This window comes from Mycobacterium sp. E1386 (assembly GCF_001672745.1).
Lineage (GTDB): Bacteria > Actinomycetota > Actinomycetes > Mycobacteriales > Mycobacteriaceae > Mycobacterium.
The window spans coordinates 1-56,474 of record NZ_LZKH01000261.1; the positions used below are offsets into that span (position 1 = coordinate 1).

Annotated in this window: 55 protein-coding genes and 1 pseudogene (1 of these 56 running past the window's edge); 33 read left to right on the plus strand and 23 right to left on the minus strand. The window is 65.0% G+C overall.

Annotation, left to right across the window (positions count from 1 at the left end):
- Positions 1 to 453 precede the first annotated feature (453 nt).
- The 4 genes from fadD4 to A5709_RS26490 are packed head-to-tail and all read right to left on the minus strand — an operon-like array spanning position 454 to position 4,702.
- Complete coding sequence (fadD4, locus tag A5709_RS26475) at positions 454 to 1,983, minus strand: fatty-acid--CoA ligase FadD4 (RefSeq protein WP_068011893.1); 1,530 nt, start codon at positions 1,981 to 1,983, stop codon at positions 454 to 456.
- Between the two features lie 42 nt (positions 1,984 to 2,025).
- Positions 2,026 to 2,964, minus strand: coding sequence for a TIGR03619 family F420-dependent LLM class oxidoreductase (locus A5709_RS26480; protein ID WP_068123681.1), 939 nt, complete (start codon positions 2,962 to 2,964; stop codon positions 2,026 to 2,028).
- Positions 2,961 to 3,572, minus strand: coding sequence for a nitroreductase family protein (locus A5709_RS26485; protein WP_068011949.1), 612 nt, complete (start codon positions 3,570 to 3,572; stop codon positions 2,961 to 2,963). Before A5709_RS26485 ends, A5709_RS26480 begins: the two co-directional genes overlap by 4 nt.
- A gap of 44 nt (positions 3,573 to 3,616) precedes the next feature.
- A complete protein-coding gene (locus A5709_RS26490) occupies positions 3,617 to 4,702 on the minus strand; it encodes a dihydrodipicolinate reductase (RefSeq protein WP_068123743.1) in 1,086 nt (361 codons plus the stop codon).
- Between the two features lie 126 nt (positions 4,703 to 4,828).
- Between A5709_RS26490 and A5709_RS26495 the strand changes: the two genes are divergently transcribed.
- The gene (locus A5709_RS26495) at positions 4,829 to 5,737 is read left to right on the plus strand and encodes an enoyl-CoA hydratase (protein ID WP_068011951.1); all 909 of its coding nucleotides are present in this window, start codon (positions 4,829 to 4,831) and stop codon (positions 5,735 to 5,737) included.
- Positions 5,738 to 5,775: 38 nt separating this feature from the next.
- Positions 5,776 to 6,191, plus strand: a pseudogene (locus A5709_RS26500) (PaaI family thioesterase).
- On the opposite strand, the gene A5709_RS26505 reads toward A5709_RS26500, so the two are convergent.
- Positions 6,170 to 7,189 (minus strand): acyl-CoA dehydrogenase family protein, encoded by a 1,020-nt coding sequence (locus A5709_RS26505; RefSeq protein WP_068011952.1) that lies wholly within the window; start codon positions 7,187 to 7,189, stop codon positions 6,170 to 6,172. The pseudogene A5709_RS26500 and the gene A5709_RS26505 overlap by 22 nt on opposite strands.
- 105 nt (positions 7,190 to 7,294) lie before the next feature.
- Here A5709_RS26505 and A5709_RS26510 point away from each other — a divergent pair, with 105 nt between their 5' ends.
- Complete coding sequence (locus tag A5709_RS26510; protein ID WP_068011895.1) at positions 7,295 to 8,467, plus strand: acyl-CoA dehydrogenase family protein; 1,173 nt, start codon at positions 7,295 to 7,297, stop codon at positions 8,465 to 8,467.
- Here A5709_RS26510 and A5709_RS26515 read toward each other — a convergent pair.
- Positions 8,456 to 9,247, minus strand: a complete 792-nt coding sequence (locus A5709_RS26515; RefSeq protein ID WP_068011896.1) for a TetR/AcrR family transcriptional regulator — start codon at positions 9,245 to 9,247, stop codon at positions 8,456 to 8,458. The two genes, A5709_RS26510 and A5709_RS26515, sit on opposite strands and share 12 nt — an antisense overlap.
- A gap of 298 nt (positions 9,248 to 9,545) precedes the next feature.
- On the opposite strand from A5709_RS26515, the gene A5709_RS26520 reads away from it, so the two are divergent.
- Positions 9,546 to 10,733 (plus strand): amidohydrolase family protein, encoded by a 1,188-nt coding sequence (locus tag A5709_RS26520; RefSeq protein WP_068011897.1) that lies wholly within the window; start codon positions 9,546 to 9,548, stop codon positions 10,731 to 10,733.
- Positions 10,734 to 10,763: 30 nt separating this feature from the next.
- On the opposite strand, the gene A5709_RS26525 is transcribed toward A5709_RS26520, so the two are convergent.
- The 4 genes from A5709_RS26525 to A5709_RS26540 are packed head-to-tail and all read right to left on the minus strand — an operon-like array spanning position 10,764 to position 14,659.
- Complete coding sequence (locus A5709_RS26525; RefSeq protein WP_068011898.1) at positions 10,764 to 11,588, minus strand: enoyl-CoA hydratase/isomerase family protein; 825 nt, start codon at positions 11,586 to 11,588, stop codon at positions 10,764 to 10,766.
- Positions 11,585 to 12,670, minus strand: a complete 1,086-nt coding sequence (locus A5709_RS26530) for a hydroxyacid dehydrogenase (RefSeq protein ID WP_068011899.1) — start codon at positions 12,668 to 12,670, stop codon at positions 11,585 to 11,587. The genes A5709_RS26525 and A5709_RS26530 overlap by 4 nt, the downstream gene beginning before the upstream one ends.
- The gene (locus A5709_RS26535) at positions 12,667 to 13,785 is read right to left on the minus strand and encodes a TauD/TfdA family dioxygenase (RefSeq protein ID WP_068011900.1); all 1,119 of its coding nucleotides are present in this window, start codon (positions 13,783 to 13,785) and stop codon (positions 12,667 to 12,669) included. The genes A5709_RS26530 and A5709_RS26535 overlap by 4 nt, the downstream gene beginning before the upstream one ends.
- Before the next feature lie 43 nt (positions 13,786 to 13,828).
- Positions 13,829 to 14,659: an HpcH/HpaI aldolase/citrate lyase family protein gene (locus tag A5709_RS26540; RefSeq protein ID WP_068011901.1), complete on the minus strand. Its 831-nt coding sequence runs from the start codon at positions 14,657 to 14,659 to the stop codon at positions 13,829 to 13,831.
- Positions 14,660 to 14,711: 52 nt separating this feature from the next.
- Here A5709_RS26540 and A5709_RS26545 point away from each other — a divergent pair, with 52 nt between their 5' ends.
- Together A5709_RS26545 and A5709_RS26550 are read left to right on the plus strand one after the other, a co-directional pair.
- A complete protein-coding gene (locus A5709_RS26545; protein WP_068011902.1) occupies positions 14,712 to 15,857 on the plus strand; it encodes an acetyl-CoA acetyltransferase in 1,146 nt (381 codons plus the stop codon).
- Positions 15,857 to 16,261 carry a Zn-ribbon domain-containing OB-fold protein gene (locus A5709_RS26550; protein ID WP_068011903.1) on the plus strand — a complete coding sequence of 135 codons (405 nt, stop codon included), beginning with the start codon at positions 15,857 to 15,859 and terminating at the stop codon, positions 16,259 to 16,261. Before A5709_RS26545 ends, A5709_RS26550 begins: the two co-directional genes overlap by 1 nt.
- Before the next feature lie 19 nt (positions 16,262 to 16,280).
- Here A5709_RS26550 and A5709_RS26555 read toward each other — a convergent pair whose 3' ends face one another.
- Entirely contained in the window at positions 16,281 to 17,801 is a 1,521-nt protein-coding gene (locus tag A5709_RS26555) for a class I adenylate-forming enzyme family protein (RefSeq protein ID WP_082953524.1), read from the minus strand.
- A 108-nt stretch (positions 17,802 to 17,909) separates the two neighbouring features.
- Between A5709_RS26555 and A5709_RS26560 the strand changes: the two genes are divergently transcribed.
- Positions 17,910 to 18,776, plus strand: coding sequence for an SDR family NAD(P)-dependent oxidoreductase (locus A5709_RS26560; protein ID WP_068011905.1), 867 nt, complete (start codon positions 17,910 to 17,912; stop codon positions 18,774 to 18,776).
- A gap of 10 nt (positions 18,777 to 18,786) precedes the next feature.
- Here A5709_RS26560 and A5709_RS26565 read toward each other — a convergent pair whose 3' ends face one another.
- Positions 18,787 to 19,614 carry an enoyl-CoA hydratase/isomerase family protein gene (locus A5709_RS26565; protein ID WP_068123687.1) on the minus strand — a complete coding sequence of 276 codons (828 nt, stop codon included), beginning with the start codon at positions 19,612 to 19,614 and terminating at the stop codon, positions 18,787 to 18,789.
- Positions 19,615 to 19,666: 52 nt separating this feature from the next.
- Between A5709_RS26565 and A5709_RS26570 the strand changes: the two genes are divergently transcribed.
- The 12 genes from A5709_RS26570 to A5709_RS26625 all read left to right on the plus strand — a co-directional run bounded on the left by A5709_RS26570 (position 19,667) and on the right by A5709_RS26625 (position 30,462).
- Positions 19,667 to 20,917 (plus strand): hypothetical protein, encoded by a 1,251-nt coding sequence (locus tag A5709_RS26570; RefSeq protein WP_068011907.1) that lies wholly within the window; start codon positions 19,667 to 19,669, stop codon positions 20,915 to 20,917.
- 4 nt (positions 20,918 to 20,921) lie between these two features.
- Positions 20,922 to 21,728, plus strand: coding sequence for an enoyl-CoA hydratase/isomerase family protein (locus A5709_RS26575; protein ID WP_068011908.1), 807 nt, complete (start codon positions 20,922 to 20,924; stop codon positions 21,726 to 21,728).
- Positions 21,729 to 21,734: 6 nt separating this feature from the next.
- Positions 21,735 to 22,982, plus strand: coding sequence for an acyl-CoA dehydrogenase family protein (locus A5709_RS26580; RefSeq protein WP_068011909.1), 1,248 nt, complete (start codon positions 21,735 to 21,737; stop codon positions 22,980 to 22,982).
- Positions 22,979 to 23,794, plus strand: coding sequence for an enoyl-CoA hydratase/isomerase family protein (locus A5709_RS26585; protein WP_068011910.1), 816 nt, complete (start codon positions 22,979 to 22,981; stop codon positions 23,792 to 23,794). Before A5709_RS26580 ends, A5709_RS26585 begins: the two co-directional genes overlap by 4 nt.
- Positions 23,791 to 24,591, plus strand: coding sequence for an enoyl-CoA hydratase/isomerase family protein (locus A5709_RS26590; protein ID WP_068011911.1), 801 nt, complete (start codon positions 23,791 to 23,793; stop codon positions 24,589 to 24,591). The genes A5709_RS26585 and A5709_RS26590 overlap by 4 nt, the downstream gene beginning before the upstream one ends.
- On the plus strand, positions 24,588 to 26,048 hold the full coding sequence (locus tag A5709_RS26595; RefSeq protein ID WP_068011912.1) for a class I adenylate-forming enzyme family protein: 1,461 nt from the start codon (positions 24,588 to 24,590) through the stop codon (positions 26,046 to 26,048). Before A5709_RS26590 ends, A5709_RS26595 begins: the two co-directional genes overlap by 4 nt.
- Positions 26,049 to 26,314: 266 nt before the next feature.
- Positions 26,315 to 26,500: a hypothetical protein gene (locus A5709_RS26600; protein ID WP_068011913.1), complete on the plus strand. Its 186-nt coding sequence runs from the start codon at positions 26,315 to 26,317 to the stop codon at positions 26,498 to 26,500.
- A 60-nt stretch (positions 26,501 to 26,560) separates the two neighbouring features.
- The gene (locus tag A5709_RS26605) at positions 26,561 to 27,220 is read left to right on the plus strand and encodes a hypothetical protein (RefSeq protein ID WP_068011914.1); all 660 of its coding nucleotides are present in this window, start codon (positions 26,561 to 26,563) and stop codon (positions 27,218 to 27,220) included.
- An 18-nt stretch (positions 27,221 to 27,238) separates the two neighbouring features.
- Positions 27,239 to 27,679, plus strand: a complete 441-nt coding sequence (locus A5709_RS26610) for a hypothetical protein (protein ID WP_068011915.1) — start codon at positions 27,239 to 27,241, stop codon at positions 27,677 to 27,679.
- A 12-nt stretch (positions 27,680 to 27,691) separates the two neighbouring features.
- The gene (locus tag A5709_RS26615) at positions 27,692 to 28,294 is read left to right on the plus strand and encodes an SDR family oxidoreductase (RefSeq protein ID WP_068011916.1); all 603 of its coding nucleotides are present in this window, start codon (positions 27,692 to 27,694) and stop codon (positions 28,292 to 28,294) included.
- Positions 28,291 to 29,049, plus strand: coding sequence for an SDR family NAD(P)-dependent oxidoreductase (locus A5709_RS26620; RefSeq protein WP_068011917.1), 759 nt, complete (start codon positions 28,291 to 28,293; stop codon positions 29,047 to 29,049). Before A5709_RS26615 ends, A5709_RS26620 begins: the two co-directional genes overlap by 4 nt.
- A 234-nt stretch (positions 29,050 to 29,283) precedes the next feature.
- Positions 29,284 to 30,462 carry an amidohydrolase family protein gene (locus A5709_RS26625; protein ID WP_068123690.1) on the plus strand — a complete coding sequence of 393 codons (1,179 nt, stop codon included), beginning with the start codon at positions 29,284 to 29,286 and terminating at the stop codon, positions 30,460 to 30,462.
- 73 nt (positions 30,463 to 30,535) lie between these two features.
- Here the strand turns inward: A5709_RS26625 and A5709_RS26630 are convergent, their stop codons facing one another.
- From A5709_RS26630 to A5709_RS26645, 4 genes are read right to left on the minus strand one after another with little or no spacing between them, the layout of a single operon-like run.
- A complete protein-coding gene (locus A5709_RS26630) occupies positions 30,536 to 32,092 on the minus strand; it encodes a class I adenylate-forming enzyme family protein (RefSeq protein WP_068011919.1) in 1,557 nt (518 codons plus the stop codon).
- Complete coding sequence (locus tag A5709_RS26635; RefSeq protein WP_068011920.1) at positions 32,089 to 33,291, minus strand: acyl-CoA dehydrogenase family protein; 1,203 nt, start codon at positions 33,289 to 33,291, stop codon at positions 32,089 to 32,091. The genes A5709_RS26630 and A5709_RS26635 overlap by 4 nt, the downstream gene beginning before the upstream one ends.
- Entirely contained in the window at positions 33,288 to 34,247 is a 960-nt protein-coding gene (locus A5709_RS26640; RefSeq protein ID WP_068011921.1) for an acyl-CoA dehydrogenase family protein, read from the minus strand. The genes A5709_RS26635 and A5709_RS26640 overlap by 4 nt, the downstream gene beginning before the upstream one ends.
- Before the next feature lie 7 nt (positions 34,248 to 34,254).
- Positions 34,255 to 35,454: an amidohydrolase family protein gene (locus A5709_RS26645; protein WP_369806139.1), complete on the minus strand. Its 1,200-nt coding sequence runs from the start codon at positions 35,452 to 35,454 to the stop codon at positions 34,255 to 34,257.
- Between the two features lie 243 nt (positions 35,455 to 35,697).
- Here A5709_RS26645 and A5709_RS26650 point away from each other — a divergent pair, with 243 nt between their 5' ends.
- Entirely contained in the window at positions 35,698 to 36,813 is a 1,116-nt protein-coding gene (locus tag A5709_RS26650) for an acyl-CoA dehydrogenase family protein (protein WP_068011923.1), read from the plus strand.
- Positions 36,810 to 37,712 (plus strand): TIGR03619 family F420-dependent LLM class oxidoreductase, encoded by a 903-nt coding sequence (locus A5709_RS26655; protein WP_068011924.1) that lies wholly within the window; start codon positions 36,810 to 36,812, stop codon positions 37,710 to 37,712. The genes A5709_RS26650 and A5709_RS26655 overlap by 4 nt, the downstream gene beginning before the upstream one ends.
- A 7-nt stretch (positions 37,713 to 37,719) precedes the next feature.
- On the opposite strand, the gene A5709_RS26660 is transcribed toward A5709_RS26655, so the two are convergent.
- The gene (locus A5709_RS26660; RefSeq protein WP_068011925.1) at positions 37,720 to 38,157 is read right to left on the minus strand and encodes a nuclear transport factor 2 family protein; all 438 of its coding nucleotides are present in this window, start codon (positions 38,155 to 38,157) and stop codon (positions 37,720 to 37,722) included.
- A gap of 50 nt (positions 38,158 to 38,207) precedes the next feature.
- Between A5709_RS26660 and A5709_RS26665 the strand changes: the two genes are divergently transcribed.
- From A5709_RS26665 to A5709_RS26675, 3 genes are all read left to right on the plus strand, one after another.
- The gene (locus A5709_RS26665) at positions 38,208 to 38,837 is read left to right on the plus strand and encodes a cysteine hydrolase (RefSeq protein ID WP_068011926.1); all 630 of its coding nucleotides are present in this window, start codon (positions 38,208 to 38,210) and stop codon (positions 38,835 to 38,837) included.
- A gap of 100 nt (positions 38,838 to 38,937) precedes the next feature.
- Positions 38,938 to 40,131, plus strand: a complete 1,194-nt coding sequence (locus A5709_RS26670) for an amidohydrolase family protein (RefSeq protein WP_068011927.1) — start codon at positions 38,938 to 38,940, stop codon at positions 40,129 to 40,131.
- A complete protein-coding gene (locus A5709_RS26675) occupies positions 40,128 to 40,604 on the plus strand; it encodes a MaoC family dehydratase (protein WP_068011928.1) in 477 nt (158 codons plus the stop codon). The genes A5709_RS26670 and A5709_RS26675 overlap by 4 nt, the downstream gene beginning before the upstream one ends.
- Before the next feature lie 42 nt (positions 40,605 to 40,646).
- Here A5709_RS26675 and A5709_RS26680 read toward each other — a convergent pair whose 3' ends face one another.
- Positions 40,647 to 43,040, minus strand: coding sequence for a CaiB/BaiF CoA-transferase family protein (locus A5709_RS26680; protein ID WP_068123693.1), 2,394 nt, complete (start codon positions 43,038 to 43,040; stop codon positions 40,647 to 40,649).
- Positions 43,037 to 44,497 carry an aldehyde dehydrogenase family protein gene (locus A5709_RS26685; RefSeq protein ID WP_068011953.1) on the minus strand — a complete coding sequence of 487 codons (1,461 nt, stop codon included), beginning with the start codon at positions 44,495 to 44,497 and terminating at the stop codon, positions 43,037 to 43,039. Before A5709_RS26685 ends, A5709_RS26680 begins: the two co-directional genes overlap by 4 nt.
- A gap of 261 nt (positions 44,498 to 44,758) precedes the next feature.
- Here A5709_RS26685 and A5709_RS26690 point away from each other — a divergent pair, with 261 nt between their 5' ends.
- The 8 genes from A5709_RS26690 to A5709_RS26725 are packed head-to-tail and all read left to right on the plus strand — an operon-like array spanning position 44,759 to position 51,486.
- On the plus strand, positions 44,759 to 45,931 hold the full coding sequence (locus A5709_RS26690; RefSeq protein WP_068011930.1) for a cytochrome P450: 1,173 nt from the start codon (positions 44,759 to 44,761) through the stop codon (positions 45,929 to 45,931).
- The gene (locus A5709_RS26695) at positions 45,931 to 47,130 is read left to right on the plus strand and encodes an acyl-CoA dehydrogenase family protein (RefSeq protein ID WP_068011931.1); all 1,200 of its coding nucleotides are present in this window, start codon (positions 45,931 to 45,933) and stop codon (positions 47,128 to 47,130) included. Before A5709_RS26690 ends, A5709_RS26695 begins: the two co-directional genes overlap by 1 nt.
- Entirely contained in the window at positions 47,127 to 47,702 is a 576-nt protein-coding gene (locus A5709_RS26700) for a MaoC family dehydratase N-terminal domain-containing protein (RefSeq protein WP_068011932.1), read from the plus strand. Before A5709_RS26695 ends, A5709_RS26700 begins: the two co-directional genes overlap by 4 nt.
- On the plus strand, positions 47,702 to 48,115 hold the full coding sequence (locus tag A5709_RS26705; protein WP_068011933.1) for a Zn-ribbon domain-containing OB-fold protein: 414 nt from the start codon (positions 47,702 to 47,704) through the stop codon (positions 48,113 to 48,115). The genes A5709_RS26700 and A5709_RS26705 overlap by 1 nt, the downstream gene beginning before the upstream one ends.
- A 21-nt stretch (positions 48,116 to 48,136) precedes the next feature.
- Entirely contained in the window at positions 48,137 to 49,246 is a 1,110-nt protein-coding gene (locus A5709_RS26710) for an acyl-CoA dehydrogenase family protein (RefSeq protein WP_068011934.1), read from the plus strand.
- The gene (locus A5709_RS26715) at positions 49,243 to 49,695 is read left to right on the plus strand and encodes a MaoC family dehydratase (RefSeq protein WP_068011935.1); all 453 of its coding nucleotides are present in this window, start codon (positions 49,243 to 49,245) and stop codon (positions 49,693 to 49,695) included. The genes A5709_RS26710 and A5709_RS26715 overlap by 4 nt, the downstream gene beginning before the upstream one ends.
- Positions 49,692 to 50,861 (plus strand): lipid-transfer protein, encoded by a 1,170-nt coding sequence (locus tag A5709_RS26720; RefSeq protein WP_068011936.1) that lies wholly within the window; start codon positions 49,692 to 49,694, stop codon positions 50,859 to 50,861. Before A5709_RS26715 ends, A5709_RS26720 begins: the two co-directional genes overlap by 4 nt.
- A gap of 22 nt (positions 50,862 to 50,883) precedes the next feature.
- Positions 50,884 to 51,486, plus strand: a complete 603-nt coding sequence (locus A5709_RS26725) for a TetR/AcrR family transcriptional regulator (RefSeq protein ID WP_068011937.1) — start codon at positions 50,884 to 50,886, stop codon at positions 51,484 to 51,486.
- 58 nt (positions 51,487 to 51,544) lie between these two features.
- Here A5709_RS26725 and A5709_RS26730 read toward each other — a convergent pair whose 3' ends face one another.
- The 4 genes from A5709_RS26730 to A5709_RS26745 form a co-directional block, all read right to left on the minus strand.
- The gene (locus A5709_RS26730; protein WP_068011938.1) at positions 51,545 to 52,090 is read right to left on the minus strand and encodes a hypothetical protein; all 546 of its coding nucleotides are present in this window, start codon (positions 52,088 to 52,090) and stop codon (positions 51,545 to 51,547) included.
- Positions 52,090 to 53,328 (minus strand): cytochrome P450, encoded by a 1,239-nt coding sequence (locus tag A5709_RS26735; protein WP_068011939.1) that lies wholly within the window; start codon positions 53,326 to 53,328, stop codon positions 52,090 to 52,092. Before A5709_RS26735 ends, A5709_RS26730 begins: the two co-directional genes overlap by 1 nt.
- A complete protein-coding gene (locus A5709_RS26740) occupies positions 53,325 to 54,557 on the minus strand; it encodes a CaiB/BaiF CoA-transferase family protein (RefSeq protein WP_068011940.1) in 1,233 nt (410 codons plus the stop codon). Before A5709_RS26740 ends, A5709_RS26735 begins: the two co-directional genes overlap by 4 nt.
- Before the next feature lie 133 nt (positions 54,558 to 54,690).
- A complete protein-coding gene (locus A5709_RS26745; protein WP_082953521.1) occupies positions 54,691 to 55,221 on the minus strand; it encodes a nuclear transport factor 2 family protein in 531 nt (176 codons plus the stop codon).
- 114 nt (positions 55,222 to 55,335) lie between these two features.
- On the opposite strand from A5709_RS26745, the gene A5709_RS26750 reads away from it, so the two are divergent.
- A protein-coding gene (locus A5709_RS26750) for a class I adenylate-forming enzyme family protein (protein WP_068011942.1) crosses the window boundary here: on the plus strand, positions 55,336 to 56,474 show its 5' portion. Its footprint extends 481 nt past the window's final position; 1,139 of the gene's 1,620 nt are visible here — the first part of the coding sequence; it begins with the start codon at positions 55,336 to 55,338; its stop codon lies off the right edge, out of view.

Below are 56,474 nucleotides of genomic sequence, written 5' to 3' on the forward strand. Positions count from 1 at the left end.
GCTGCGATTCATCTCGCGATGGATCCGGCTCAGGTGCACCTCATCCCGGGGAACGTTCGAGTTGACGTAGCCTCAACAACGGTTGAGGCACGAAGTATGTGCATCTGATCGCCCCAGAGCGCTCCGCGCCTGAGCCGATAGAGCCCGGATATGCCCTCAACAGCGAACACGTCGCAGTTGATATCAACACGGTAATCGAGCGGCTGAGCGGGCACCGGGGTGTCGAAACCATTCGGCGCCCCCATTCGATCTGTCCCCGCAGCCACTGAAGCGGCGGCGGGTCAACGACGACTCCCGGCGACCCGCCCAGCGCCGGGGGCAATTGTATGCGAATATCCGCTCTCTTCAAAGAGAACAATTATTCCCGTTAAATCAGAACGCCGCTTCTCAGCCCATAGCAGCGGCGCAGATGAAAAACTTGTGCTTCACCTTCGTAAGCCCATGACGCAGAAGCTATTCTTCGGGGACAGCCGTGTACTTCTCGATCAGCTCTCGCTTATACAGCTTGCCGGCATCAGTGCGCGGTAGGTGCGCCTCGAAGTACAGCCCGCGTGGACACTTGTAGTGCGCCAGGCGATTCCGCAGCCAGGTGATCAGTTCCTCGGCGAGTCTCGTGGAAGCCAGAGCGGGATCCGACAGTTGCACCACGGCGGTCACCTTTTGCCCCATCACCGGGTCGGGCAGACCGAACACGGCGGCATCGACGACGAGCGGATGGCTGATGAGATGGTTCTCGGTCTCTTGAGGGTAGATGTTCACCCCGCCGGAGATGATCATGTGGTTGCGGCGATCGGTGAGATATAGGTAGCCCTCTTCATCGAGATAGCCGACATCGCCCACGGTGACCCACCCCTGCGCGCTGCGCGCCGCGGCCGTCTGCGCTTCATCGTTGAGGTACTCGAACGGATAACCACCCTCGTAATAGATCTCACCGACCTGGCCGGGTCCGAGCTCACGACCCTCCTCGTCGAGGATGTGCGGCGTGCCGAGCACCGGCTTGCCGACCGATCCCGGGTGGGCAAGCCAGTCGTCAGCGCGGATGAAGGAGATGCCCGCGCCTTCGGATGACCCGTAGTACTCGTCCACGATCGGGCCCCACCAGTCGATCATCTGTCGCTTGATCTCGGGTGGGCATGGCGCGGCGGCATGGACGACGCGGCGCAACGTGGATGTGTTGTAACGCGCCCTGATCTCTTGGGGTAGGCGCAGCATCCGGACGAACATCGTCGGCACAAATTGCGCATGCGTGACGCCATGACGTTGTATGCATTCCAGGGCCCCCTCGGCGTCGAACTTCTGCATGAGAACCGTTGTCGCGCCGATGGCTTGGGCGGCCATAGTCCACATGGCCGGCGCCGTGTGGTAGGTGGGGGCGGGGCTCAAGTAGACCGAGTCACGGCTTACGCCAAGCGCCTCGAAGACGGGTGTCGACAAACTCGAAACGCCGGAATTCGGCGATTTCAGCGGCCTGCGGATCCCCTTGGGACGGCCGGTGCTGCCGGCGGAATACTGCAACAGCTGGCCGTCACACTCGTCGGCGATCGGCGTCGAAGGTTCGGCGGCCACGCAGTCCGGGTAACGCCGCCACCCGTGGAGATCATCATCGGCGATCAACGCGACGGCTGGCAGGCCATCCCGGAGCTGGTCGGACAGCTGCTGGCATACATCGCGCATCGCCCGCGAGGAGATGATGGCCTTTGCGCCACTGTCTGCCATGACGTAGGCGATCTCGGAGTGGCCCAGGTTGGTGTTGACCAGCGTGTAGTACAGTCCGCTGCGCTTGGCCGCCCACATCGCTGTGTGGACGTGCTCGTTATTCTCCATCAGGATCGCGACGGTGTCCCCGGCGATCAACCCCGATCGTCGCAGGAAGTGCGCGAGTCTGTTCGCTCCGGCTTCGAGGTCTGCGAAGCTGACGAACGCCCCCGAAGGATAGAGGATCACAGCGGGTTTCGCGGATCCGGCGTAATCACGTAACTGCATGGAGGACCATCGATTCCCGCTCGATCCGGCGGCGTCGGTGCATCAGCGCGTGATGTCGTGGAACGCCTTCACGAGCGGCGACAGGACCTCGACTGCTTGCTCTCTGTCCTCCGGCACCGCCACCGTGAAGCGGACGTCGGTCACACCTGCCGCGACCAGTGCCGGTATCGACGCGACCGATGCGGCGTAGTCGATCGATCCGCCGTCGCCCTGCACGGCGCGCGCGACGCCTTGAACTTGTAAATTGCCGACCTCGCCGCCGAATGCGGATACCCGGTCCTTCATTGTCGTTATCGCCGCGGGGAGGTCGGCAAATGCCGAACCCCAGGGAATCCAACCGCTGCCGAAGCGCGCGATTCGCCGGGCGACCGCGTCGTTCACCGTCCCGCTGATCCAACACGGCACGCCACCGGGTTGCACCGGCTTCGGCATTTGGTGGATCGCGTCGAAGGACAGTTCGGGCGAATCATAGGACGCGCGTCGTTCGGTCCACAGCGTCTTGCAGACTTCCAACGTGTGATCCAGCAGCCGCCCGCGGTGAGCGAATGACAGTCCGGCGGCCTCGTATTCCTCTCGTTGCCAACCCACCCCGACGCCGAGATCGACGCGACCGCCGGAGAGCACGTCCAATGTCGCCAGCTGTTTGGCCAGGACCGCGGGCCGCCGCAGGGCGGCCAGCAGTATCGATGTCCCGAGTCGGATGCGCTCGGTGGTGGCAGCGATCGCCGTGAGGACGATGAGCGGTTCCAGCCAGCTGCCGTCGGGCCCGGTGGGTTGGCGGCCGCCGGACGCACCGCCCACCGAGGGATCGGCGTATGCCTCCAGGTTCTCGCCGAACACCACATGGTCGGAGACGACGACACGGTCGATGCCCGCAATATCCATTGCCCGTGCCGATGCCAGCGTGAGGCGCCAATCATGCTGCGGGCCATCGGTAAAGGTCCGCAAGTACAGCGAGATTTCCGGATAGCGCACCGTCACTCCCTTGCCTTACTCCAAGGCCGGTCCCAACGATCGATCGCCGCAACCTCTTTCAGCGACTTTCGCCGCACCGCATGATGCCCGCCCTTGGGCCAACCGACCGTCAGCAGGGTAGCGACCTTCCAGTCGTCGGGGATTCCGACCATTGACCGCAATTGATCCTCGCACGACCCGTGCCACAGGGTGATGGCGGCGCCGAGGCCCTGCGCGCGCGCCGCGAGCAGGAAGTTCTGCACGGCGGGAAAAATGGACCCGCCCTGCTGGAGTTCGGTGGTTCCACGCTGCGGCTGGACACAGAACAGCACTAGAACGGGTGCTGCGCCCCCAACGGTCATGTGTTCGGCCATCGTTCGCAGCACGCGCGATTTGGGGTCGTCGGCCCGGTCGTCGGGCAGGGAAATGCTGTAGAAGTCGGTCATTATTTCCCACGTGTTGCGGGCCGCCGCCGTGATGACGTCGCGCAAGCTGCTCGATCGCAGCACGACGAACTTCCACGGCTGCTGATTGCCTCCGGACGGCGCCCAGCTCGCCGCCCGCAGGCAGCTCTCGATCACCTCATCGGAGACGGGTTCGTCGCGGTAGCGCCGGACCGCCGACGCGGTGCGCATCACCTCCCAGACGTCGGTTGACGTCCGCGCGATGTCCCGCTCGCTCACGGCGCCCCCTTCGCGGGCAGCACGCCCCGCCAGGTTCCGCCGCGCACCGGGCCGGTCACCAGTGGCAGATCAAGGGTAGACAGCAAGCCTGGCGGCGCGGCCATCACGGCGGGAATCGCGTTCAGCTCACGCATGACGGTCGCGTAGGTCAGGCCGCGCATGTTATTCCCGCGGCCATGCATTTCGATGTCGACGGTGTAGGTCGGCATGCCGTCGACGATGACTCGGTAACCACCGTGCGGTGAGGGGTGCCGCGGCCAGTCCGGCGCGGCGCCTTCGCCCATGCGAGTGACGTGTTCGAGGGTTACGCGCTCCTCACCGCCCACCATTCCGGCCAGCCTGAATCGCATTCCTCCCACGGTCCCGGGTTCGATCCATCCCGACGCGACCTCGTATCGTGTTGTGGCCAACCATTTTTCAATGGTCGTGTCGACGAAATCAAGTGGCAGGCCGATGCCGTCGGCAACGAGATGCACAGTTGGTGCCCACAATGCGGCCAGGCGCTCGGTCTCGAACAGCGGCGCCGGATGGTCCGGGTGGCAACCGAAACCCATGAAATCGAACATGATGTCGGGTTGGTTGATGGGCCCATAGTCCAGTATCTCGAGCATGGTGATGCCGTCGACGCGGCTGCTGAAGCCCGTCATGGTCAGCGCAATCACGTCGTTGGCCCATCCGGGGTCGACACCGCTGTTGAAGAAGCTGGCGCCGCCCTCGGCGCACGCCTCCTCGAGGAGTCTGACCGTTTCCTTGTCTGCGGCGGGCGGGTAGCACATCGGCACCAGCGAGGTGCACACCACATCCTTGCCCGAGCGCAGGCAGCGCGCAATGTCCTGTGCCGCCTCGTGGTAGCGATAGTCTCCGGAGGCGAAATACGCGACCACGTCGGCGTCCGTCGACAGTGCGGCACCGACGTCCCGCGTGGCGATGACACCGGTCGCCGGCATTCCGCACAGGTCACCCGCATCCCTGCCGTCCTTGACTTCGGCGTGGACGACCACGGCGGCCAACTCCAGCCCCGGGTGCGCGATGAGGGCGCGCAGCGCGCCGACACCCACCTGACCCGGACCCCAAAGAATCACTCGAGGCTTTCGTTGATCGGCCGCCATCGGCACCCCTTCCGGCCGTCATCGACCCAAATCGTGAGAACATATCTTCTCATAGAGAGATAACACCATTACCGGACTTGATGAGGAGCGGGGCCAGTGCTGCACGATTACGAATTCTTGAAGTGGGACACCTTCGATGACGGCATGATCGTCCGGATTTCGCTGAACCGCCCCGAGCAACGCAACGCCCAGAACCGCGGCATGCTGGTCGAACTCGATGACGCATTCACGCGGGCGGAGGCCGACGACGCCGTCCGTGTCGTCATCCTCGCCGGCGAAGGCCCGATGTTCTCATCGGGTCACGACATCGGTTCCAAGCAAGCGCGCGCCGAGTTCAGCCCCGGCCCGGCCCAGCACCCCACCGTGACCATCAATGGCGGGACGCGCGACGGTGCGGAAAGGACCATGCTGCAGGAATGGCACTACTTCTTTCAGAACAACCTCCGCTGGCGCAACCTCCGAAAAATCACCATCGCGCAGGTGCGCGGCGACGTCTTCTCGGCGGGACTCATGCTGATATGGGCATGTGACCTCATCGTCGGAAGCGAAGAGGTGCGCTTCGCCGATGTGGTCGGTACCCGGTTGGGTATGTGCGGGATGGAGTACTTCGGCCATCCCTGGGAGTTCGGGCCGCGGCGCACCAAGGAGCTCATGCTGACCGGCGACGCGATCGGGATCGAAGAGGCCTATCGCCTCGGCATGGTCAGCAAGATCTTCCAACGCGACGAACTGCCCGAGCGCACACTCGAGCTGGCAAGACGCATCACCAAAGTGCCCACTATGGCGGCCCTGCTGATCAAGGAATCGGTGAACCAGTCCGTCGACAACATGGGCTTCTACAACGCGCTGCAATCATGTTTCTCGTTGCACCAACTGAATCACTCGCATTGGGCGCAGATCCGCGAAGACAAGCTTCCGACCGCTGGCGAGGCTCAAGGGGTACCGAACTGGCGGACCGCTCCCCCGGTTGTCCTGGCGGTCAAGGACCAGGTCCGGTCCGAGGCGTGACCTCCCCGTCTTTGTCCGACCAACCGGCGCCACAACCGATGGGGGTGACCATCCCCGGCCACCTATTTGGCCAGCTGCCGTTCTACGACGTCGTCGACACACCCGAGTCCGTCATCGTCGACCTGCACAACCGACCGGACCTGGTGAACTACCGCGGGGCGCTGCAGGGGGGTTGGTCGCCACGCTCATCGAGGTGGCCGGGGGCCGACTTGCCGTCAAGCATGCCGGTGACGGTGGCGGTGCGGGCACCGCCGACATGTCGATCCATTTCCTGGCACCGATCGTCGAGGGCCCCGCGCGTGCGAGCGCCACACTGCTGCGCGCAGGGAAGCGGATGATCGTGGTCGGTGTCGACGTGTGGGACGTGGGACGAGACCGCCTCGCGGCGCGGGCGACACTGAGTTTCGCAATCCTGGCGTCCCGCGGTCCCGGTCAGCCGGCGGCCACCCCGTAACGCGCATCGGCGACGCGGTCCAATGCGGTCGCGGGATCGCCGAAAACCATTGCCCAGCCGCGGACCCGACGGTAGTACAGCTGGATGTCACCCTCCATACCGAATCCGTATCCGCCGTGGGTGTGCAGGCTATGTCGCGTCGCGTCCCGCGCCGTCTCATAGGCGAAGGCGAAGGCCATGGCGGCCAGTTCGCGTACGCGGTCGGGCTCGTCGGTGAAGGCGCAGGCCGCCTTCAGGCCGAGCAACCGAGCCCCATCGGCGGCGGTGGCGCTGTCGGCCAGCGGGTGAGACACGGCTTGGAAGGAACCGATTGCGGCGCCGAAGGCGTGTCGTTGTTTGGCGTAGTCAACGCCGATCTCAACCGCCCGCTTCGCCGCGCCGGCCAACGCGAGCGCGGTCATTGCCAGCCACAGGTCGAGCGCGCGCGAGAATAGCTCGCTCGCCCCGGCTCCGTCGGCCAGCACGACGGGCTCATCCCCAATGGTGATGTCAGCCAACGGCATTGATGCGAGGTTTGTCACCGAGATGCGGTTGTCACCGACCGGCACTGCCAGCAACCGTCCCTCCGAAAGGGCAATGACGTGGTCTGCCACCGCCCCTCCGGGCACCAGCCCCAACCGCCGGGCGCATGCATTGCGAGGCGCGAACGTAACCAGTCGTTCGCCTGCGAGAACCGCGCCCAGCAACCCGGCGCCGGTCTCACCGGACTCGGCGAGCGTCCAGGCGGCGACCTGCGCTTCGATAACCGGTGCGGAGGCGAGTGCGCGGCCGCATTGTTCGGCGATCAACCCAAGGTCCAGCACCGAGGCGCCCCATCCTCCGGCAGCCTCATCGACCGCCATCTCAACGGCACCTATCTCTAGCAGCGCCTTCCACAGCTTGAGATCGAAGCCCGACGGCTCAGCCGCCCGGATGCGCTCGGAGGTCGACTCGCGCGTGAACAGTGCGGCGAACGAATCCGCCAGTTGCCTCTGTTCGCTCGTTAACGTCAGGTCCACGAAAGTCATTCCCTCACGTGCGGATATGGTTACTCTCAGAATTGAGATTAGCATTACCCCGCGCACCGCACGGGGATGCGTGCGACGAGAGATTGGCCTAGGCATATGCATTTTCAGCTCGACGCCGACACGGCGAGCTTCCGCGATGGGGTCCGAGCTCACCTTCGGGATGTGTTGAGCCCGGAGTTCGAGGAGCGCATCTATCGGACCGGCGTCGCACACGACGACGGGTTCGCCAAAGGTCTCGTCGACAAAGGGTATTTCGCACCGGGCTGGCCCGGCGAACTCGGCGGCCAGAACCGCAACGCATGGGACGAGCAGGTTGTCAAAGAAGAGCTCATGCGCTGTGACGCGCCGATGTACCTGTCCGAAACGACCAGGATGGTGGCGTCGATCATCCGCGAAATCGGCACTCCCGAGTTGAAGGATCGCATCCTGGCCGGAGCCATCAACGGTGACATCACCATCGCGCTCGGCTTCACCGAACCCGAATGCGGGTCGGACGTCGCGGCGGCTGCCACCAGGGCCGTCCGCGCTGGATCGGGAGAGGACGCCGACTGGGTGATCAACGGCTCCAAGATGTTCACCACCAACGGTCACATCGCCGATTTCATATTCCTGCTCGCACGCACCAGCCCCGACAAGCCCAAGCACAAGGGGCTCACGATGTTTCTCGTGCCTTGCGCGTCGGATGGCTTTGAGGCACAAGCGGTCTGGACCCTTTCCGGAGAGCGCACCAACATCACTTTCTACAGCGACGTCCGCATTGGAGACGAGTGGCGGATTGGCGACATCGACGGCGGTTGGGAGGTGCTGGGGCTTTCGTTACGATACGAGCACGCATCCGGGTGGGGCCCGCACCTGATTCGACTGTTGGACCATGCCGAACACTGGGCCACCACCACCCGGTCCGAGGATGGCGCACCGCCGATCGCCAGTGCCGACGTCCGGCGCCGGCTTGCCCGAGTCGCCATGGAAACTGAGGTGTCGATGCTACTCCAGCGGCGGTGCGTGTGGATCCACGAGCAGGGCGACATACCGGTGGCCGAGGGCCCGATGTCCAAGGTGTTCAGCACCGAGGCGCTCGAGCGCGCCAGCCAAGACGTGGTCGAATTGGTCGGCGCTGACGGCCTGCGTAGCTACCTCGAGCCCACTGCGCCAGAGCACGGGCGGTTCGAACACTCGCTGCGTTTCTCGCTAGGCACCACGATCTACGCGGGCACCAGCGAGATCCAGCGGTCGATCATCGCGCAGCGAGGGCTCGGCCTACCCCGTTAACTTCTTGACCCGGCGCGTCGGGGCCGTCCGTGGCCCGGCCTTGCGTGCAGGTCTGGCCTTGACGCCGGCGATGGGCGGCGTGACGGCCTGTTTGCACCACGCCCACAACTGGTCCTCCGTTAGCTTGGGGCCCTTGCCGCCGCCCAGGTGGAAGACGCCAATCTGCGCCAGTGCGGTGAGCGTGGTGTTCAGCAATGTGGTCAACTGCGCGGGGGTCATGTCCGTGCGGACCAATCCCGCGCGGGCACACGAGGTGATGATCTTCGTCAGCAACTTCTGGTGGGGCTCCCACACTTTGGCAAAGTCGTCCGGCCGCTCGATCTCGAGGCTCAGGTTGTAGATCGTCATGACCCGGCCGCCGACCGCTTCCGAAGACTCGGCGCGAGACAGCACCCCTCGGCAAAAGGCCTCGAGTTGCTCCATCGGGCCGTCGGCCGCGGCGACCTCCTGCCGGATGTCCTCGGTGAACTGACTCGTGACGTTCTCGTAAAGCGCCAACAAGAGTTCTTCTTTACCCGCGAAGTGTTGGTAGAACGCTCGCAGGCTCAGGTTCGACCTGTCGATAAGCGTCTGGATCGTGAAGTCGGCCTTACCCGACTCCTCCACCAACTCCAGCGCGGTGGCCAGAAACCGCGAACTGCGGGCCAGGGCGCGGGCCCGCGCCGTGCTCAGGCGCCGCTCGATCGTGCGCTGCTGCCACGTACCGGCCAGCTCAACATCGTTGTCAACCAGTTCCAAGCCGGTTTCGATCTCGCGGCTGGCAGGCTTCTTCGTAGGCATAGTGCGCACAAGAATACCCGCCTGCCGGAGAAAATGTGCGACCTACATACACGTGTATGTTGATTGTCACTTTACGTAATTGCTGGTTTCCAGGCTCTGCTGCGTTTGCCGATGGCCCCGGCCGCCCGGCGCGGATGCTTGCGGAAGCCCGCCGGAGCCCGGGGCTTCACGCAGGTTCAACCCCTCCGCGCATCCCGGGTACTGGTATCGAATCGCGTGCGGTACCGTGGAAACGGTGATTCTCATCTGCGAATCAGTGCGCCGTAATTGAGCCACAGGCCGTCGAAGGAGTGCAGCGTTGAGTGCAGACATTCTGATCGTTTCGCCGGACGACCACTTGGTGGAGCCGGCCGATCTGTGGACAAGCAGGTTGCCGGAGCGCTATCGCGACATCGGGCCGCGGATCGTTCGCACCAAGGGACGCATGGATCCCAGCGTCACTTCTGATGTCGCATTCGTCGAGGATGCCGACGGCCGCGACGCGGATATCTGGCGCTATGAGGACGCCGTCATCCCGATCCCACTGATCAGCGCTGCCGCCGGCTACGACCTCGACGAGCTCAGCACCGACCCGATCACCTACGACGAGATGCGCCCGGGCTGCTTCCGTCCAGCGGACCGGCTCGCGGACATGGACATTGCCGGCATCGAAGCGTCGGCCTGCTTCCCCAACACGCTGGTCCGCTTCTGCGGCCAACGGTTTCTGTACGGCAAGGACAAGGAACTCGCCAGATTGTGCGTCGAGGCGTACAACGACTTCCAGATCGACGAATGGGGCGGCAGTTCGAACGGGCGGCTGATCCCACTTGGCATCATCCCCCTTTGGGACGTCGAACTCGCCGCGAAGGAGGTCGAAAGGGTTGCCGCCAAAGGAATGCGCGCCGTGTGTTTCTCCGAGCTACCCAGCCGTCTCGATCTGCCGTCCATCCACAGCGGCTACTGGGACCCGTTCTTCGCCGCCTGTGAGCGCAACCAAGTGGGCATCATGTTGCACATCGGCTCGAGTTCTTCGCTCACGAAGTCCTCACCCGACTCTCCGCACGTGGTCACCAGCGCGCTCATGGCGGTTAACTGCACCATCGCCTTGGTCGACTGGCTGTTCTCCGCCAAGCTCGTCCAGTTTCCGGACCTCAAAATCGCGTTCGCCGAGGCGCAGGCCGGCTGGATCCCCTACTACCTGCAGCGCGTCGACGAGGTGTGGGAAGACCGTCGGGCCTGGGGTGGCATCCATCCGCTGCTGACCGAACCGCCGAGCAGCCAGGTGCCCGGGCGCGTCTACTTCTCCACCTTCGGTGACCCGGTCGCGTTCCGCATCCTCGATCTCGTCGGTCCAGACCAGCTGATGTTCGAGACCGACTACCCGCACAACGACACGAACTGGCCGAGGAGTCAAGAGGTCGCCAGCAAGGCGACGGAGGGTCTGGACGAGGAGACGAAGCGGAAGGTGTTGTCCACCAACGCCAAAACGTTCTTCGGCATGGTGTGACAGCCCGGCCCGCGACCTTCAAGCCGGGCTTTACAAGGCCTTCCAATCGGGTCTGCGCTTCTCGAGGAAGGCCCGCGGCCCCTCGACGGCGTCCTTGGTCAGCGCGACCTTCATGCGATAGTTTTCGGCGAGCAGTTCGGCCTCATAGATCGGCAGCGTGAGGCCCTTGCGCACGGCCATCCGTGAACCTCGCACCGCCAGTGGCGCATTGGAATTGACGATGTCGGCGATCTCCCACGCTCGGGTCATCAATGAGTCGTGCGCGACTACCTCGGTGAAGATACCCAGGTCGTAGGCGCGCTGGGCCTCGAGTCGTTCGTGCTTGCCCATCAAGATCAAGCGCATCGCAACCGGGAGCGGCAGGATCCGGGCAAGCCGCACCCCTTCGCGCCCGGACGTCACTCCGATGCTGACATGCGGATCCATCAACGTTGCGCGCTCCGACGCGACGGTGATGTCCGCGGTCGTCACCAGGTCCAGTCCCGCTCCGCAGGCGATGCCGTTGACGGCGCAGATGATTGGCTTGGTCATCTGCAGCCACGGCGGCGTCGCCTCTTGGGGTGCGTCCCACTGCCGCATCGAGGCGAGGATGGGCTCGCCCTGATTGTCGATACCGGCGGCATTCTCCATGTCGTGGTCGGCCGCCTTATTGACGTCCGCTCCGACGCACAGGGCGCGTCCGGCGCCGGTGAGGATCACCGTCCAGATGTCCTGGGAACGTTCGATTTCGGAGTAGGCGTCGGACAATTCGGCGATCATCTCGTCGTTGATCGCATTGAGGACCTCAGGACGGTTGAGGGTCACACAAGCGGTGTGACCCCGCACCTCGACGCCAATCGTTTCGTAGTGCCTCACCTGATGCGCCCCCCACTCTCCAAAACGGTTGTGGCGGTTGGCCGAAATCCAAATATGTCCTGAAATCGATCGCAGAAGCGTGGCCAGACGTCGGGATTCAACAGGCGCGGTGGCATACCGCCGTCGAAGATCGTCTTCCACTGCGTGGCCGTGGCGACAGCGATATCGCGGGCTGCCTCGACCGTGATCCCCGCCGTATGTGGTGTCGCGACCACGTTGTCAAGATGCAGCAGCGGATTGTCCTGACGCGGCGGTTCCTGATGGAACACATCCAGGCCCGCCCCGGCGATGCCTCCACTGGTGAGCGCCTCGAGCAGCGCGGTTTCGTCATGGACGGGTCCACGCGCTGTCGTGATGAAGAACGCGGTCGGCTTCATCGCCGCGAACTGCGTCCTGCCGATGAGCCCCTCGGTCTCGCTGGTCAGCGGGCAGGTCACCTGGACGAAGTCGGAGCGCTCGAGGAGTTCGGCAAGCGCGACGACTCGCACCCCACGTGCTCGCGCGCTCGCCTCGTCGAGGTAGGGGTCGAAGACCAGGACCTCCATGTCGAACGGCGCGCACAGCTCAACCAGGCGACCGCCGATTGCCCCGAGCCCGACGACGCCAAGTGTTTTCCCCGTCAACTGACTGCCCCGCAACGCCATTCGGTCTCTCAGGGGGCCGGCTCGCAGCATCCGGTCGGCCGCCGTGATCTTCTTGGCCAGGTCGAGCATGAAGCCCAGCGCGTGCTCGGCGACCGCCTCCGCGCCCGGCCCGGAGTTGTTGCACACCGCAATTCCGGCGCGCGTGCACGCGTCCACATCGATGACGTCGTACCCTGCGCCTGCCGAGCACACGGCGAGAAGCTTCTCGCACCGCCGCAGCAAAGCCGGCCCGGCCAGCCACTGCGAACCGCCGGCGTAGCCAGCCACGTCCGTGCGGGTGGCGACCTGGTATCCGTGTGCGGATTCCAGGACGGCCCAGCTGTCCGTCTCGGCCGCCGTCAAGTCGAGCCTGACCAGATCGATGTCAGCGCTTTCGAGAATCTCCCCGGCGACGGGATCCGTCCACCGCTCGTAAACCAGGCGCGGACGAGCGCTCACGTGTTCTTGACTTTGGGTTTCGCCTGCGCCGCCTTGAACATGTCGGCCAGTTCGGCGTTGACGTTCTTGTAGTCGTTGCGGGCGATGGCGCCGTCGCGGCCCTCGACGACGTCGTACCCGAGGCGCAGGTCCTTGTTCTCCATGTGGAAATATTCACGGCCGATCGGCAGTCGGCGGTCTTCGCGCGGTACTTCCATCCACGCCCGCAGGAAGCAGCGTGCCTTCTTCGGGTCATTGCTGCTGACGAAGTCGGACCGCGAATGGCACATCGCGAAGTTGTTGGCCACCGCGGCCTCGCCGGATTCCAGTCGGAATTCGACCTGCTGCTCGACCAGGATGTTGCGCAGTAGATCCACCGCTTCGACCTCCTGCGGCGTGAACTCACGGCCCAGGGCGTGCATCGCGGGCAGGATGCTGCTGTAGGTGAAGTTGATGCATATCCGTCCGTCGATTTGGGAGAAGACGGGCACATCGTAGGGCGTCACGTCGGGCTGGTCGTCGGGCTGTTCGCTGCGCCGATGATGCGGGAAGCCCCGGTAGAGCACGTCGAGCAGATCCGGCCGTTCCGCGAGAACCCGGTTGTGTGCCGCGGGGCCGCTGGCGAACTGGCTCTCGCCGCCCTGCGCCGCCGGATACACGCACAGCAGCGAAAGGATGTCGGCGGCATCGTTGTGCATGGCCAACTCGGCCCGAGACTTGGTTCCACGGGCGGGTTGCACGCCGCCCGGCAGGATTTCCTCCTGCACGCGCACCATCCGGTGACCGAAGGAGTTGTTCGACACGAGATAGCCGAGGTGGGTACAGAAGGCCCAGTAGATTCGTTCGAGTTCCTCTATCGAGTGCTGTTCGACAGGAAACCCGCGGACGCAGGCCAGGCCCTTGCCGAACATCACATCCCGGTAGAGCCGGGCCAGATCGTCATCGAGGTCCGGGTGCCGAGCGTCCTCGGGCGTGATGTCATCCCGGTCCTTGTGTGCCGTCTTGGCCAGGATCGATTCCAGCGCAGCCACGTTGCGGGCCGACAGGTCGAAGGCGAAGTCCTCCTTGCTCGTGAAGTCGGCTCCGGTCCACGCCATCGTGTCAGTGACGGGTTCGGTATAGATGGCTGTCGGCATCCGGTCCTCCTGATGGATTGGCTCGGTTAGTGGTTTCGTCTCGTCAAATCGGTTCCCGCGGTGACTTGTCCAAGCTGCGGAGCGCCTCTGCGCGCGTTGTGGCCGCCTCCGTCATCATCCCGATGTCAGTCCCCGCCGAGATGAATCGCAATCCCAGTCCCACGAACCGCCTGAGCAGTTCAAGGGACTTTATTCCGGCCATCCCGAGCGCCACGCCGTGACTACGACAAGCCGCCGCCACCGATTCTACTGCACACTGGAAATGTTCATTCTCATACTGCCCGTGGATGCCCATTTCGGCCGTTAGATCGCTCGGTCCGACGAGGATCATGTCGATGCCTTCGACCGAGGCAATGGATTCGGCTGCACCGACGGCCTCCGGCGTCTCGATCATCACGGCCACGACCGTGCGTTGTTCGAGCACCTCCACCAGTTGCGGCGCCGCGCGCTGCTGGAATCCGCTGACCGCATTGGGGCCCGAGATCGACCGATGGCCGATCGGTGGGAACCGCGCGGCGTGGACGATGGATTCGGCCTCGGATTTTGAATTTACATGCGGGACAATGACTCCAACCGCCCCACCATCCAATACTCGTGCAATGACAGTAGGGTCGTGCGACGGCACCCGCACCAAACCGGAGATCCCCGCTCCGAGTGCGCTCATGCAAAGCATTTGCGCGCTTTCCAACGACGTGGATGTGTGTTCGAGATCGACATACACGGCGTCGTACCCGCATGCCGCCGCGACCGCGGGAACATCGGGGGTGCGTGAGTTGAGCAGAGCCAGGCACAGCACAAGCGATTGCCCCCGTAGGGCGTCCCGCAGCGCCGTCGTCATAGGCTCACGGTAGCCGACCGAGAATGTGGTTTCCATATTTCTGCGAACTGCCGTTATCGAGCGGACGACGGTGTGATAACCATGAGCTATGCCGTCGAATCGCGTCGCCATCGTGGGCGCAGCCCTTTCCGACTGCGGCCGCGTTCCCGACAAGACCGCCATGGCGCTGATGGCGCAGTCCTCGCGGCGTGCGGTTATCGATGCCGGCCTGACGAAGCAAGACATCGAAGGGTTCGGCGCTCATGGGGCGTTACTTCCGCCGGTCGAAGTCAGCGAGTATCTCGGCCTACAACCCGACTGGGTCGACGCGACCAATGTCGGAGGATCCTCGTGGGAAGTGATGGCGAGCCACGCCGCGGCCGCGATCGCGGCGGGCGAAATCGAGGTCGCCTTGCTGACCTACGGGTCCACCGCGCGCTCGGACGTCAAGCGCCGAGTGCGCGCGTCCGCCGCCGTGATGGGCACCGGCGGCGCCCTGCAGTATGAGGCGCCTTACGGGGCGACGTTGATCGCCAAGTACGCCATGGCAGCCAGGCGCCACATGATCGAATTCGGCACGACCGGCGAACAATTGGCGGAAGTCGCCGTCGCCGCCCACGAGTGGGCCGCCATGAACGAGATCGCGTTTGAGCGCGACCGCATCACTGTCGCGGACGTCGAGGCCGCACCGATGCTGGCCGACCCGTTCACCTCCAAGCATGTGTGTCTGCGCACCGACGGTGGTGGCGCGGTCGTCCTCGCGAGTGAACGGGTGGCGAAGGATTGTGCGAAAGAGCCGATCTGGATTCTCGGGTCGGCCGACGCGACATCCCACGTGAGCATGAGCCAATGGCCCGATTTCACGACGTCGGCCGCCGCCCGCTCGGGCCCTCGGGCATTCGCGCAGGCGGGTGTCGCTCCGGCTGACATCGATGTGTGCCAGCTCTACGACTCCTTCACGTCCACTGTGCTGCTGACCGTGGAGGATCTCGGCTTCTGCGCCAAGGGCGAAGGTGGACCATTCATCGCGTCCGGTGCGCTGCGCCCGGGCGGGGCGCTGCCAACCAACACCGACGGAGGCGGGCTCGCCTCCTGCCATCCCGGTATGCGCGGGATGTTCCTCATGGTCGAGGCGGTCCGGCAGTTGCGGGGCGAATGCGGACCGCGCCAAGTGAGCGGGGCCAATTTGGCCTGCGTCCACGCGATGGGCGGCTTCTTCACCCACAGCGCCACGATGATTCTCGGGAGGCAGTGATGACCGCGCCCGATCGGCCCACGATCGACACCGACGGCCAAGCCTGGTGGACCGCCACGCAAGGCCGCAGGCTGATGGTCAACCATTGCCGCTCATGCGGCCGGGTCTCGCTGTACGCACGACCCTTCTGCCCGCACTGTTGGTGCGAGGACGTCGAGCTGACGTCGGCCACCGGGCGCGCGCGGCTGTACACCTGGAGCGTCATCCGCCAGAACGCCGCGCCCTTCGACACCCGCACTCCCTACGTACTGGCCATGGTGGACCTCGAGGAAGGACCACGGCTCATGACGGTCGTGGAGGACTGCGCTGTCGAAGACCTGCGCGCAGACATGGATCTGGTGCTCGCTTTCCGCGAAGACGACGACGGATTCGTCGTGCCGGTTTTCCGGCCCGAAACCGCCTAGAATCCGGTGACCGCGCCCGTCAACCCGTAGTGGCGAGACGGTCGGCGATCAGCCGCCGTCGCCCGGCCGAGCGCGCGTCGAGCTTGGTCCGGTCGATCTTGCCGTTGGCATTGACGGGCAGCGGCTCGTCCCACAACACCAGCTCTTCTGGCAGTTTGTATTTCGGCAGGCCCTCGGAGAGGAGAGCTTCGGCGACCTCGGCCAGTGTCATCTCGACGTCGGGCTCGAGGACGATTGCCATAGTCAGCCGCTCGCCTGTGGTGTCGTCGGCGACCGCATAGGCGGCACATTCGCGGACCCCAGCTATCCGCGACACCGCCTCCTCCACTTCGGCGGCCGGGATCTTCAGCCCGTTGCGGATCACGATGTCCTTGATCCGGCCGACGATGCGCACCCGCCCGCCGACAATCTCCGCCACATCGCCGGTGCGGAACCACTCGCCGTCGAACGCCAGCTCGTCGTCGGCGGCATCGGTATAACCGAGGAAAGTGTGCGGACCCTTGATGCAGCAATCGGTGGGTTCGGCTTCGGATCCGATGCGGACGTCGACGTCGTCGAGCGGCAGTCCGTCATCGGCATGGCGCACGATCCGCGGTTCGCCCCGCAGACCGGACGTGCTGACCGGCACCTCCGAGGACCCGTACGCACGCATGACGACGATGCCGAAATCGCGTTCGACGCGTTCGACGATCCGCCGATCCAAAGTCGTGCCACCGAGATAGACCGCGCGCAGCGGGACCGCGGCATCGCGCGCGGCGGCCTCGTCGAGTAGGCGGTCGAGCAGCCGGTCGGGGCCGCCGTACCAGGTCGCACCCGAAGTGACCAGCAGGTCACACGTCGCCGACGGGTCCCAACGGTCCTCGAGGATCACCGGTATCGCGAGCATCGGACCGATGAACAACGCTTGCACTACCCCGGTGACCGAGGCGAGCGGGCTGATCAAAAAGATCCGGTCTTCTGCGCCCAGACCTGCTGCCGCGACGTAGTTCGCCGAAGCCTTGGCCAATGTGCTCAGCGAGTGGATCACGCCCTTGGGTCGAGACGTCGTACCCGAGGTGTAGAGCACGATGGATGGTTCGTCGGCGGGCCGCGCAGGGCGCGGCGATTCGGCGCCCACGCGGTCACCGTCGCCAAGTTCGATCCAACGACAAAGCCCGGATAGTTCGGGCTGGCTGATCGTGGTCCAGTTGGGCGCCGCGCCGACCGGCGCTCGGGTGCGGGCGATGATGTCGGCGAGTTGCTTTGGCCCGGCGCTGCGCGGCACGAGCAGGACCAGCGCGTCCACCCGCAGTGCCGCGTGGACCGCGACCACCGAGTCCACGTCGTTACCGACCACCAAGACGATCGCGCCGCCCCGGACGGCGCCGGCGTCGGCCATGGCCAGGGCGGCGGAATCGATGCGCTTGTCCAGCTCACCGTAAGTGAGCTCGGCGCCTCGGTCCACCACGGCGGGGCGGCCCGGATGCCGCGCGGCAGCGGACCGCACCATGTCAACCGGGTCCCCGGTCCAGAAGCCGGCCGCGCGGTAGCGGTGCCGCAGCGCTTCGGCACGCCGCTGCGCACGCCACAGCAATTCAGTGGGGCCGGTCATGGATGTCCTTCCGATGCAAATTACTGCTCTCGATTCAGTAAATGTAACCTCTCACGCATGGAGTCAATGACTTTCGATAATCAGGTGGCCATCGTCACCGGTGCCGGTGGCGGGCTTGGCCGCTGTCACGCCCTCGAGCTGGCCCGGCGTGGCGCCCGAGTCGTGGTGAACGACCTGGGCAGCAGTGTGGACGGCAGCGGCGCGTCGACGTCGGCGGCCCAATCCGTCGTCGACGAGATCACGGCCGCGGGTGGCAGCGCGATCGCCAACGGTGACTCGGTGGCCACCGAGGAGGGCGGCGCGGCGATCGTCGCGGCGGCGATGGACGCCTTCGGTCAGGTGGACATTCTGGTCAACAATGCGGGAATTCTGCGCGACGCAGCGTTCAAGAACATGACCGCCGAGCAGGTCGACGCGGTCATAGCGGTACACCTGGCCGGCGCCTTCAACGTGACACGGGCGGTGTGGCCGATCATGCGGGCGCAGAATTACGGACGAATCGTTCAGACCACTTCTGGCACTGGGCTTTTCGGCAATTTCGGCCAGGCAAACTACGGCGCCGCGAAGATGGGCCTCGTCGGCATGATGCACGTCCTCGCCATCGAGGGTGCCCGCAATGGCATCGCGATCAACGCGATCGCCCCCATCGCGCGAACGCGGATGACCGAGGACATCATGGGTGAGGCCGGCAAGGCCATGCATCCCGAGCTTGTCACCCCTGTGGTGGTCTACCTGTGCCATCCGACGTGCGACCGAACCGCGCACATCTACTCGGTCGGCGCCGGGAAGGTGTCACGGGTGTTCATCGGCGTCACCAAGGGAATCGAAGACACCGCCTTGACCGCCGAGTCCGTGGCGTCGTCGATCGACGAGATCGACGACAGCGCCACGTTCACCATTCGGGGCGGACCCACCGCCGCCTAGCGGGAGCCGGTCAGCGACCGAGAAACTTGGGCTCTCGACGTTCCGCGAACGAGGCGAGGCCCTCTTGGAGGTCGGCGGTGTGCGACACCACCTCCTGGGCCCAGGCCTCCTGCTCGAATGCGCGGTGTCGATCCGACTCCGACGACACCGACAACAGCCGTTTGGTCAGGGCCAGCATCACCGTCGGGCCCGCCGCCAGCCGTACCGCGAATTCCTCGGCGACCGCGCGGGTGTCTTCCGGTGCGGTCACGCGATTGACCAGCCCGAGCTTCTCGCAGGTGGCGGCATCGACCGGTTCACCGAGCATCAAGAGTTCGGTGGCCTTGCGCAGACCGACGATTCTCGTCAGGAGGTGGATGGCCCCCGAATCGGGCAGGATGCCGCGGTGCACAAACGCCTCAACGAGCTTGGCCTGCGCCGACATCACCACCAGATCGGATGCCATTACCAAGCTGGCGCCGGCGCCCGCCGCCGTACCGTTGACGGCGGCCACGACAGGTTTGTCGCAATCCAGCATCGAGGAAATCAATCGCTGCCAGCCTTGCTGGAGCATGCGAGCGATGTCACCGGGCCGCTTGTCCGCTATGGGTTTCGATTGCGGATCAGCGCTTGCCGTCTGTGACGGCAAACCGGCGCCGGTACAGAAATGCCGGTCACCCGTTGCGCTCAGCAGCACGGCACGCACGTCGGACCGGTCATGGGCCAGGGTGAAAGCATCGTTGAGCGCCTGACGTGCGAAGGGCGACAACGAATTTCCGGCATCAGCGCGGTCGATGGTGATTCGTAGTACCCCGTCGTCGCCGACGGCCACCAGGATGCCCGATGTTTGCTCGCTCATATCCTCATCCCTGCGTTAACGGCGTTTCCGCTTTTCGGGTATCTTAATTTCCATGCCGGAAACCGGTCAGATTACCGACGAGGGGTTGGCCCGGTTGCGGGCCACCATCGGGATCACAGTTCCGCACACTCAGCCGCCGCACTACTTCAGACCGAACGAAGACTGCTTCCGCCACGTGGCGGAGAGCTACGGCGACGCCAACCCGTTGTGGACCGACGCGGAGTACGCCGCCAAATCCGTATGGGGCGAGTCGATCGCGCCACCCGCGCTCGTCGGGGGCGACACCTTGATAGGTGAGGACGAGGTGACCACGCTCTCCGACGAAGACCGCGCGCTGACCAAGGGTGACCCCTTGCGCGGCGTTCACGCCTTCTACGCGTCCTCGTCGCGTGAGTGGTGGGCGCCGCTGCGGGCCAATCATCGCGTTTTCCGGCGCAACGCTCTGGTCGCGGCCCTGGACAAGAGCAGCGAATTCGCCGATCGGGCCATCCACGAGTGGTCGGCACAGGTGTTTCGAGACGACGAAGACGTCATCTTGGGTGCGCAGTACCGCAACATGATCCGCACCGAACGCAGCAAGGCACGCGGCCGCAAGAAGTACGAGGCCGTCGAACTGAAGTCGTGGACGCCGGACGAGATCGCGGAATTGGACGAGAGATACGCGCGCGAAACCCCGCGTGGCGCCGAACCGCGATGGTGGGAGGACGTTGCCGAGGGTGACGACATCGGCGCCCTGACAAAGGGACCGCTGACGGTCACCGACATGGTCTGCTGGCACGTCGGCATGGGGACCGGCATGTATGGGGTGCGGCCCCTGCGACTGGCATGGCGCAATCGGCAGCGCATCCCCCGTTTCTACACGCCCAACGAATACGGTGTGCCGGATGCGCAGCAGCGCGTGCACTGGGAACCGGAGGCAGCCCGCAATGCGGGTAACCCCACCACCTTCGACTACGGCCGGATGCGCGAGACGTGGCTCATTCATCTGTGCACCGACTGGATGGGTGACGACGGCTGGCTGTGGAAGCTCGCCTGCGAATTCCGGCTCTTCAACTACGTCGGCGATCTGCACACCATCACCGGGACGGTGGTCCGCAAGTACCTCGCCGAGGACGATCGTCCGGCCGTCGATCTCGAGTTGGCGGCGACGAATCATCGTGGCCAGATCACGGCGCCGGGCACGGCCACGATTCTGCTCCCCAGCCGCGAACACGGACCCGTCCGACTACCCGATCCCCCTGGGCGGGCGACCAACCTCGCGGACCTGCTCACCGCCGTGGCCGCACGATTCGCCGAAACCTGAGCCCATGACTTACGACAGCGTGCCCGGTCTCAAGGCGGAACAACACGGTGCGGTCTTGCAATTGAGGTTGGACCGCGAGGATCGCCGCAACGCAGTCAACGACGTCATGCTCGACGCGATGATCGCGCATTTCGCCGCCGCGGGTATCGACGAGTCCGTCCGCGTCATCAGGATCGACGCCGCGGGACCCGACTTCTGCGCCGGGTCCGACCTGATCGCCAACAACACCCGCTCCGAGCGAAAGCCCAGGGTGGGCAGCACACAGCGCCGGCTGCCCAACAAAGCGAACCGGTTGATCCCGTTGATGCTCGAGACTCAGGTGCCCATCGTGTCCGTAGTGCGGGGCTGGGCCGCCGGGCTCGGATTCCACATCGCACTGGCCTCCGACTTCTGTGTCGCCGCCGAGGATGCGCGGTTCTGGGAACCGTTCATGGCCCGCGGTTTCACCCCCGACAGCGGCGCGGCCTGGCTGCTGCCACGTCTGATCGGCCTGGTCCGCACCCGGCAGCTGCTGATGCTGGGCAAGGAGATCACCGGAACCACCGCTGCCGAGTGGAACATCATCCACGCCGCCGCCCCGGTCGACGAATTGGAGGCCGCGGCAAGCGAACTGATTGCCGGCCTTGGTGATGCGCCCACGGTGGCGCTGGGCCTCACCAAGTGGCTGCTGCACAGCGGCAACGGCCTCGACCTCGACCGGCACCTGCAGAACGAGGCGATGGCGCTCGAGTTGTCGAGCCGCAGCGAGGATTTCAAAGAGGGGCTGGCCGCCTTTCGCGACAGACGTGACGCGAAGTTCCAAGGGCGTTAGACGATCATGAGCCCGCTGCCGATCAGTGAGACGACCAGCGCCGCAGATGCGGTCGCCGCGGTCGAGCAATGGGTCGACAGGGAGGTACCCGCCTCCTGGCGCAGGGCAGCCGCCGAGGGTCCAGCTGCTCTGCGTGCGGTGCGTAGCGCCACAGAGTATCGACAGTGGTATCCGGTCTTCGCCGCGTCCGGTCTTGTCGTGCCGACCTGGGCGCGGGAATACGGCGGTCTGGGTATCGGCAATGAGGTCGCCCGGGCGATCGATCAGGTATTGCGCCCGCTGCGGCTGTCCCGGCTGAACCCGTTGGGGCTCAACAATGCTGCGGCAGCGCTGTTCAGCCACGGCACCGAAGAGCAACGGCTGCGCTTCCTGCCGCCGATCGTGCGCAACGAGGAGAAATGGTGTCAGCTCTTCAGCGAGCCGGGCGCCGGGTCGGACCTCGCATCGTTGGCAACGCGGGCGGTTCGGGACGCGGACGAGTGGGTGATTTCGGGCCAAAAGGTTTGGACTACGTGGGCCGACGAGGCCGCCTTCGCGATCCTGCTCGCGAGAACCGATCCGGAGGCGCCCAAACACAAGGGCATCACATACTTCCTGCTCGACATGCATCAACCCGGCGTCGAGGTCCGACCGCTACGCCAGATCACCGGCGAGGCGGAGTTCAACGAGGTCTTCATCGACAATGCCCGGATCCCTGACGCGCACCGGGTAGGCGAGGTCAACGACGGCTGGCGGGTCAGCGCGTCGACGTTGTCCAGCGAGCGACAGATGGTTTCGGGCTCCGGCTCTGGGGGCATGGGCCGGCTCGGTGGCTCCGGCGCCGACCGCCTGATCGTCCTGGCGCGCGAGACCGGCCGATGGAGCGATCCGGTCGTCCGGGACAAGATCATGCGGTTGTGGGCCCAGGAGCAGATCCGTGGCTGGACCAATGACCTCGTCAGGGCGGCGCTTTCGGCCGGCCAGTCCCCGGGAGCCGCATCATCGATCGGCAAAGTGCACCAGGCCACGCTGAACCAACAAATCCAGGACCTCATGGTGGATTTGCTGGGAACCGACGCGGTCGCTTGGCCGGCGACCGACGACCCGGACTCCCTGCCCCGCGATGTTCACGGCATGCTGCGCAGCCTCGCGAACGGGACCGAGGGAGGCACCACCGACATCAACAAGAACATCCTGGGCGAGCGTGTGCTCGGGCTTCCCAGGGAGCCCGACCCCTGGAAGGGCAAGCCTTGGAAGGATATTCCGCGCTCGTGAGCACTTACCAGCGGTTGATCGTGGAGAAGTCCGATGGGATCGGCTGGCTCATCCTGAACAGGCCGGACGCGGGCAACGCCTTCGATTCGTTGATGCTCGACGAACTGGAGATCGCCTGGGCCGACCTGGATGCCGATCCCGGTGTCCGGGTGATCGTCAACACGGCCAACGGCAAGGCGTTCTGCACCGGCATGGACGTGGTGCAGGTTGCGCGCAACAAGGAGGCGATGCGCCGGCATTCACGTCGGACCCGGGACGCGGAGCTCAAGATTTCGTCGTGGCACTGCGGAGTGTGGAAGCCGGTGATCGCGGCCGTCAACGGTGTTTGCGCGGGCGGCGGTCTGCATCTGGTGGCCGACGCCGACATCGTGATCGCGGCCGAGCAGGCGTCGTTCGTCGACCCGCACGTGTCGCTCGGCCAGGCCGTCGCCTATGAGGCGATCACGCTGCTTCGCAAGTCACCGATGGAAGCAATTACTCGAATGGCGTTGAGCGGCAATGGCGAACGCATCTCGGCACACCGCGCCTACGAGTTGGGCATCGTGTCCGAGGTGGTAGCCGCCGATCGCCTCCGCGCCGCGGCGGGGCGGCTCGCCACCGCGATCGCCGAAAATTCGCCGACCGCTTTGCGCGCCACCAAGAAGGCGTTGTGGCGTTCCCTGGACGTCGGCATGACGCAGGCCCGTGGGGAGGCCGCCGAGCGGATCTGGCAGCTCCGCAATCACCCGGATCACGGCGAGGGCGCCAGGGCATGGCGCGAGAAGCGCACGCCGCGGTGGCACCCGTTGTCGGACACGGTGGAAGCGTCATGACATACCAAAGGTTGGTCGTCGAGCGGCGCGGGCCGGTCGGCTGGATCATCAACGACCGGCCGGAACGGCTCAACGCCTACGACGCCGTGATGCGCGAGGAATTCCCCAGGGCGTGGGCGGAACTGAACGCCGACCCCGATGTTCGCGTGATCGTGCACACCGGCAACGGGCGGGCGTTCCAGGTGGGCGCCGACGTCGAGGAGCTCGACGGCGAGGCCGTGCTGCAGTTTCAGGAGACCATGCGCACACTGGACCTCAAGTTGACGGCGTGGCACTGCAATGTCGAGAAGCCGGTCATCACTGCCGTCAACGGGGTGTGCGCCGGCGGCGGGCTGCACTGGGTGGCCGACGCCGACGTCGTCATCGCGTCGTCGGATGCGAGCTTCGTCGATCCGCACGTGTCGATCGGTCAGGTCAGCGCCTTGGAAACCATCGCGCTGATGCGCAAGATGCCGGCCGAGGCCGTGCTGCGGATGGCTCTGGTAGGCAGCCACGAACGGCTCAGCGCCCAACGCGCGTACCAGCTCGGCATGATCAGCCAGGTCGTGGATCCGCCCGAAAAGCTGCGCGACGTCGCCCAGGAGCTGGCCGAGAAGATCGCCAGAAACTCGCCCGCCGCGATGCGCGCCACCAAGCGTGCGCTGTGGGGCGCACTCGAATACGGCCTGACCGATGCGTGCCGGGAAGGTGCGAAGCACCTGACATCGATGTGGGGCCATCCCGACCAGAACGAGGGCCCCCTTGCCTTCGCGGACAGGCGAACTCCGAATTGGGCTCCGTTGGAGGCTGATTCGTGAGTCTCGCCGACCTGTTGAACGGCCTGCCGGAGGTCGCCGTGCACGTGCTGGGTGCCGACAAGAACGCCGTGTCGCGTGACGATCTGGTCACCAGTGCCGACCAGCTGGGCGCGCTGCTCACCGAGTGCGGACTGACGCAGGGCCAGGTCGTGGCCGCCATGCTGCCCAACGACGCGATCACCGTCGCCGCGCTCTTCGGCACGTGGCTGGCCGCCGGGGTGTACACACCGCTGAACCCGAGGGCGGCCGACGCCGAGCTCGCAGCCCAGCTGAAGACATTGCGTCCCGTTGCCGTCATCACGACGCCCGCCCTCGCGCAACGTTTCTCGACCTTTGACATCTCGGTCATCACCGGCGATGCATTGGCCTGGGCCATTACGCGAAAGTGCGACCAACCGGCAGCGGCACGGCCCTACGACGGCGATGTGGCACTGTTGCAGTTCACCTCCGGCACCACGGGCCCGCCGAAGCCGGTGCCGCTTCGGCACACCACGGTGCTCGACCTGATCGACCGGCTGTTGGCGAAACTTCGTGGGACGAAAGCCACTACCGACGCACCGAAGCGTCCGCCGATGCCGAACCTCGTGCCGTTGTCGTTGTCGTTGTGGGCGGGTATCTACCAGGTGCTGTTCGCGTTCCGGGCGGGTTCGGGCGTGGTGCTGATGGAGCGATTCTCCCCGTCGGACTTCGCCGCGCTGGTTCGGCGGCACCAATTGCGATCCACGGTACTGCCGCCTGCGGCGCTCACCATGGTGTTGCACGACGACTCGGTCACCGACTTGTCGCCGCTGAAGATCGTGCGGTCGATCACCGCTCCCCTGTCACCCGTTCAAGCTGCCCGCTTCAGGGACAAGTTCGGGGTGATCGTGCTGAACTCCTACGGCCAAACGGAACTCGGCGGTGAAGTGGTGGGCTGGTCGGCAGCCGATGCCCGCGAGTGGGGAGAGACCAAACTCGGCTCGGTGGGGCGGCCTCTGCCCGGCATCGACGTCACCATTGCCGATGACGAGGTGATGGTGCGCACGCCGACGACGGCGGCGCGCAACATCGATCCGGCGTTCCTCGACCGGCTCACGGATGACGGCTGGTTTCACACCGGCGATTTGGGCTGGTTCGACGACGACGGGTTCCTCTGGCTCGACGGCCGGGTGTCCGACATGATCAACCGCGGCGGTCTCAAGGTTTTTCCGGGCACCGTCGAAGACGTCATCCTCGCCGCCGGCGGGGTGCGGGATGCCGCCGTCGTGGGCATCCCCGATGAGCGGCTCGGCGAGGTGCCTTGGGCATTCGTCGTGCGACGTGATCAGGCCGTGACAGAAGAGAGCCTCACCGAGTGGTGCCGGGATCGATTGACGCCGTACCGCGTGCCTGTGCGATTCGTGTTCGTCGATCGGCTGCCGCGCAACGACGTCGGCAAGGTGGTCAAGCGTGAGCTCGCCGCCATGGCCAATGCGTGAACCTGAACCGGCAAATCACACATTTAGATAATCCGGATTCTCTAAATTGAGAATGCTGCTAACATTCTAGGAAGGTTTGCGTTCGAACCCAGCGACCGCCGGAGTCAGGAGCCAGGGATGTGATCGAGGAATTGGTGCGGATGGCGGTCACCTGGGGTGTCATGTGCGCACTGGTCGCCTTCTTTTACTGGATGTTGTCGAACATCGGCACGTTCTGACCGCAGCGGTGGGCCCCTCCCGGATCCCTCCGGCAGTGCGGACAGCGCTTGCGCGAGATCGCCGAGGTGCGCATGGCCTCACCCGCATTTGACCAGCAAGGAGGAATCAGCGCGGTGGACGAACAGGATCGTCGGCGTCGACGCGGGCTCATCGTCTTCCAGGTCTGGATATACGGCGTGCTGCTGACGATGTTTCTCATCCAGCTTTCGATGTTGCTCACCAGAGATTGGTAGCCCATGCGATCGCCCTCTGCGAAGTCATCTCGCGGTGAACCCCACTTCGCTTCATCGCCTTTGGACGAACATGACCTTCAGAGCCGTCGGGCACAACGACGGGCGGATCTCTGGCTGATAGCGGGCACGGCACTGATGGGCACCCTCGTGCTCGGCGTCGTCGGGCTCCCCCTCTTCTTGCGCGGCTTGTACCTGTTGCGCAATGCCCAACGCGAAGGGCTGTCGGTGCGTCCGCTGATGGTCACGCTCATCGGCTACGTCATCATCCTGGACGCGGCGCTGAACAGCATCGGCTGGGCGCTCGACTTGTTCGCCAATCACGCCCTGATCACCCGCACCGTGTTCACCGCGTGGGGGAATCTGATGGATGGGGGATATTTCTGGCACTACAACGAACTTTGGATCGGAGGTGCGGGTGCGCCTGGGGAGAAGGCGTGGGTCCTCGTGTGCGTGCTCATCGCCTTTCCCATGCGGATGGCCGCGGCGATCGGCTTCCTGCAGATGAAGCGGTGGGGCCACCAGTGGATGATTGTGACGTGCTGGTTCGGCGTGGTGGTGTGGACCGGCTACATCTTCAACATGACGTTGTATGCCGATGTCCGCTACGCGGCGGTGGGCCTGCCGGTGCTGGCCTGGTGGGCCTACAACGTCTTTTACATCACGCCGTTCCTTGCGATCCCCTACCTGCACACCGTGAATCGGGAAATCTTCTCGGACTGAGTGATCCGGAAAGGGCCAATGGTGTCTGAATCAACCGTGCAAGCGAGCGCATCGGCCGAATCGCTGCCTCCCGGCACGACCTCGACCTGGGCGCGGATGCATAAGTGGCTCAAGCGAGGCCTGTTCGTCTGCCTGTTCGGGTTGGTGATCGAGGGGTCGCTCACCGTTCCGGTGATCGCGGTCTGGTATGGCTGGCCCACGCTTTCGCTCACGCAAATCTGCAGCGAATTGCTGAAGGTGCGCTACTCCGACGACACACTCGAGTGCACGCAGCCCTACCCCATCGGCGGGCCGCCGTTCGGCGGCGCCCCCGAAGCGGCTGGGCAGCACACCGCGAAGGACGACTGGGGAGTACAACCCCACCCGCGGTACAACCGAATCGGCTTCCGCGAACTGGTGACGATCCACGATGAGCGGATCGCACGGCAAGCGAAGGCGCCTTCGGCGCCAAAACCGTAGGTCAGTGCGAACATGACAGCCCCGCACGTCATCGGGCGCAGCGATGCCGTCTCGTGGGCGATCGCAGCGAGTCTCAAATCAGTGGTCCACGACATCGACGAATCGACTCAGCCGGAGTCGGACAACGTCGTCATCGTTGCCGGAGTCGATCCATTGCTCGAACCAACTCACGTCGGCACTTTGAGTGCGACCGATTGGCGCCGATTCGCCGAACGTCCGATGCGTCAAGTGCTGAATGCGTTACAACGGTCGTATTCCTCGATGCACCAGAACGGCGGACGGATCGTCCTGGTGATGCCGTCCATCGGAATGACCGGGGCACCATACCTCGTCCCGTACACCACCGCGCTCGAGGGCATCCGCGCGATGGCCAAGTCCGCCGCCCGCCAATGGGCTTCTCAACACGTGATCGTCAATATGGTTGCCGCCCCGCTACATCTTTTCGAGCCCCGACTGAGCGCATCGGCCGGCCACGTGACCGCGGCCGCGCTCCAGGACGATGACGCGCTCATCGAATCGATAGTCGAGACGGCACGATTCCTGCTCAAGCACGAGGTCGCGGGCCTCGTGGGCGAAACCGTCATCGTCGACGGCGGAGCCGTGATGCTCCCATGACCCTCAACGGTTACACCGTGCTGGTCACCGGAGCCGGTGGCGGTGTGGGGCGCGGCATCGCCCGCGCGCTGGCGATCGACGGCGCGCACGTCTTCGTCGCCACCCGATCGGAGAACGGAAGGTCCGTCGCCACCGAGATCGTCGAGGGCGGTCATCGAGCGGGCTGGGTCCGCTGTGATGTCACCGTCAGAGAGTCCGTTGTCGGCGCCGTCGAGGCCGCGGTGAATGACACCGGGCGTCTCGATGCGCTCATCCACAACGCCACATGCAACGCATCCAGCCAGCCGCACCACCTTGAGGACGTCGATGAGGCGTTGTGGCAGGACCACATCGGCGTCTCGGTGACCGGCGCCTATCACTGCGCAAGCGCGGCCTTCGAGGCACTGCGCGAACGCGGAGGGACCTTCTTGGTGATGACCTCGCCCGCAGGTATCGAGGGCAGCGCCACGCTGCCGCTATACGCCTCCATGAAGGGCGCACTGCGGGGCTTTGCGAAAAGCCTGGCGCGCGAATGGGGATCTCATGGCATCACCGTCAACGTCATTTCACCGCTTGCATATTCACCCGCGATGACCGCAGCCATCGAAGCAGACCCCGCAATGGAGGAGCGGCTTGCGCGACGCATCCCACTCGGCCGCATCGGCGATCCGCAGATCGACATCGGTTCGGCCGTCACTTTTCTCGTGGGTCCGCGCGCCCGATACCTCACCGGACAGACCATCGGGGTCGACGGCGGGCACTTCACCAACCTCTAGGACGTCGTTGAAATCGGTCTCGTTCTGGGTAAAGCCGCGCACCTCATCGGCGCTCCATCATGTCACCGACCTTGCGACCGGCGGCCGTTCTACGATAGCTTTCAATGCGAGAACGCCTACTCTCGCTGATTGGTAGTGGCGTTACCAATCGACGCCCCGCCTATCGCTTGATGGAACATCGATGAAGCGCAAGGCGATTTTGGCCGGTTTGACAGCGTCTCGAAAGGAACCACGATGCCCCACCCCAAGGCGTTCGAAGTGTGGGATGCGGACAATCACATGTACGAGACGATCGACGCCTACACGCGGTATTTGCCGGAGAAGTACTCCGAGGCGCTGAAATTCGTCGACGTCAATGGCCGCACGAAACTCCAGATCCTCGGCGTGATCACCGAGACCATTCCGAACCCGACCTACGAAGTGATTCCCACCCCAGGTGCATGGGCCGACTACTACCGCGGGATCAACCCGGAGGGTAAGAGCCTGCGCGAACTTGCCGAGCCGATCCGCTGCCCGGACGAGTTCCGACGCCCGGACCTGCGTTTGGCTTTGATGGACCGCCAAGGCGTCGACGGCGCGCTGATGTTTCCGACGACGGCGGGCATGCTCGAGGAGCGGACGAAATCCGACACGGAGCTCACCCATGCGGTCACCCACGCATTCAACCGCTGGCTGCTCGACGACTGGACGTTCAACTTCAAGGACCGCATCTACCCGGTCCCCGCGATCTCGCTCAACGATCCCGCGAAGGGCGTCGCGGAACTCGAGTGGTGCCTGGACAACGGCGCCAAGACGGTGCTGATCCGGCCGGCGCCGGTTCCCCGGGAGGACGGCACGTCGCGGTCAGCCGCCCTGCCGGAATTCGACGAATTCTGGCGGCTGGTTGAGTCCTCGGGCATCTCCGTGCAGATGCACAACTCCGACTCCGGGTACGACCGCTACCTGTCCGACTGGGAGAGCGGCGAGGAATTCCAGGGCTTTCAGCTGACCAAGTTCCGCGGCTTCATCTATGAAGAGAGCCGCCACATCTTCGACACGCTAGCGGCGTTCATCGCCCACGGGGTGTTCGAGCGGTTCCCCGGACTGCGCATCGGTGTGGTCGAGAACGGCGGGTCATGGGCCCAGCGCCTGATGGATGTGTTCGATCGGGTGTACCGCAAGAAGCCGCGCGAGTTCAGCGAGCACCCCTGTGACGTCTTCCGCAGGCACGTGTGGGTAAACCCCTTTCACGAGGAAGACATGTCGCACCTGATCGACATTCTCGGTGCAGATCGGGTGATGTTCGGATCAGACTATCCGCATCCGGAGGGACTCGCCGAGCCCGCCGACTTCGTCAAGGAACTCGAGACCCTTCCCGCGCCCACCACGGCGCGAGTGATGGGAGCCAACCTCAAGGAACTCATCGGCCTCTAGCCGCGTTCCTTCGAGCGCTTCGGCTTCCGGGGCGACATCCGCGCGGATACCGCCCATTAGGTGGGCCAATCACTTACCGACTACCGTACCGACCCCGTAACTCCGTCTTGAGCAACTTGCCGGTAACGTTGCGAGGAAGCGCGTCAACGATTTCCAGTTGTTCCGGCGTCTTGTGCTTGCTCAATCCTTGAGCTTGACAATGTTCGAAGATCGATGACAGCGTCACCTCCGCGCCGGGGTGCGCGACGACAACCGCGCAGACGCGTTCTCCGGTTCGCTCGTCGGGCACGCCGATCACCGCGACGTCCGCCACCGACGGGTGGCTGGCCAGCACGCCCTCGATCTCCAGTGCCGAAATGTTCTCGGCGTTGCGGATGATCGCGTCCTTGATCCGCCCGGTGACGACGACATTGCCGTCGTCATCGATGCGACCGAGATCGCCTGTGCGGAACCAGCCGTCGTCGTCGAACGCCTGGGCATCCATGGAGGAGTCGACGTAGCCCAGGAAACACGGTGGCCCCTTGAGCCGCAGTTCCCCTTCGACGCCGCGCGTGACTTGTCGCTCTGACGCGTCGACAACGCGTACCACAACGCCGGGAACCGGTTTGCCGACGGTGTGATCCAGCAGCTCCGCAGGCCCGTTGGGCGCCTGCGAAGTGGCGACCGGGAACTCGGTCAGGCCCCAAGAATTAGCCACGCCGTCGACTGAAAACAGCTGCCGCACTTCGCGACCAAGCTTGGGGGTGATGGGCGCACCGCCGCCGACACATCCTCGCAGATCGGGATAGAGCGGCTCGGCACCGTGTGCGCGCTGTGCCGCCATGAACGCAACGAAGAACGGGGTCGCGCTGCCCAGCAGAGTCGGGCGATGCGCCGCGATGGCGAACGGGGTCTCAACGGGATCGAATGCGTCGAACAGCACGAGTCGCATGCCGGTGCGCAGAGCCGCGGCGAGCATGGCGGCGCCGCCGATGTGCGAAACCGGAAACGCGATGGGGTTGACGTCCCTGCTGGACGCCCCGACGATGCCGACCACCCCGGCCGAACCCGCGATGACCGAGCGGTCGCAGTGTCGTGCGCCTTTCGGTGCGGCCGTCGTGCCCGACGAATAGTAGATCCACCGCGGATTCTCGGTGCCGGTCGGCGGCGGAGGCAGCACCCGCGGATCGCCCGCCGGCAGCCGAAGCCCGCCGGTGATGGGCGCGTCGTGGTCGAAGACTATGACCGACATTCGCCTCTCACGGGCGAGGCGGTGCGCGAGCGACGTGTGGTCGAAGTTACGCCACAATCCCGGCACGATCAGCACCTCTGTACCGAGTTGCGTTATCACGAACTGTAATTCGCTCTCGCGCCAGATCGGCAGCACCGGGTTCTGAACCGCACCTAGCCGCGCCAGTGCCGCCATGACGACCATCGTCTCCAGCGTGCTCGGCAGCTGCCATGACACCACGGTGCCGGCACCGATACCGCGCTCCGCCAAGGCCGCCGCGCACGTCACGGCGGCCTCCCGCAGCTGTGCGCAGGACAGCTTTCGCCCGTGATCGTCGGCGAGGACCACCCGTCCGGGATGCGCCTGAGCTGCGGCCTCGATCAGCGACCAGTAGGTCTGCGCGACGGGATGGACGGTCACCGGCTCGGCAAGTGCAGTCTGCGCTTGGCGAGGATGTTGCGCATCATCTCCGAGCTGCCACCCGATATCGTGTACGCGCGCGACCACAGCCAGCATTCGCGCAAGCGTTCTTTCGCCTCCCGCACATCGTCGTCTGCGGCCGCGACGACCGTCGCAGACGCCGCCAGCCGAGCGCCGTACGCCGCGACCCGGTGATAGGTCTCGGCAAAGCTCAACTTCGCTATCGAGCCGTCTCCAGGCTGTTCGTCACCCGATGTCAGCCGGTCCACGTGGTCGTCGATGAACGCCTTGGCCACTTCGACCTCGACGGCCAACTCGGCGACCTGCTGGCGGATGTCACCCGAGTCCAGCGCTGGCGCGCCGTCGATGAGCGAGTAATTGGCCGCGGTGACCAGATCGTCGATCAACAGTTCGAGCAGGATGACGTTCCCGCCGATGCCGAACCGTTCAAAGTCCAGGCCCGCCATGATGATCGACCAGCCCTGGCCTGCTTCGCCGATCAGGCTGTCCGCCCCAAGCGTGACTCCAGTCAGGAAGACCTCGTTGACCTCGATCGCGTCGCCGATCGTCCGGATCGGGCGAATCTCGATACCCTCTGCGGACAGCGGCACGGCGAAAACCGACAGGCCGTGATGCCGCGACGAGGCCGGGTCGGTGCGGATCAGGGCGAGACCCATGTCGGCCCAGTGCCCGTCGGTAATCCACGTCTTCTGCCCGTCGATGAGCCAATCGCCATCGGCTTGCTGCACGCCGCGGCTGCGCACTGCGGCGATATCGCTGCCCGCATCGGGTTCACTGAGCAGTTGGCACCAGACGTGCTCGCTGCGCCGAATGGGCGGCAACAGCCGTTGCTTCTGCTCGTCGGATCCAAAGTGCAGGAGGACGTGCGCGGCGAGGTTCACTTGGTCCACCGGGCGTGGCGCCCTGGCGCGGAGGACCTCCTCGCTCACGATGCGGTCGTGCAGCGGGTGGTGGTCGTCGCGACCGCCGTATTCGACCGGCCAGTCCGCGCCCGCTAGCCCCGCCTCGAAGAGGCTGGCGAACCAGGTGCGCAGCAGGGCTTCTTGTTCGGGAGTCTCTGGCGCCCGGTGGCCTTCCCGCGCTTCGATCGGCGGTGCATGTTGGGCGATGTGCGCCCTGACCCGGTCCCTGAAGTCGGCCAGCTGCGCATCGCTGGGCCGGCTCCCGAATACGCTCACCAACCCGACACCTCCGCCAGCAGCGCGCGGCTCGATCGCGCCGTGCCGATCAGATGACCGTTGTCGAACACGCGACGCAGCTCGTAATGCAGTGGGTACTCCCAGGTGAATCCGATACCGCCCGAGAGTTGCATGCACTCGTCGACGGCGGCGGTTGCGTGGCCGGCGACGAACGCATGCGCCGCCGCCGTCAGCACTGACGCCCGTTCGTCGGCCGCAGCGACTGCCCGCGCGGCCCGCATGACGATGGCGCGCGCCTTGACCTCGAAGACCAGTAGCTCCACGAGCCGGTGCTGAACCGCTTGAAAACTCGCGATCGGTGCTCCGAACGCGACGCGCTCCTTGAGGTATGCCGTCAGCCGCTCAAGGGTCATCGACACCGCGCCCACGGAGTCGGCGGCAACCAACAGACGAGCGACGGCGACCAGTTCGTCGGCCCGGTCGGGGGATCCGATCACAGCACTGCGCACGTCGGTGAGGTCGACACGCCACACCGTTCTGGTGACGTCGAGCAGATCCACGTCCCGTTCGAACCGGGCCCGATCCAGGTCACGCAGTAGGTGAATTCCGTTGCTTCCCACCAAGAATACGGCGTCCGCCTCATCACCGCGGATCACCCGCGCGGGCTCGTCGAGGGTCGCGAAGCCGCCCGTCGCCGTGCCGGTGAGCAGCCCGGGCAACCACTGTTCCCTGACGTCCTCGGGCGCGGTGGCAAGCGCCGCGGCGCCCATCGTGGTTCCGAACCACGCCGACCCGTCCTGCGCTCGCCCGAGCTCCTCGGCCACCACGCAGGCCTCGACCGGACGCCAGCCGGCGCCGCCCATCGCCTCATCGACGAGCAGACCGGTCCAATCCATCGCCGCGAGGTCCTTGACCGTTCCCCTCTCGCCGCGCTCGGCCAGGAAGTCCCGCGCCGACGCTCTCAACAGCTCGAGGTCGACGTCCTCGTCCGCCATCGCGCTATTAACTGGGGGTGAGCAGTTGGTGGGCGTTGTCGCGCATGATCCGCCGCTTGGCGGCGTCGTCGAGGGGATCGAGCAGTCTGGCGAATTCGGCCGGCTCGGCGAGGCCTTCGGCGTGCGGGTAATCGGACCCCATGACCAGGCAGTCGTCGTATCCGAGCCCCGCGACGACCGCCGGGATGTCGTCCTCGGGATACGGCACTACGCGGACATGACGGCGGAAGATCGCTGACGGCCGCTCCGTCAACTTTCCGCCGATCCATGGACCGTTACGGCCCATGCCGCGGCTCTTGTCCATGTGCCTGACGAAGAACGGCACCCATTCCGCGCCGTGTTCGGCGACGAGGACGTTCAGACGGGGGAAACGACCGAAGAGGTTGTCGAAGATGAGCGCGGACAACGTCTCCTCGATGGGCCGTTGCCCGTAGATGTTCATCCACTGCCACGCCGACATGTGCCACGAGGCCGGATCGGGGTTTTGTCCCCATGCGGGTGAGATCGCGTCGAAATACCAGAACGGCATGATGTGGAAGACCAGGACGCAGCCGGCCTCCTCCAACCGCGCGTAGACGGGGTCGAAGTAAGGGTCGCCCGGGGACCGGCCGTAGGCCGGCCCGGTCGGCAGCAACACGAACTTTGCGCCCTGCGCGATGATCGCCTCCGTCTCTGCGATCGCAGAATCCAAGTCGCGCAACGACATCAGCGCCGTGGCGTAGATCCTATCTTCGTAGTTGAAACCCCACTCCTCATCAAACCATCGGTTGAACGAGCGCAGATTGGCATAGAGCGCGGGTGTGTCATTGACATAGTGCTCGGCCGCCAGCGCCATACCGCTTGGGTAGATGACCATACGCTCGATGTTCTGGTCCGCCATGACGGCCAGGCGTGCCGCACGCTCGATGAATTCCGGTTGCATGGGCTGCGGCTCGTAAGACTCCTCGGGGTTGCCCGATCCCATTTGCTTGAGCATCTCCTTGAGCGAGCCGGGCCGGTAAGCGACGTCAAGTCCCAGACCGCCCTCGCTGTTGAAGGTGGCCACGCGGTGCCCCGCCAGGATTACCTCGACGCCGTCGGCTCCCCGCACGGTGGTGATCGCCCGATCCCGGAATTCCTCCGGCAGATAGCGGGTGAACGCGTCGCGCGTCTCGTAGCAGTGGGTGTCACAGTCAAAGATGCCGTAATCCAGTTTCGTCGTCGTCACCGCTTCGCTCCTTAGCGAGAATACAAATTCTCTAATCTCAAGAAACATACTATCCTGATTCGGCAATGGCCATCCCGGCTGGCCGGCCGGAGCGCTTGCGCACAGGCCCACCAACTCGAGTGCGACCGCGCAGAGGAGACATGGCACCTTCACAATCGCTGGCGGACAACACGATCGAACCGGCGCCCACGCGCATACGGGTTCGTTCTGATTCCGTGACGCGGCTGCATCGGGAGGCTGCGCATGCCCACGAGTGAACTCGATCAGCTCCGCAACGTCGTTCGGGACTACCTGACGGCCACATCGCCCAGCGAGACCGTGCGCAAGTTGATGGCGACGGAAACCGGCTACGACGAGGCATCGTGGCGCCAGATGGCCGGCGAGTTGGGGTTGCACGGCATCGGGGTTCCCGAGCAATGGGGTGGGGCGGGTGCGGGCATGGCCGAACTGGCGGTCGTCTTCCAGGAAATGGGGCGCGCGTTGCTGTGCTCCCCCTTCTTCGCCACCCTAGCCATGGCCACCCAGGCCATTCTCTCCAGCGGCGATGATGCCGCGGCCGAAGAGTTCATCCCCGGCTTCGTTGACGGCTCTGCCACCGCGACGCTGATCCTCAACGGCCGCCTTGGCGCCTGGGACCCCGCCGCCGTGACATTGCGGGCCGAGGGGGCCGGACCGGACTACCGGATCCACGGTGAGGCACCGCTCGTGATCGATGGCCACACCGCGGACATCATCCTTGCCGCGGCCAACACCGACACCGGCGTCTCTCTGGTCGCCATTCGGACCGGGCGAGAGGGGGTCCATCGCACGCCGCTGGCCGGCCTCGACCGCACCCGTAAGCTCGCCAGGCTCGAATTCGCCGGTGCGCAAGCGACGTTGATCGGCACCGACGGCGGCGCTGCGGATTTCCTGGCACGCACATCGGACTTGGCGATCGTTGCGCTGACGGCCGAACAGGTTGGCGCAGCGCAACGCTGCCTGGATATGGGCGTCGACTATGCCAAGCACCGAATTCAATTCGGTCGGCCGATCGGCAGTTTCCAGGCGATCAAGCACCGCTGCGCGGACATGCTGGTCGAGGTGGAGGGTGCACGGTCGGCCGTTGAGCATGCGGCCGATGTGGCTCACACCGACGACCTGCCGACCGCAGCATCGGTTGCCAAACTCGTCTGTTCAGAGGCCTTCCTGCACGTCGCGCTCGACAACATGCGCATCCACGGCGGTATCGGTTTCACCTGGGAACACGACGCCCACCTCTTCGTCAGGCGCGCCAAGGCCACCCAGTTGATCTTCGGCGACCCCGATTATCACGCCCAACGCCTGGCCACGCTCGTCCCCGCACCGAAAGGACCGTTGTGACCGTTTCATTCTCCCTCGAATTGCCCACCCAACGCGTCGAGGCGGTCGACCAGTTCGTGACCGCTGATGCGATCGCCGACATCGCGCGCGCAGCCGAGGCATGCGGGTTCGGCGCGGTCCACGTCACCGACCACCCCGCGCCGGACGCAAAGTGGCTTGACCACGGCGGGCACCACGCCCTTGATCCGTTCGTGGCGTTGGCGTTCGCCGCCGCCGCCACGAGTCGTGTCAAACTTCTGACCAACGTCTACATCGCCGCCTACCGCAACCCGTTCCTCGGCGCCAAATCGATCCAAAGCCTCGCTGTGCTCTCCGGGGGGCGGCTGATCCTAGGCACCGCCGCGGGCTACCTGAAGCCCGAATTCAAGGCCCTGGGAGTCGATTTCGACAAACGGGGCGCACTCCTCGACGAGGCGCTCGATGTGCTGGACAAGGTGCTCACCGGCGAGGACCTCGCCTACGACGGGACGTCGTTCGGTGCCCGCGGTGTACGGCTGCGCCCGCTGCCCGCGACTCCACCCCCGGTGTGGGTCGGCGGCAACAGCAAGGCGGCGGTTCGCCGGGCGGTGTCACGCGCACAGGGCTGGGCCCCGTTCAACACATTTGGCTATGCGGCGGCGTCGCGCACCGCGGAGATCTCCACAATCGACGACTTGGAACTCGCCATCGACTGGGCCAAGCAATACGCGGGCGAGATCGGCCGCACCACACCGCTGGACATCTGCTTCTCGGCGGGCAACCTGCTGGACGACGGCAAGTCGGCCGACGAGCGCCACGCGACCATCGCACGGCTCGAGGCGGCCGGGGTCACCTGGCTGACCATCGCACCGGCCGGCGCCGACCGGTCCGAACTCATCGACCGCTCCCGCGCCTTCGCCGACGAGTTCATCGCGGGGTGACGCGTTGTCAGGCCATCAGACTGCCGGTGGCGAAGGCGTCCACCATGATCCGGCGATGGGCAAACAACCACCGACCGTTGACGGGTGTCAGTACGTCGCGGTAGCGCCCCCAGTGGTCGAGCCCGATGTCGGTGTGGACGGCAAAGTAACTGCTGACTTCCACCCTGTCGCGCGCCACCGACCCGAACCGGATGCTGGAGAGGTGGTGGCGGACATGAGTCGGCGCCAGCCGCCCGGGTTCTCCCGACTGGGTCACAGCGGCGCCGAGACCCGCCTCGATCTCCGAGGGTCCCCTCAGCGGCTTAGCGCCTCCGGTGAACTCCAGCACGCCATTGTCGCCGAAGCACGCCGCCAGGGCGCGAAGATCGAATCGATCTGTGGCCGCGGTGTAGTCAGCCAACGTCTGCCGCACCGACTCCCGAACCTCGAGCTCCCACGCCTCCATCGGTCCTCCTGTCGAAAATTCCCGTCCGCGACACGATAACGTCTATTCTCATGCCGCAACCAAGCCTGAAAGACCTGATCGATCCTGCCACCACAGTGCTGGTCACCCAGGAATGCCAGGGCGGGGTGATAGGGCCGCAGGCCGGCCTGCCGCTGCTCGCCGAAGAAGCCCAACGCGAGGCCGTGCCCAACATCGTCAACTTGGTCGAGGCCGCCAGGACGGCCGGCGTCGCAGTCGTGCACTGTCTCACCCAGCGGCGCGCGGACGGTCGCGGCTCCAACACGAACGCCCGGTTGTTCGCGGCCGGCAAGTCCTTCCCCGTCGACCTCACGCCCGGCAGTGCCGGGGCATCGGTGCTGCCCGAGTTGGGTCCCGCCGATACCGACCTCGTGCTCACTCGCATCCATGGCCTCGGCCCGATGGGCGGGACCGATCTCGACTCTGTGCTGCGCAACCTGGGCGTCAAGACGATTGTGGGGGTGGGCGTTTCGGTCAACGTGGCCATCACGAATTTTGTCATGGACGCGGTCAACCGCGGTTACCAATTCGTGTTGCCGCGCGATGCGGTCAGTGGATTCCCGCGAGAGTACGCAGATGCGGTCATCGACAACACGCTGTCCCTGCTGGCCACGGTAACCACGTCCGGTGCGGTTATCGACGTGTGGAATGCGTTGACCTGACCGATAACACCACCCCTGCCTGGATGTTAAGCGGCGGGGATGATAACGTCATTCTCGTCTAGCGTAAATGATCATATTCGCTGCTCAGGAGGAAAGTCCCGTGTCTCCCCGTTCCTTGCCCTATCCGGTTTTCGACATCGACAACCACATGTATGAGACGACGGACGCGCTCACCAAGTACCTCCCGAAGGAACACCGCGGAAAGGTCGGTTACGTCGAGGTCAATGGCCGGCCCAAGCTCGTCGTCAAGGACCGCATCAGCCACATGATCCCCAACCCGACGTTCGCGCGGGTGGCCAGGCCGGGCAGCGCCGAGGACTACTTCCTGGGAAAGAACCCCGAGGGTCTGAACTTCCGCGAATTCATCGGTGAGGCAATGGATGTCATCCCCGCCTACCAGTCGCCCGCCCCACGACTGGAGCTGATGGACGAGCTGGGCCTCGACCAGTGCGTGATGTACCCGACCCTCGCCAGCCTCATCGAGGAACGCACCACCGACGACGTCGTGCTGACCCACGCCATCATCCACGCGCTCAACGAGTGGATGCACGAACACTGGACGTTCAATTACCACGACCGAATCTTCGCCACTCCCGTCATCTGCCTGCCAATGGTGGACGAGGCGATCAGAGAGCTGCACTGGGGACTCGAGCGGGGTATGAAGACATTCCTGGTCCGGCCCGCACCGGTGCCCAGCCGCTTCGGAGGCTCGCGGTCCATGGGCCTGCCCGAGTTCGATCCATTTTGGGAAGAGGTCGTCAACGCCGGCATCCCGGTGACCATGCACGCCTCCGACAGTGGCTACCAGAAGCACCTGATGGAGTGGGAGGGCGGCGACGAGTACCTGTCCTTCAAGCCGAGCGCGCTGCGCGAGGTCGTGATGGGCCATCGGGCCATCGAGGACACCCTGGCGGCGATGATCTGCCATGGCGCCCTGTCACGTTTCCCGGATTTGAAGATCTTCTGCGTCGAGAACGGCAGCGGCTGGGTGCGCAACCTGCTCGAGCAGCTCAACACCGCCTACAAGATCATGCCCAAGGAGTTCGACGAGCATCCCGTCGAGGTGTTCAAGCGCAACATCTACATCCACCCATTCCTCGAAGACGACATCAAGGGCATCGTCGACATCATGGGCGAGGACCACGTGATGTTCGGCTCCGACTTCCCCCACCCCGAGGGCATCGGCGACCCGCTGAGCTTCGTCGACCGGCTTGACGGCGTGTCGGAGTCGGCCAAGGCGAAGATCATGGGCGGCAACGCCATTGAGCATTTGAAGCTCAAGGTCGCGGCATGACCCAGGCGCCCACGTATCCGAAGGTGTACGACGGGATCGCCGACTTCGAGGCGCACGTGGGCGAACACCTCGGCTACAGCGACTGGCGCCAGGTCACGCAGAAAGAGATCGACCTGTTCGCCGAGGCGACGGGCGACCATCAGTGGATCCATGTCGACCCGCAGAGGGCGGCCACCGGGCCATACGGCAAGACCATCGCACACGGCTACCTGACGTTGTCGCTGGTGCCCATCCTGGTGCAACAGATCTACAAGGTGACGGGGCTGGCGATGCAGGTGAACTACGGCTCGGACAAGCTACGGTTCCCCGCACCGGTACCGGTCGACTCACGGATCCGGGCCGGCGCGGAGCTGCTGAAGGTCGAACGCACCGACAAGGGCGGACGAGCCACGGTGCGTGTCACGGTCGAAGTCGAAGGAAACGACCGGCCGGCATGTGTCGTAGACACCATCGCGGCGATGGTCGACGCCTGACCCTACGACGCAAGCGATCGAGGGTCGGGCGGCAACCCATCGCTATGCGTTGAGCAGGCGTTGCCCTATGACGCGTTGCTCGCGCAACGCGTCGATTTCCGCATCGGACAGTCCAAGCGCTCCAAGGATCTCGGCGTTGTGCTGCCCCAGCGTCGGTGCGGCGGTGCGGTGATGGTGTGCCGGGCCCGGCGAAATCTGAAATGGCCAGCCGGGAAATCGCTGTCGCCCGGTGATCGGATGCGTCACATCCTGATAGAAACCGCGCGCATCGAGCTGTTCGATGTCATACATCTCGTCGGCCGAAAGCAATCGCTCGGCCGGGACGCGGTGCCGGGCCAGGGTTGCCACCAGCTCCCCGGCGGGTCGCCTGCACGTCCAGCTCGCGAGGACCTCGTCGAATTCGTCATGATGTTGCCGACGAGCTTCCGCGGTCACGAACCTCGGGTCGTGTCGCAGCTCGTCGCGGCCCACGGCTTCCAGCAGCGCACACCAGTCGGCGTCGTCGCGCACGGAGATCGCGACCCACTCGTCGGTGAGGGCCGTCGGATAGACGCCTTGGGCGTATACGCGGTGTCGGTTTCCCTCGCGCGGCCGCACCGTGCCCGTCAGCGAGTACTCGATCACTGGTTCGGCGGTCACCGCGGCACCAACCTCGATCTGCGCGACCTCGATGAGCTGCCCCTCGCCGGTCGACCGCCTGTGCTCGAGCGCAGCCAACAACGCCACACACGCGTGTACGCCGGCGATCGGGTCGGCGGGGCCCTGCAGGTTGCACGGCGGGCCATCCGGGTAACCGGTCATGGCCGACATTCCGGACACCTGTTCGATGTTCAGCGCCCAACCCACGTAGTCGCGCCACGGCCCCTGTAGGCCGAATCCGGGCATCCGCACCATGATCACGTCGGGATTGATCTTCGCGACGGACTCATAGTCGAGTCCGAACTGCTCGACCACGCGCGGCGAGAAGTTCTCCACCACGACGTCGGCTTGACCGGCCAGCTGCAGGGCCAACTCACGGCCAGCGGCAGAAGTGAGATCGAGGGTGATGTCGCGCTTGTTGAGATTCGTTCCCTGCCAAAGCGGCCCGCGTTCGTACCAGTCGTCCCCTTCGCGCAGCAACGAGCCGGAGTAGCGGTGGCCGTCGGGGCGTTGGATGGATTCGACCTTGACCACGTCCGCCCCGAACGCGCCGAGGTAGCACGTCAGGTAGGCACCCGCCCAGAAGGTGCTCAGGTCGAAGACCTTCAACCCGGCGAAGGGCAGGGCGACATTTGGGACGTCGTTGTCCCGGCGGCGTGCGCCGCGCTCGCCCCAGGCGGCCTGCGCGTCTCGTCCCAGGACTGGAGCGGGCAGCGGTGGCGGGACCGGTGTCTTCGAAAACCGAAATGGCGCTCCCGGTCTGGTGAATTGCGATGCGTCGGCCGCCTTGATGAAGAACCCTCGCTCGGCATACTGCGGGCACGCAAGGATGGTGTCGCCTTCGGTGACCGGCGCGGCGGGTATCCGCATGGCCTGACTCAGGTCGACCAGATCGGCGACGGTCATCGAATCGAGAAACGGCTGCGCCTTGGCAAAAAACTCGCCGCGCTCGGGCCCACCGAGCATGACCGCGAGTTGATGCTCGCCGAACTCCGGCAACCCGACCATGGCGCACACGTCCAGCCAGTGCTGGCCGGTGAGGCAGTTGATGCCGATCCAGCCATCGGCGGCCCGCACGATTCCCAGCATCGGTGCTGCTTTGGAGTTGGTCGGCAGGCCAAGGCTTTTCAATCGAGCCGCCATCAGCATGGGGTAAGGCAGCGTCGACAGCAACGACTCGAACACCGAGACGTCCACCTCGACTGGCCTGTTCGTTCCGGCGGCGGCGATTCGCAATCCCGTCAGCGCGCCGAGGGCCGCGTAGCCGCCCGCAATGTATTCCGGGATGCGGGCACCCCCCTGCACCGGAGCCCGCCCAGGATCGCGCACATTGACCCAGCCTGCGGCGGCCTGGAGGGTCAATGGTGTCGTCACCCGATCGCGCAGCGGGCCTTCCTGGCCGAAGCTCGAGATTCGGACGACGACAAGTTTGGGGTTGATCCGGCCCAGAGACTCCACGTCCAAGCCCAGCTCGAAGCGTGCACTCGAGTCTGCGGCCAAGTCCTCGACAAGCACATCCGCCGTCGAGATCAATTCGGCGAGGGTCGCGCGCGCGCTTTGCTGACCGAAATCGACTGCTGCCCCGCGCTTTCCCGCGTTGAGGTATTCGAACAGCCCGCATCGGTCCGGATCCGGAAGCGCTGAGGGGAACGGGCCCCACCGGCGCAATGGGTCGCCCGCCGGCGGCTCGATCTTGCATACGTCGGCGCCGAGGTCCACGAGCAGCTTCGTGCAATAGGGCCCCGCGATCTCGGAGGCAAGTTCGACGACGCGCAATCCCGTCAGCGGCCGGTTCACGCGGGTATCCCGATAGCCTTTGGCTCCATGTAGGCCCGCAGTCCCATCACACCGCCCTCCCGGCCGATCCCACTCTGCTTGAAGCCACCGAACGGCGCGTCCCCGGGAATTGTGCCGTTGATCGACACCTGCCCGGTCCGGATCCGGCGGGCGATGCCCACCGCACGGTCGATGTCGCTTCCCCACACCGCACCCCCGAGCCCGTAGGCGGAGTTGTTGGCGATGGCCACAGCGTCGTCGTCATCGCGGTACCGCAGCACCGTCAAGACCGGTCCGAACACCTCCTCCTGTGCGATGTGGGACTCGGCCGAAACGTCGGTGAGTATCGTCGGCTCGAAGTAGAAGCCCTTGTTCAGATTCTTGGGGCGGGATCCCCCTACCACCACGGTTGCGCCATCGGCTTCAGCGCGTTTGACGAAGCCCTCGACGCGATCGAGGTGCTCGCGGCTGATCAACGGTCCCATGGTGACCGCCGGATCGACGGGGTCGCCGATCACGACCGCACGGGCCAGCGCGGCGAGTCGGTCCACCACCTCGTCGTGGATGGCATCCGGCAGCAAAAGTCTGCTGTTGAGGATGCAGGCCTGACCGGCGTGCATCGTGCAGCCCTCGAACAGCAGCCGCTCCATCAATTCGTCGCCGACGTCGACGTCGGGAAGCAGGATGGTCGCCGATTTTCCGCCGCACTCAAGCAGGACGCGCTTCATGGTGGTCGCCGCGCCCGCCATCACATCGCGGCCGACGACCGAGCTGCCGGTGAAACTGACCATGTCGACCCTCGGGTCCAGGGTCAGACTTCGGCTGGCCTCGACGCTGGTCGGTGTCACTACGTTGACCACACCCGGCGGGATGTCCGTGTCCTCGTGGATGATTCGGGCGAGGGCGAGCCCCGCGAGCGGCGTCAGCGGTGACGGCTTGAGCACGAGCGTGTTTCCGGCCGCCAGCGCCGCTCCCAATTTCATGACGTTGAGGGTGTGTGGGAAGTTCCACGGGGTCATCGCCGCCACCACGCCGAGCGGTTCGTAGCGTAACAGCGTGGTGCCCGCGGCACCCCAGGCATCCAACGGCGCCTCGGCGGGTTCGACCGCCAGCTCAGCGGCATGACCAACCATGAAGACCGGACCGTCCACGTGAATCAGCCGCTCGTTTGCCGAACAGCCCCACTCGGCCTGGGCCAGGGCGTAGATCTCTTCGCCTCTGGCCAGTAGTGCGTCGCTGAGCTGCTGCAGGCATCGCGCGCGCTCGGCGGGCTCGGCCGCCGGCCACGGACCCGTGTCGAAGGCAGTCCTCGCGGCGGCGATCGCTTGCCCCACCTGCGCCACGCTGGCATCGGGCGCCGTTCCGATCACCGCTTCGGTCGCGGGGTTGATGACGTCGTAACGCCCGCTGTCCGGGTCGGTCCACTGTCCGCCGATGTAGTGCCCCTCAGCGTCGAGGAGGGACCGAGACCCAGCCATCATCCGCCTGCCTTCCCTGACTGCTTGCCCGCAGCGCGGCGCGGGCGACGCCTCCCGAGAACTTACATACTTTGACTGCGTGTACACAACCCGTCAGGGCGGGCCAACCGCCAATTAACGCTATTTTTCCGGCATATACGTGCCGATTGACAGACAGCTCCGGTCTACGGTAGACACCATGGAAACGGACATTCTTTTCTGATCTGTCGGACCAGCTCTCAGCGTCGAGGAAGGCGTGGCGTGCCCACAACCACTGTTCCCTTGCACTCGCCCGATTTCTACGCCGGTGACCCATACCCGGCCTACCGAGAGCTTCGCAACACAACGCCCGTCGTGTGGAACGATGTCACCAACTTCTGGGCGCTGTTGAAATACGAGGACATTCGCTATGTCTCGGGCCACCCACTGACCTTCTCGTCCACAAAGGGCATTTCGATCCCGGACCCGGCCCAGCCCGAGCCCGTCCAGGAGGGGAATCTGATTTTCACCGATCCCCCGCGCCACCGGCAGCTTCGCAAGCTCATCAACTCGGGGTTCACCCGCCGCCAGGTGCAGTTGCTCGAGCCCAAGGTGCGACAGATCGTCAAGGGCATCGTCGACGGTGTGGACCCGTCGCGGGACTACGAGTTCGCGGACGAAATCGCCGCTCCGCTACCCACCCGGATGATCGCCGAGATGCTGGGAGCACCGCCCGAAGACTGGGAGCAATTCCGGGCCTGGTCGGACGCCGCGGTGGGCACCGCCGACCCCGACATCGAATTGGACTCAGTGGTCGCGCTCACCGAGCTGTACGAGTACTTCACCAAGCTCATTGCCGCCCGGCGTTCTGGCGAAGTCACCGGCCAAGACGACCTGCTCAGTATCCTGGCCGCGGCCGAGGTCGACGGCGAACGCCTTAGCGACGAGGACCTGCTCAACTTCTCCTTCCTGCTGTTGGTTGCGGGCAACGAAACCACCCGCAACCTCATCGCCCTGGGGACATTGGCGCTGATTGACTACCCCGAGCAGTTCGCCCTGCTGCGATCGGACCCATCGCTGCTACCTTGCGCGGTCGAAGAGATGCTGCGATTCACCAGCCCGGTCACGCACATGGCCCGGCAAGCCACCGAGGACGTCGAGATCCGCGGCCAGCAGATCAAGGCCGGCGACACCGTCGTCATGCTCTACGGCTCCGCCAACCGCGACGAGGAAATTTTCGGGCCCACCAGCGAAGAGTTCGACATCACCCGTAACCCCAACCCGCACATCGCATTCGGTGCCGGCGAGCACGCCTGCCTGGGCGCGCAGCTCGCCCGTTTGGAGGCCAGGGTCATGTTCGAGGTTCTGTTGGGCGCCTTCCCGACCATCGAACTTACCGGTGACGTGTCGCGGCTTCGCGCGACGATGGTGCCCGGTGTCAAACGCATGCCGGTTCGCCTCGGAGCCGCCCGCTGATGAACTTCGACTACACGCCCGAACAAGAGCAGCTCCGCAAGGACTACCGGACCCGCCTTGAGGCGGTGATGACCCCGGAGCGCCGCGCCGCCGTCGCCAATCTCGCCGAGGGAGGCGCCGCGATCGCCGAATGTCGGCGCGCTCTCGGCGAGGCCGGCCTGCTCGGAGTTGCCTGGCCGGTGGAGTACGGGGGCGGCGGGTTGACCGCGCTCGAGCAGTCCATCTTCTCGGAAGAAGCGCGCAGGGTGAACGCCCCGCTGCCAATGATCACCCTCAACACCGTGGGCCCCACGCTGATTCAGTACGGCACCGAAGAGCAGAAGGCCAAGTTCCTGCCCGCCATCCTCAAGGGCACCGTTGAGTTCGCGATCGGCTATTCGGAGCCGGGGGCCGGCAGCGATCTAGCGTCGCTGCGTACCACGGCGGTGCGTGACGGGGATGGGTTCGTCATCAACGGTTCGAAGATGTTCACCAGCGGTGCCGAGTTCGCCGACTACATCTGGCTGGCGGCACGTACCGACCCGAACGCCAAGAAACACAAGGGCATAACACTTTTCATCGTGCCGACCGACTCGCCGGGGTTTTCCTGGAAGCCGCTGCGCACCATGCCGGGCGTATCTACCTACTACACCTTCTACGACGACGTCCGGGTACCCGCGAGCGCCGTCGTGCTCGGCGAGAACCAGGGCTGGACGTTGGTAACAAACCAGCTCAACCTGGAACGCGCAGCGCTCGGCAATCTTGGTGCCCTGGAACCGCTTTTCGACAAGACGCTCAAATGGGCGTCGACGACAGCGCTCGACGACGGCACCGTCATCGACCAACCCTGGGTTCAGCAGGCCCTGGCGCGGGTGGAAGCGCAAGTCGCGGCCTACCGGCTGCTCAACCTGCGCGTCAACGCGACGATGAGCGCCGGCGCACTCGGCATGGGCGAGGCCTCCGCGGCAAAGGTATTCGGCACGGAACTCACCCAACAGGTCGCGCGGGAACTGCTTGAGGTGGTGGGACAGACCGGTGTGCGCAAGGGCCCGGCGGGCCCGCTCAAGGGCGAGCTGGAGAGTGCGTACCGCTTGGCCGTCATCAACACGTTCGGCGGCGGAGCAAACGAGCTCCAACGCGACATCATCGCTATGGCCGGTCTCGGGATGCCCCGCGCGCCCCGGGAAGTGCGCGCATCCGAAAAGGGGAAATCTGCATGACAGAGCTAGCCAAAGACGAACTGCGCGAGCGCCTCGACGCGCTGATCGGGACGCCCACCGACGGAGTCGGCAAGCCCGCCCGCGCCCCCGATCCGGTGAACGCCGCGATGATTCGGCATTGGGCGTACGCGTTGGACGACATGAATCCCGCCTACCTCGATCCCGAGTTCGCGGAGCAGTCCCGCTACGGTGCCCTGGTTTCCCCGCCGGTGATGCTGCAGAGCTGGACGATGCCGCCCCCCAAGCTCGCAGGTATCCATGAACGCGGCGGCGTGCCGATCGAAATCAAGAAGAATCCGCTGCAATTTCTCTCCGACGCGGGCTACACGGGCATCATCGCGACGAACTCGGAGTTCGAAATCGAACGCTATCCCCGCGTCGGTGACGAGATCACCGGTGAGACCGTTTTCGACTCGATTTCGGACGAGAAGACGACGGCAATGGGCAACGGATTCTTCGTCACGTGGGTGACCACCTATCGCGATCAGAATGGCGAAGTTATCGGCCGCCAGTGGTTCCGCACGCTGCGATTCAAGACGGGTGGGGCCCCCGCCGGAACGGCTGGGGACTGATGGCGACCAGGCTAGCTCCGTCGATAAGTCCGGACACCGAGTTCTTCTGGTCGGGCCTCAAGGACCGCAAGCTGCTGATTCAGCGGTGCGCAGACTGCAAGGCGTTGCGGGTTCCGCCTCGCCCGATGTGCGGCAACTGCCAGTCGCTCAATTGGGATTCTGTCGAATCGACCGGACGCGGAACGGTTTACAGCTTTGTGATGCCGCAGTATCCTCCGCTGCCATTCCTCCAGTACCCATACGTGGTCGCCCTGATCGAGCTCGACGAAGGCGTACGCATCGTGTCGAACCTGTGCGATATCGAGCCCGCCGCCATCAAGGTCGGGCTGCCTGTCGAGGTCTTTTACGAGAAGTTCGAAGCCATCCCGAGCGGTGACGAGCTGGTGTTGCACCAGTTCCGGCCTGCGCCCTGACAGACGAGGCAGCACGCGAGCATGGATTTCTCCTTTACCGAAGAACAAGAGACGGTCGGCAAGGTCGCCCGCCAGCTCTTCGAGCACCGCTGCACCACTGAGCATCTCGCCGATCTGGAATCGGGCGAGGTTCGTTACGACCCAGAGCTGTGGCGCGAGCTGGCATCGTCGGACTTGCTGGGTATCGCGTTGCCCGAGTCCGTTGGCGGCAGCGGCGGCGGATTCCTGGAACTCGGCGTGCTGCTCGCCGAAGCCGGCTGGAGCGTCGCGCCGGTCCCGCTCTACGCGACCCTCGTGCTCGGCGCGGATACCATTGCACGCCACGGTGACTCCGCTATTCAGCAGCGATACCTGCCGAAGGTCGCGGACGGCGGTGCGATTCTGACCGCCGCCCTCGCCGAAGCGGGTAACTCCGACCCGACGGCGCCACGCACGATCGCGCGCGCCGACGGCGACGCTTGGGTCTTGGACGGCAGCAAGGAACTCGTACCCGCGGCGCAGCTGGCCGACGCGATCGTGGTTTCGGCCCAGGCCGACGACGGCCCGGCCCTGTTTGTTGTCGAGACTGCGACCAACGGCCTCACGATCACGCCCGCAAGCACCACCAATGCCGAGCCCCACGCCGACGTCGAACTCGCCGGTGCTCTCGGCCACCGACTGAACGGGTCCGGCGCCGCGGACGCGGTGGGTTTGCTGCATACCAGGGCCTTGATCGGGCTGTGCGCGATGCAGATCGGTGTTACCGAACGGGCGCTGAAGATCGCCGCTTCCTACACCAGCGAGCGCGAGCAGTTCGGCCGGCCGATTGGCTCGTTCCAGGCCGTGCAGCAACGACTGGCCGACGCGTTCATCGACGTCGAGGCAATCCGCTGGACCACCTGGCACGCCGCTTGGCTGATCGCCGAGGGCCGGCCCGCGGCGCGCGAGGCGGCCATCGCGAAGTTCTGGGCGGCTGAGGCCGGAGCGCGGGTCGTCGCGTCGGCCCAACAAGTCCATGGCGGCATAGGCATCGACATCACCTACCCGCTTCACCGATATTTCTTGTGGGCCAAGCAGATCGAGCTGTCCCTCGGCGCGGCCCCCCAGCAACTCGCCCGCCTGGGCGCGACCTACCCGGAAGGAAGCAGATGACCTCCACCGTCGATCGCACCACCACGCTGGCGTGGGATTCCATCAACGTGGGCGACGAAGTAACCCCGCTGGATGTTCCGGTTACCACCACTCTGATCGTCGCCGGGGCCATCGCATCCCGCGACTACATGCCGGTCCACCACGACCGGGATTTTGCGAATTCCCAAGGATCCAAGGACATCTTCCTGAACATCCTCACGACCAACGGTCTGTGCGCGAAATTCCTGCACGACTGGGCGGGACCGGAGGCGATGATCAAGAAATTGTCCATCCGCCTCGGCGTTCCGGCCTACCCGAACGATCCGCTGCGGTTCACGGGTTCTGTCACGGACAAGTCCAAGGCCGACGGTGAAGGACTCGTCGAGGTCACCTTCAAGGGCACCAACAGCCTGGGTGATCACGTCTCGGCGACCGCAGTACTCAGCTTGCGTCAGGGTGTCGATGCATGAGCGACGGCATCGGCGGTAAGACGGCGCTCGTCGGAATCGGCCAGACCGAGTTCTCCAAGGAATCGGGTCGCACCGAGATGCAGCTCGCCTGTGAGGCGGTCATCGCCGCGATCCGCGACGCCGGCCTGCGGCCCGCCGACATCGACGGCATGGTTACCTTCAGCGTCGACGAGAACGAGGAGATCGAGGTTGCGCGCAATGTCGGCATCCGCGACCTGACGTTCTTCACAAGGGTCCCGCACGGCGGTGGGGCGGCGGCGGGAACCGTCATGCAGGCCGCCATGGCGGTCGCGACGGGCGCGGCGACGGCGGTGGTGTGCTACCGCGCGTTCAACGAGCGCTCCGGCTTCCGCTTCGGCGGCGCTGGCCGTCAGCCCGGCGTGACACCGCTATGGATGGCGCCCTACGCGCCGTTCGGGTTCATGACGCCGGCTGCCTGGGTCGCCTTGCACGCCCACCGTTACATGACGACCTATGGGGTCACCAACGCCGATTTCGGCAAGATCTCCGTCATCGACCGCAAGCACGCCGCGAACAATCCAGACGCCTGGTTCTATGGCAAGCCGATAACCCTTGAGCAGCACCAGCAGTCACGGTGGATCATCGAACCGGTGCTCAGGCTGCTCGACTGCTGTCAGGAAAGCGACGGCGGCGTTGCGATGGTGGTGACGAGCGTGGAGCGGGCGCGAGACCTCGCCAAGCCGCCCGCCGTCATCACAGCCGCCGCTCAGGGCGCCGCCTATGACGGCGAGGTGATGACGAGTTACTACCGCGAGGACATCACCGGGCTGCCCGAGATGGGAGTCGTGGGCGACAAGCTGTGGCGGGATTCCGGCCTCAAACCTCAGGACATATCGACGGCGTTCCTCTACGACCACTTCACACCGTTCGTGTTCACGCAACTCGAGGAGTTGGGATTCTGCGGCCGGGGCGAGGCCAAGGACTTTGTCTCGGTCGACGAGCTGTCACTCGGTGGCCGTATGCCGATCAACACCAACGGCGGGCTGCTCGGCGAGGCGTACATCCACGGCATGAACGGCATCACCGAGGGTGTTCGTCAGGTGCGCGGCACGTCGCACAATCAGGTGGACAACGTCGAACACGTACTGGTCACGTCGGGCACCGGCGTCCCGACCAGCGGCTTGATCCTCGCTCCCGATCACTGAACACGTTGGGCGAGGAAGGCCGATGACACAGGCTACCGCTGTCGACACCCGCGCGGCGCTCATCTCGGCCGCGTTCGCCTGCTTCCGTACGCACGGGCTACAGAAGACCACGATCGTCGACATCGCACGCGCCGCAGAGGTGTCACGGAGCACGTTCTACGAGTACTTCCGGGACAAGGAAACGATCGTCGAGGCCTGCGCGGAGGCGGCGTCACAGCGATTCTACCGCAAAATGGCCAGGGCGATCGACAATGACGGCGGCAGCACCCTGGAGGAGAAACTGGTTCGCGCAAGCGTTTTCGTCGCCCAGGCCCGCCGGGTGGTGGAGCCCGAGTCGTATTTCGACCGGGAAGAGGTCAACTTGATGTTGACCAAGAACGCGGCGACCCTATTGCAGGAATGCAGCGAGTTCTTCGCCCCATATGTCTCGGCGGCGCGCCTGACGGGAGAGGTCCGCAGTGACCTCGACATCCGCTCCGCAACCGAGTGGTTCGCGCGAATGTTGTTTTCGCTGTTCACCACTCCGTCGCCCTACATCGACATCGGCGACGACGCGGCGGTGGCCGAGTTCGTGCGTAACCACGTGGTGCGGGGGTTTCTGGGCGATCGGCGCGGGAGGTCGTAGGACGTCTTTGGCGCGCGGCGACGAACCGCGGCCCAGCGGCCGATGGGTCGCCCCGACGTCAGCCCACCAGGCTGCCTTGGCGCAGAAAATTTACGGTGTAGTCCTGGTAAGTCACGCCGTTTCGAGGTAGGCCAATGAGGTCGAGAAAGGGAAACCACTCCGCCGAATCAACGAACCAATCCCAGCGCGTTATCTGCCCCTCTTCGTTGACCCAGACATAATCCCATTCGTGGAGGTTTAATACCGTCCCGTTGGCCAGCGTCCCCGCATAAGTGTCGCGGACCGCAAATCCCCAATCGGCGGCCCTGCAGTCAAAGGGGGTGACGATTCGAAAGTCAGGCATGTGCTTCCACCACATGCGAAATTCGCACGTGAGCATATCTCCACCGGGGGCATACTGCTGTATGGCTTCGAGCACCTGCTCCGATGCGAGGTCGGCCATCACGTGGTCGGTACCGCCGTTGAACAAGGGACACATCATGACGGCGTCCGGGGCGTACACCCACTCCTCGCCGTAGGTGATCTTCTGGGTCTCCGGAGCCTGGGCGTAGGCCTCCCATTTCGCGTGGGCGATCCTTCGGTGCCGAGCCACTCGATCGGACATCACGCTTCTCCCTTCCTGCGCACGGGCACATTGGACCACCCACAAACGTTGGCCATCGCCACCCGCCGCAGCCCGTCGCGGTCGACTTCGTAGTCAGGGAGCAGATCGAGCAGCGCTTCGAGCGCGATACGGCTCTCCATCCTCGCCAGCGCTGCCCCCAAACAACTGTGCACGCCATACCCGAACGCGAGGTTGAAGCCCATCCTGCGCTCCCGGTCGATGTCCAGCCGGTCGGGATCGGGGAACATCCGTTCGTCACGCGTCGCCGAACCGGTGACCAGCAGTACGGCACCCCCTTCGGGAATCACCTTGCCATGCAACGCCACATCGCGGGTGGCGGTGCGCACCTGGTACTGGGAGGGCGCCTCATAGCGCAACAATTCTTCGACGGCGGCGGGCACCTTGCTGCGGTCCTTCCGCAGCTTCTGCCACTGATCCGGAAAGTCGGCGAAGGCCACCATGGCGTTGCCGACGAGTTTCGTCACCGTCTCGGCGCCCGCTCCCCCAAGCATGGTCGCGAATCCGGTGATATCGACGTCGGTGAGCTTCTCCACCTGCCCGTTCCGCTCGATCTCGGTCTCGATGAGCCGGCTGATCATGTCGTCACGAGGTTCGGCGCGGCGCTGCTGGACGAGGTCGTAATAGTAGAGCCCGGTTTTCATCGACGCTTCTCGACCGGCGGCGGTGGTGGCGATCCCACCCGGGTGGCGTTCAAGGAGCAGATCCAGCCAAATGCGGATCTGGTCGCGGTCTTGCTTGGGCACTCCCAGCATGGTGGTGATGACCTCATTCGGGAACAGCGCCGAGAAATCGGCCACCACGTCGAACGAGGACGAGTCGAGCGCGTCAAGGCGTTCGTAGACTTTCTCGCGCACCATGTCCTCTAACGCCGCGATGGCGCGGGGCGTGAACACGTTGCTGACCAGCCTGCGCATCTTCTGGTGTTCGGGCGGATCCATCGAGATGATCACTTTGGGCACCGGTATCGCGTCGTCGTGCGCCTGAACCATATCCAGCGTCGCACCCTTTGCCGACGAATACGTTTCGTGGTCCTTGGTGGCGGGCGCCACGTCGTCGTAGCGGGTCAGCGCCCAGAAGTCCCACTTTGGGTTGTAGTAGACGGGGGCACCGTCGCGCAGGCGTCGGTAGGTGTCGTACGCCCCGTTGAAGAAATCTTCAGAGAAGGGATCGAATTCGGCATCGTCTTCTGAGACCTGTTGTGGCGTAGTAGGAGTCACAGAATCGCTCCGGCCTCTTTGTAGGCTTCGATGGTGTCCCAGTCCAGGCCCGCTTCCATCAGCACCTCCTCGGTGTGCTGACCATGCTCGGGCGCGCCCAGAGGGATAACGGCCTTTTCGTCGAATTGGACGGGGTTGGTGGGCAACGAGTACGGCGCGCCGTTCATCGTCGTCGTGTTCGCGACATAGCCGTTCGCGGTCACCGCCGGGTCCTGGCACAGCTCCGCCGGCGTCTGCACCACACCCCACGCCCCGGAGACGGATGCCAACCGCTCACGCCATTCCGCGAGGGTGTGTTGGGCAAACGCATCGTCCATGAGCGAGATCAGTTCCGCCCGGTTGGCGAAACGTGCTGCGGGATAGGCGAAACGCTCATCTTCGACCAATTCGGGCAGGCCGATGGCGCGCATCGTTTCGGGATAGAACTTGTCGAGCTGCAGCATCATCAGCTGAACGTAGCGGTCGTCCTTGGTGCGGTAGGTCCCGACCAAGGGGTTGGGCGCGTCGGCGTGTCCGTACTTGGGAATGGATGTGCCGCCGTGGATCTGGCTCACTGCGACATCGGGGCTGAGGTTCCAGGCCGCCAACCCGAGCAGGGAGACGTCGACCACCGATCCCTGTCCGGTGGTTGCCTTTTTGTACAACGCGGCCGCGATCCCGCCCGCGATCGCCATGCCCCCAAGCAGGTCTCCGAATGCCGGCCGTGAGCGCACCAGCTCGTCGCCGTCCTCGGTGAGCATGGTGGCGATGCCGCCGCGGGCCCAGTAGGAGACGCCGTCATAGCCGGGCTTGTCCGAGTCCGGTCCCTTCGGTCCGTGGCCCGACCCCCGCACATAGACGACGCTCGGATTGGCGGCCCTGATGTCGTCGACGTCGATGCCCAGCTTCTTACGACGGCCGGGCAGATAGCTGGTGAGGAACACGTCGCAGCCGGCCGCGAGCTTGCGGATGACGTCCTGGCCACCGGGCGTGCTCAGGTCGACGCCGATCGACTTCTTGCCACGATTCGGAATTTCGATCATGTAGTTGACCTGGCCACCACCCTCGTCCACGATGCCCATCGTCACGAGGCCACGCTGCGGGTCCCCGCCCTCGCGCGGCTCGACCTTGATGACCTCGGCACCCCACTCCGCCAGCACGGCGCCTGCCGACGGTACGAAGGTCCACGCGGCAACCTCTAGCACGCGCACACCACTGAGTACTTTGTCGACGGAAATGACGGCCTCCATTGGGTCACAGTGCACGGGTGCGAGCGCGCTAACGGGTTGGCAATGGCGATAACGCGTATTTGCATGTCCGAGAATGTCAGTTTCAGAACCGATTGTAAACCGGGATGGCATCGGCGTGGCCGGCCGCGAACGCTCACGGACGCGCCGACAGCCGTTCGGGCAGCGCCGGATCTCCCTTGGCCCAAAAGGCCTCCCAGGTCGCCATCCGCTGGGGCATGGCCGCACGCAACCGGACGTCGCCCGGCCAGCGCATGAATTCCGGACCCGGACGCTCCGTCACATCGACCGAATACCAGGCGTGCTCCCGTCGCTTGACGAAACACCATTGGCCCCGGCGACGCTCGTAGACATCGTCGTAACGCATCGTGATCACGTACCACCCATCGCCTTCCTCGTGTTCGGCGCGGCAATAAACGGCTCCGGTCGCGTGATCGGCGTCGATAAAGTCGAACTGGTGCCCACACACCAGGTGGATGCTGCGGTAAAACCGCCGGAGCACGCGGTCATACCAACGCTTCAACGCTTCCCTGCCGCGACCCTCGGCCCCGGCATCGACATCGTCGATGAACAACGCCACCAACGCGTCGAGATCACGGGCATCGAGTGCCATTGCATACCGGATGGGAAGCTGGCTGATCGCGAGACTCGACTCCACTCGGTCCAACCTGTCATCGGTAGCTGAACTCTTCGATCCAGTGGCCATGGCAATATCGTAGGCGGACGCCGGTGAATGAGAACCCGTGTTCTCGTTTATCGGAAAGGCTACTATTCTGCGCTTATGCCCTTTCCGACGATCCTGCCCACGATCCCTGCACTGGTGAGGTTTTGCGCAGCGCGCTTCGGCGACAGGCCATTCCTCATCGCCGACGGGCGGAGCTTGTCCTATGCCGACCTCGACCGGCGTTCAGCCGCGCTGGCCACTGCCTTGTTGGCGCATGGCATCAGCAAGGGCGACCATGTCGGAATCCTGATGCCCAACAGCGTCGACTGGGCACTGGCGTGGTTTGCCACCACACGCATCGGCGCGGTCGCTGTTCCCCTCAACACCTTCTACAAGGCCTCCGAACTGGCCTGGACCGCCCGACATGCTGACCTAAGAGCGATCCTGACGTGGTCGCGGTTCCGCAACCACGATTTCTTGACCCGGCTGGAAGATGCGCTGCCGGGTCTCGCCGGTCAGGACCGGCCAGGTCGCATCATGGTGCGCAAGGCGCCGTTCCTGCGGACCGTCGCGGTGTGGGGGCCGTCCGATCGGGCCTGGACGACGAGGATCAACGCCGACGACGCGCTGTCCGCAGCCGACACCGACTTCCTCGTCGATGTGGAATCGTGTGTGACACCGGCCGACGAGGTGATGATCATCTACACCTCGGGCAGTACAGGCGACCCGAAAGGGACTGTGCACACCCATGGCACGCTGGTCCGCCACACCTACAACCTCACCTTCATGTACGCCGTCACCCGCGACGACGTGATGTTCACGTCCATGCCCTTCTTCTGGGTGGGCGGGCTGATCACAGGATTGCATGCGGTAATCCATCACGGCGCGACACTGATCACTCAGCCCGCGTTCGATGCAGCAGGGGCCTTGGAACTCATGGAGCGACACCACGCGACCATCGCACTGGGCTGGCCACAGCAGGGTAAGACGCTGTCCGAGCATCCCGACTTCTCAGCACGCGATTTGAGTTCGGTGCACCGCACCAGCATGCCCGCGATGGTGCCACCCCTCCATCAGCCCAAGGGTTCCAGCGGCCTGGGAATGACCGAGCTGTGCGGCAATCACCTCGGCATCGATCCGTATCTGCCGCAAACGCCCGATCGGTCCGAAACCGGCGGCCCACCAATCGAAGGGCTGCACCACCTGATCGTCGACCCCGACACGGGACAGGCGGCGCCCAATGGCACGCCCGGCGA

What these genes read in the sequence shown, in the direction of transcription:
- A5709_RS26545 (WP_068011902.1), top strand. Translation starts at nt 14,712, where the DNA reads ATGCCGTCGAATCGCGTCGCCATCGTGGGCGCAGCCCTTTCCGACTGC.
- A5709_RS26660 (WP_068011925.1), bottom strand. Translation starts at nt 38,157, where the DNA reads ATGGAGGCGTGGGAGCTCGAGGTTCGGGAGTCGGTGCGGCAGACGTTG.
- A5709_RS26715 (WP_068011935.1), top strand. Translation starts at nt 49,243, where the DNA reads ATGACCTCCACCGTCGATCGCACCACCACGCTGGCGTGGGATTCCATC.
- A5709_RS26535 (WP_068011900.1), bottom strand. Translation starts at nt 13,785, where the DNA reads ATGCCGACAGCCATCTATACCGAACCCGTCACTGACACGATGGCGTGG.
- A5709_RS26730 (WP_068011938.1), bottom strand. Translation starts at nt 52,090, where the DNA reads ATGTCCGATCGAGTGGCTCGGCACCGAAGGATCGCCCACGCGAAATGG.
- A5709_RS26665 (WP_068011926.1), top strand. Translation starts at nt 38,208, where the DNA reads ATGCCGCAACCAAGCCTGAAAGACCTGATCGATCCTGCCACCACAGTG.
- A5709_RS26740 (WP_068011940.1), bottom strand. Translation starts at nt 54,557, where the DNA reads ATGGAGGCCGTCATTTCCGTCGACAAAGTACTCAGTGGTGTGCGCGTG.
- A5709_RS26580 (WP_068011909.1), top strand. Translation starts at nt 21,735, where the DNA reads ATGAGCCCGCTGCCGATCAGTGAGACGACCAGCGCCGCAGATGCGGTC.
- A5709_RS26640 (WP_068011921.1), bottom strand. Translation starts at nt 34,247, where the DNA reads ATGGCGGACGAGGACGTCGACCTCGAGCTGTTGAGAGCGTCGGCGCGG.
- A5709_RS26685 (WP_068011953.1), bottom strand. Translation starts at nt 44,497, where the DNA reads ATGGCTGGGTCTCGGTCCCTCCTCGACGCTGAGGGGCACTACATCGGC.
- A5709_RS26560 (WP_068011905.1), top strand. Translation starts at nt 17,910, where the DNA reads ATGGAGTCAATGACTTTCGATAATCAGGTGGCCATCGTCACCGGTGCC.
- A5709_RS26695 (WP_068011931.1), top strand. Translation starts at nt 45,931, where the DNA reads ATGAACTTCGACTACACGCCCGAACAAGAGCAGCTCCGCAAGGACTAC.
- A5709_RS26725 (WP_068011937.1), top strand. Translation starts at nt 50,884, where the DNA reads ATGACACAGGCTACCGCTGTCGACACCCGCGCGGCGCTCATCTCGGCC.
- A5709_RS26510 (WP_068011895.1), top strand. Translation starts at nt 7,295, where the DNA reads ATGCATTTTCAGCTCGACGCCGACACGGCGAGCTTCCGCGATGGGGTC.
- A5709_RS26625 (WP_068123690.1), top strand. Translation starts at nt 29,284, where the DNA reads ATGCCCCACCCCAAGGCGTTCGAAGTGTGGGATGCGGACAATCACATG.
- A5709_RS26620 (WP_068011917.1), top strand. Translation starts at nt 28,291, where the DNA reads ATGACCCTCAACGGTTACACCGTGCTGGTCACCGGAGCCGGTGGCGGT.
- A5709_RS26575 (WP_068011908.1), top strand. Translation starts at nt 20,922, where the DNA reads ATGACTTACGACAGCGTGCCCGGTCTCAAGGCGGAACAACACGGTGCG.
- A5709_RS26720 (WP_068011936.1), top strand. Translation starts at nt 49,692, where the DNA reads ATGAGCGACGGCATCGGCGGTAAGACGGCGCTCGTCGGAATCGGCCAG.
- A5709_RS26540 (WP_068011901.1), bottom strand. Translation starts at nt 14,659, where the DNA reads ATGGAAACCACATTCTCGGTCGGCTACCGTGAGCCTATGACGACGGCG.
- A5709_RS26610 (WP_068011915.1), top strand. Translation starts at nt 27,239, where the DNA reads ATGGTGTCTGAATCAACCGTGCAAGCGAGCGCATCGGCCGAATCGCTG.
- A5709_RS26705 (WP_068011933.1), top strand. Translation starts at nt 47,702, where the DNA reads ATGGCGACCAGGCTAGCTCCGTCGATAAGTCCGGACACCGAGTTCTTC.
- A5709_RS26710 (WP_068011934.1), top strand. Translation starts at nt 48,137, where the DNA reads ATGGATTTCTCCTTTACCGAAGAACAAGAGACGGTCGGCAAGGTCGCC.
- A5709_RS26515 (WP_068011896.1), bottom strand. Translation starts at nt 9,247, where the DNA reads ATGCCTACGAAGAAGCCTGCCAGCCGCGAGATCGAAACCGGCTTGGAA.
- A5709_RS26590 (WP_068011911.1), top strand. Translation starts at nt 23,791, where the DNA reads ATGACATACCAAAGGTTGGTCGTCGAGCGGCGCGGGCCGGTCGGCTGG.
- A5709_RS26570 (WP_068011907.1), top strand. Translation starts at nt 19,667, where the DNA reads ATGCCGGAAACCGGTCAGATTACCGACGAGGGGTTGGCCCGGTTGCGG.
- fadD4 (WP_068011893.1), bottom strand. Translation starts at nt 1,983, where the DNA reads ATGCAGTTACGTGATTACGCCGGATCCGCGAAACCCGCTGTGATCCTC.
- A5709_RS26650 (WP_068011923.1), top strand. Translation starts at nt 35,698, where the DNA reads ATGCCCACGAGTGAACTCGATCAGCTCCGCAACGTCGTTCGGGACTAC.
- A5709_RS26700 (WP_068011932.1), top strand. Translation starts at nt 47,127, where the DNA reads ATGACAGAGCTAGCCAAAGACGAACTGCGCGAGCGCCTCGACGCGCTG.
- A5709_RS26565 (WP_068123687.1), bottom strand. Translation starts at nt 19,614, where the DNA reads ATGAGCGAGCAAACATCGGGCATCCTGGTGGCCGTCGGCGACGACGGG.
- A5709_RS26550 (WP_068011903.1), top strand. Translation starts at nt 15,857, where the DNA reads ATGACCGCGCCCGATCGGCCCACGATCGACACCGACGGCCAAGCCTGG.
- A5709_RS26675 (WP_068011928.1), top strand. Translation starts at nt 40,128, where the DNA reads ATGACCCAGGCGCCCACGTATCCGAAGGTGTACGACGGGATCGCCGAC.
- A5709_RS26615 (WP_068011916.1), top strand. Translation starts at nt 27,692, where the DNA reads ATGACAGCCCCGCACGTCATCGGGCGCAGCGATGCCGTCTCGTGGGCG.
- A5709_RS26485 (WP_068011949.1), bottom strand. Translation starts at nt 3,572, where the DNA reads ATGCGCACCGCGTCGGCGGTCCGGCGCTACCGCGACGAACCCGTCTCC.